Source organism: Clostridium sartagoforme, from assembly GCF_004794105.1.
Classification (GTDB): Bacteria; Bacillota; Clostridia; order Clostridiales; family Clostridiaceae; genus Clostridium; species Clostridium sartagoforme_B.
The window spans coordinates 57,672-115,342 of sequence record NZ_SRYR01000002.1 but is presented as its reverse complement, the minus strand read 5'-3'; the positions used below and the strand labels follow the sequence as shown (position 1 = coordinate 115,342).

The following is a 57,671-nucleotide window of genomic DNA, read 5'->3' as shown; positions in this document are numbered from 1 at the left end:
TATCCATATTATACCTCCTAAATATAAAATATAATTTCACAAAAGTTTACCCCAATAAGTTTTTGTGAACAATGTTCATTATAGTTTTAAATATTAATATTGTCAATGAATTTATTTCATCTTTAGTATGTGCATATCCGTTGACAAATAAAATAAATAGTTTTATAATGAACATAGTTCATAAAAACAACTATAAAACTATTTATAAGTTTTACTATAAAAAAGAGAAATAAATTTTATATAAAAGAAGGTTGATTAAAATGATAAAAAAGAATTCATTATTATTTTTAGCTGGACTTGTTTGGAGCATCGCTGGATATAATGTACTGAATATTGGATATCAAGCATATAAAGAAAATGTATCAATAATACTTGTTGCATTATCAGTAACAATATTTTTACTATTTAAGAATAAGATTTTTGGAAATATGGTAGAAAAACATACTAAAAGAATTACAGAATACAGAAATGATAAACAATGGTTTTGGAAATTTTTTGATATAAAGTCTTTTGCAATTATGGCATTTATGATGTCATTTGGAATAATTGTACGTGTAAATAATTTAGCACCTGAATCATTTATTGCATTTTTCTATACTGGTTTAGGTTCAGCACTACTATTCTCTGGACTTAAGTTTATATCTAACTATTTAAGAATTAACTTTGTTAGATATGCGCATTAGAATTAAAATGCGCATATAAAGGCAAATATCATTATTTAATGTATCTATATAGTGAGTTTATAATTACGTTATATTTTGACTCACCACGCAATCAGCAATAATTATTGAAATTCAGCTCACCTGAATTTCTTCCTTTAGTAACTTTGCATCCACAAGATTAAATTATTTAAGGAGTTTTTAACATATTGTGCGTAAGCCGACTTGGAGCCTGCGAGGTCGGCCGAGCATAATATGTAAAAACTCCTGCTCAATTTTAAACTAATAATCTAGTTGTTTTAATCTTATAGTTACATTTTCTTCTGAGGCACTTTCTAATTTGTAGGATACTATTTTTCTTTCTATATCTCTACTTACCTTATCAGAATTACTAAAAAGATCCCTAGCTGCATTAATTGCATATGCAAGTACTGTAGCAACCCCTGCACTTCCTAATTCAAATCCCATACTTTCAGTTTCAGATAGTTGCCCCTTCATTATTTTATAAACTTCTGAGCAGTAAGCTCCTTTTATAATTATCCTATCATACTTGAATTCTAGTCCTTGTAATAACTCAGCTGGATTATACGCTTCAAAAGCTGGATTTTCTTTTTGCAGTGCTAGAAGTTCATCTAATACAGTTCCTGGTGTCTTATTTAAAGCCTCTGCTAAAGCCATAACTACTTTATTAGAATACTTTTCTATACTTTTACTTGTATGAGTAGATAATAGTTGCTGGCTTACTCCTGTTGCTTTATAGACATCATACCTCTTAATACCGTTTCTTTGTAAATATAAATCTAGATAATTCATCTCAATACCTCCTAATTTTATCCGAGCGCTACCATTGCTAACACTCCCACTTCTACAAGTGGGAGCTAAGCACTGCCACGCGCCTGGATTAGTTCTTCTAACCTTCAGGTGGATGAGGGTATTCCTGTTAAGAAAACTCCACCTGAAGCTAAGAATCACTTTATTAATAACAATTTATTTATTACTAAAATATTTTTTACTAATAAAATTATACATCTTTAGTAACATTTTGTAAATATATATAGTAAAACTATAGAAGTTTTTTTCTTCATCTAACTTACTCTACCTTATAGAAAGCTTATATATGATCACTGAAAAAAACAAAAGATACAAGTAGATTTCAAAAATTATTTACAGAATAAACATTATAATTTTAGAAAAATAAAAATGGCTATCTTTAGACAACCATTTAATACTTTATAATATAATTCTTCTTTTTGCGAAATATTATTTCTTAGCAAATCCCTTATTCATCATGAATAAATAATTAGATTAATTACTTTATGTTCTTTATATGCTTTTGACATTTTTCAGTTATATCTGAAAGTATTTTAATATCCTTATTAACATCTCCTGTTTCCATAGAATGATTGCAATCATCATATAAATACAGTTCTATTTCTTTATTCTTGTATTCTGCCACTAAGTCTTTAGTATTAATCATTGGATCTTCTTTACCTGAGAAAACTACTATATCACCTTTCATAAACTCTAATGTTTCATTAACTGGTGTAAGATAAATATGTTTAATATTCTTAGGTAAATTAGCAGCTATTATACCTGCTAATATAGTTCCAATACTTTTAGATACAAATAATATAGTATCATAATTAGACCAATTTATATCCTTAGTTACTTCCTCTGCTTTCTTTATGGCAATATCAAAGGCTGGTTGTTTTTCTTTAGGCAATTCCCCATAAGCAATACTTACAATATCATAATTCTCTTTACTTAATATCTTCTTTGTATAGTATAAAAGTGGTTTATCACTATTATAATTCATTCCTGGAAACATTACTGCTAACTTTTTCATATCTAAATCCCTTCTTACTTAACATAGTTTTATATAGTAGTTTATTTAATATTCTATTAGCCTAAAATCATATCTTAGCTAGTAATTAATTTTACCACCCTTAATATGTTAGCATTCTTAATAAGTGCTAAGTATATATTCCTTCCAATTCTTTTCAAGCTCTTCTTTAGTACTACCTGTAATTTTCTCTAAATCATCAGGATTTTTTATTAAATCAATTATCCCATCATATCCATAATCACTAATAATAAAATCTACAAATCCACCTGAAAGAAAATAAGGCTGTTCTAATCCACTATATTTATTTTTCATTTCATCTATTGATGGTAATTTATCTAACCTTGCACTTTCTCTTAAGTAATATTTAGTATTATCATCTACCTGATTAGCTTCAACTACTGCAATTCCTTCATTTAAATAAATATCTGTATTTACATTTATATTGTTAACTAATATATGTGTATATTCATGAACAATAACACTCATTAACGAATCATATGTATGAACAGATCCTGGGTTCAATGGTGATACCATAAGTATTTCTCCATTTCTCGCAACCCCAACAAGCCAATCTTCAGCATCTTCCATTCCAATAGCTTTATGAAACTCATTAATATTTGGATAAATAGATACATCTATCTTTTCATCTAAAGTAACCTTTAAATTTTTAGCTATCCTATCATAATTACTTTCCAAATTCTCTTCTAAATCATCTAAAGCTTCTTTGTCACTTTTAGTAGAGCTATACTTAAAATGTTCACTTTCTTTTCTTAATTTTATAGTATCCGTCTTTTCACCACATCCAACAAAAAGAATGCACATTACACTTAAGATAATTAAAGATTTTCTCCTCATAAACCTTCCCCCAAGCTCTATTATTTTATTAATATTTTACCATTTATTTATATTTAATCCAATATTAATGTAATGAGGATATTATTCATAAATTACAATCTTACATAAAAAGAAATCCAGCAAAAGCCGAATTTCATATTATTTAGATTTATCTATTTTAATAGTCTACCTAAAATTTTTATTTTTTATTGTTAGCTTTATTTCTCTAGAATCCTTAATTTCTTCTCTAACATCTTCATCACCTATAAAATTTATTATTTCCCTTGGAGATATATTTACAGTTAATTCTTCCTTATTATTTACACCTTTCTCAAATTTCAATTGTCTTACTGAATATCCATAGTATATACCGTCTTCATCTGGACCACCTGTATCTAATCCTGTTCCTTCTTCAACATTAAAATCTTCTCCACTTATATCTATAGTAAAACCATATATAGTTGGATTATTAAGCTTAATTTTACTTTCAATTTTGTATACCACTAATAAATTATCTCCGTCAAAATCTACAGCTTCTATATTAATAATATGATTTTCTGTATGAAAGTTCTCTTTAACTACTAAGCCATTCTCTGTATATTTAATTCCTAATCCCCATTTGTTATTTAATACTTTAAGTACTGGACCAACTATAGGTATTTCTTCTGCAATGGAAGGCTTAACAAAATTAGTTCCTATCAATAATGCAAAAACTAATCCAGCAGCTTTCAATATATTTTTTCTAACCTTTTTCTTACTATTGGATTCTATGTCCTTATATACCTTATCAACTTTTTCTCTTAATGAATTTGGTATCTTAATATCATCTTCACTATACATATTCTTTAAGCTTTTATCTAAATCCATAATTACATTATCTCCTTTCCATTTATACTTTCAGAAATTTTAGTTTTTGCCCTAGATAGCCTTGATTTAACAGTTCCCTCTGGAATCCCAATAATCTCTGAAACTTCACTTATCTTTAAATCTTCAAAATAAAATAATACTATAACTAGTCTTAACTCCTCTGGCAATGAATCTACAGCAATTTTCAAATCTAAATTTTCATATTTATCATTGTATTGCTCTTCTATAACCTTATCTAGACTTATACACTTCTTATTAAAGTTATAAATTTTATTACATTCATTTATAAGAATCTTTATAAGCCAAGTTTTAAATAGTTCCTCTTTTCTCAAAGTCTTAATATTGGAATATGCCTTTAAAATAGTATTTTGTATTGCATCTTCTATATCATCTTCACTACTTAAAATACCTTTTGCTACTCTATATATACTTTTAATATTTTCTTCTATTAATTTAGTAAAGGCTTTTCCATTTCCCTTCTTAGCCTTATACACTAAATCTAATTTATCCGCCTCAAACATCTACTTGCCCCCCTTATCTATTCTTACTTATTAGATATACAATTATGGTAAAAAGTTCACATATATTCTTAATATTTTCTAAATAAAAATAGAATCCTATTTTTATTATTTTACTACTTATTTATAGTACTTCCAATTCATTGCAAAATAATGATTCTATAAAAAAAGAAATCCAGCATAAGCTGAATTTCTTAATTTTTCATTTCTTCATTCTTTAATTTTTTCATTTCTATTCATTCTTCTGGATATGGAACAACATAAACATCTTTAAATCCTTGATTTTGAAGTTTTATTACTTCATCTTCCGCTTCTTCATATTTTTTATAATATCCAATGCAAAGTCTCCAGCCTTCTCTTGCAGGTGTCTTTGGTTTTGCTATTGGAGTATCTATCAAAACCTTATTAACCATAGCTAAACAAGCTTTGGCTACCATGTACCCGTATTTAATCCCACTAAAGTTCTTTTCTATGTCTTCATTTGAAATAAATTCAGCTTCAACAATAACTGCTGGCATTTTAGTTTCTCTTAAAACAGTATAACTAGCTTCCTTTATCCCCCTATTGTTAGATTTTAAATTTGCAAGTAGTTCATCCTTTAAAAACCTTGCTAATTCTTCTGATTTATCACCTTTTTGGAATATTACTAATTCAGTTCCACTTACAGAATTATCTACAAAGGAGTTCATATGAAAGCTAACAAAATAATCTGCATTCCAATTATTCGCTATATAAGCCCTTTCTTTAGGTTCTAAGCTAATATCTGACGCCCTAGTAAGCAATACATCTTCGCCATTTCTCTCTAATAATCTCATAGCTTCATAAACAGCTTCCAATACTATGTCAGCTTCTCTTCTTCCATGTTTCCCAATTGCTCCTGGGTCATTACCACCATGTCCTGCATCTAGTACCCATTTTGCCAAAAGCCTTCCCTCCTATTATTTATAAAAATATAAATATTGTATTATTATATATATTAGTATACTTCTCCATATAAAACTTGGTTACAAATTTAATACTTTTATCTAGGTTTTTGACAAAATTAAAGATTTATATATATGTTTCAATTAATAATATAACTCTATATTCTTATAAAATTATAGCGAAAATTAATATTTGATTTAATTATCTAAATCGAATACATATAGTTTAATTTAGATATAAGTTGTTTAGATAATTTCATAACCCTAATATTTTAAGAATGAAATATCTTAATAAAATCTAGAAACTTTATTACAACTTATATATTATTTAAAAATTCTTCTACATTTATATTCTCCCCTACACCTTGAGCAAAGTTTTTTCTTCCTCCGCCCTTTCCATTTATCTTAGAAATATGTTCTTTTAATAATTTCCCCATATCTAAATCATCATTACTTTTAGATGAAGCAAATATAACTTCTGCTTTTCCATCTAATATATTAGCAAATAAACATACTATATTATTATCTTCAACTAGCCTATTAGCCAACTTCCCTAAGTAATTCTTAGGTTTATCTTTAAATACCTTTTTAACTACAGTATTATTTCCTAATTTTATTTCTTCAAGAACTTTTAGATACTCATAATTTAATAGTTCATCTTCCATCTTCTTTTTTGTAATCTTTAAAGCCTCTAATTCTGACTCCATATTTTTAATACCATTAAAAATTTCATCTTCATTACTACTTAAATAATTACATATTTCTCTTAAGATCTTATCCTTATTTAAGGAATCCTCTATTGCTCTTTTTCCTGCTAAAAATTCTATTCTAGTATTACCTTTATTCTTTTCAAACTTTTTTATCTTTATCATTCTTAAATCTAAGGTTTTACTAGGATGAACTCCACAGCATGCATTTATATCTAAATCTCCTATTTTGACTACCCTTATTTCTTCATCAGTATTAGGTAGATCTCTTCTTAAATTTAAGCTTTCAAGTTCTTCCTTATTAGGAGTTAGAAAATCTACTGTTACATTATTTCTTATTATTTTATTGGCTAAGGCTTCTGCTTCTCTTACTTGATTTTCACTAAGATGCCCAATAATATCTACAGTGCTTATTTCTTTTCCTAAATGAATACTAACTGTATTTGCATTAAAAAGCTTGAAAAAACATCCTGAAAGAATATGCTGCCCTAAATGCTGATGCATTCCATCTTCTCTTCTATCCCAATCTATAGTGCAATGTACAATGCTTTCTACTTTAACTTCTTCACTTAGTACATGGTATATTTTCTTATTTTTCTCATATATATTTTCTATTACTTTTCCATCTATTTCTCCAAGATCATATTGTTGACCTCCTCCCCCTGGGAAAAAGGCAGTCTTATCTAATACAATATGATATTTGTTATCTTTAATTTTTACCTCTATTACTTTAGATTTAAATTCTTTTATATATTGATTTTTATAAAAAATTTTATCCACAAATAATTACCTACTTCCTACAAATCCTTCTCTAATTCAACAAGGATGTATTAAATAAAGCCTAATTATTCTAAAGGCTTCCTATATATCCTTGCTTATTTCAACAGCACCATATATTCCTTTTGATAGTTCTGCTATCATTTCAAAGGCCTCATCTCCCCAGTCTAATAGATATATATCCTCATCACTGTCACTATTAAGATCTCCACCTAACTCCCCTATATCCTTCGTTAATACTACTAATATATAAGGATCTGCACCATATACTATACCTACATCATGATAATATCTATAATAGGTTCCTATCTTATGAGCTACCTTGCTATAATCTAAATACTTATCTAAACCTGAATGAAAAATAGTTCTAGTCATATAGTTTAAAAGCTTTTCATAATAAGGATTATTATCAGGATTTTTATATAATTTTTCTAACATAATTCCAAATTGTCTTGCTGTAGTATAATTTCCATAAGGTATATCACTATATCCTGTAATACTTCTTGTATAATCTGTTACGCTGGATCTAGAAATTCTAGTTAACATATTCTTTGCAATATTATCTGATTCAACTATTGATAAATATAAGGCCTCATTTATTGTTATATCTGGAATTGGCTCTGAATAAGCAAGAGAACCAGTTCCTTCTTCATAATCTGCTTCTATGTATGATATAGTATCATCTAAACTTAACATTCCACTATTAACCTTATCTAATATCATCATAGCTAATGGAACCTTAGTAGTGCTTGCTGCAACATAATAAGTATCATCATTTAATATGTACTCTTCGTCAGTATTTAAGTTTTTAAAATATATAGATACATTATCTCTATAATCTCCTACTACATCCTCCACCACTTTATCAATTGATGTAAGTAAGTCTTTCTTTTCTTCTACTACCACATTAGAAGTTTCTTGTGATTCTTCTTCTTGATCTTCAATAACTACTTCTGTATCTACTATTGCCTCATTACCACTTTTACTAGTACATCCAAAGAAAGAAAAGGATAAAATAATCATTAAACTTAATATAATTTTCTTCAATTCCACATCCTCCACTCCTATATTTTTATATTTAATATTATATCATAAAGGAAAGAATGAATTCTTAAATTGACCTTTAATTGCTTTATAAAAAAATAGGGGCTGTCACACAAACAGCCCAAATTAATAATTACAAATTTATTTTTAATTATTAATTCTTAATTTTTCATTGTGCGACAACACCTATTATCATTTATTAAAATGTTGGAATTACTGTACCATTGCTATATTTTTCTTCAATAAAGTTCTTTATTTTATCTGAAGTTAAAGCTTCAGTTAAGTCCTTAATTTTTTGTAATTCTTCATTTCCCTTTTTAACAGCTAATACATTTTTATATTTTTCAGCAGCTTCAGCATCCTTATCTTCAGTTGCTATAGATTCTTCTGCTGGATTTAATCCTGCTTCTAATGCATAGTTCCCATTAATTACTGCTGCATCTACTTCATCTAATACTCTTGGTAATTGAGCTGCTTCTAATTCTTCAAACTTTAAGTTCTTACTATTTTCAGTAATATCCTTTGGAGTTACTAATTCTCCTTCAGCTAATTTAATTAGTCCAGCTTTTTCTAATAATCTTAAAGCTCTTGCTTCATTTGATGGATCATTAGGAATAGCTATTGTTGAACCATCCTTTATTTCTTTAATGTCTTTAACTGTCTTTGAGTATGTTCCTAATGGTTCTAAGTGAATTGCAGCTGTATAAGTTAAATCCAATCCCTTATTTTCATTAGTTTCATTTAAATATGCTATATGCTGGAAGTAGTTTGCATCTATTTCACCTTCAGCTAATGCTGTATTTGGTGTAACATAGTCTGTAAATTCAATTACTTCAACTGTATAACCCTTCTCTTCAAGATCTGGAACTATTTGATCTACTATTTCCTTATGTGGAACTGGACTAACTCCAATCTTTATAGTCTTGTCTTCTCCACTACCTGCTTCTGTTTTAGCTCCACAACCTACTAAACCTATTGCTAAAGCCCCTGCTAATAATACTGATAATATTGATTTTCTTTTCATATTTGAAACCCCCTTAATATTAATTGATAGTTGATAATTAATAATGCATAATTTTTGTTAGAACTCTTACGAGCTTCTTTAAATCTCCATTGTGCATATCATATTTTTAGTTATAAGTTTTTATAATAATTAAAATCTTATAATTCATTAAGCAATTTGTTTTAAATTACTTAAAAAATATATTTTCCAAAACTCATTTATGAGTTTTTTCATTAATTGTTAATTGCTAAGATAGTTTTTTATATAAGTAATTTCCTAAGGATTGTAATACTTGTACTATTATAATTAGGATAATTACTGTTACTATCATAATATCTGTTTGATATCTTTGATATCCATATCTTACAGCTAAGTCCCCAAGACCTCCTGCTCCTACTGTTCCTGCCATTGCAGAATATCCAATTATACTAATAACAGTTAATGTCAAACCAGATATAATGGATGGTACTGCTTCTTTAAGCATTACCTTAAATATTATTTGAGTATTTGATGCCCCAAAGGATTTTGCAGCTTCTACTACTCCTGGATCTACTTCTTTTAAAGCAGATTCAATTACTCTTGCTACAAATGGTGCAGCTGCTATAGTTAAAGGCACTATTGCTGCAGTTTGTCCAATAGATTTTCCAACTATTAATTTTGTAAGTGGAGCTATTGAAACAATTAAAATTATAAATGGAAAACTTCTTAATATATTTATTACTGCATCTAAAACACTATATATAGCCTTATTTGGCTTTAATCCATCTGGTGCTGTAAGTATTAATAAAATTGCTACTATAAAACCTAGTATTAATGAAAATAATGTTGAAAAAGTCACCATATACATACTTTCACCAAAGGCTTTTATTAATATATCTAACATTATTTAAGCACCTCCAATACTACACCTTTTTCTTCAAGATAGTTAGTTACCTTTTCCTTATCTTCTTCACTAATATTTATAACTAGATTTCCTAAGACTTCATCTCTAAACTTTTCAAGCTTGCCCCAAACTATGGAAAAGTCTATATTTAATTCTCTAGACATCTTTGTTATTAATGCATTTTCAGAAGATGTACTTGGGAAGAATAACTTAATATTTACTCCAGTAGTAGGTAGCAGATCATCATCTGCTTCTCCTAAGAACTTCTTAAGTGAAACCCCAGGTCTTAAGAATAATTCTTCAGATTTACCTTCTACTTTTAATATGCCCCCTTCTATTAATGCTACCTTCTCACAAACTTCTTTAACCACTTCCATTTGGTGAGTAACTATTACTATTGTTATTCCAAGTTCTTTATTTATCTTAGATAATAAGGAAAGTATATCCTTAGTTATCTTAGGATCTAATGCAGATGTTGCTTCGTCACATAGTAGAATTTTAGGATCTAAAGCTAATGCTCTTGCTATTGCCACCCTTTGCTTTTGGCCCCCGCTTAAGCTTGATGGCTTAACCTTAGCCTTATCTTCTAGTCCAACTAGATTTAAAAGCTTAGTTACCTTTTCTTGAATCCTTTGCTTTTTGAAAGACCTATAGCTTGGACATTTTCCGTTTCTGTTATTAGCCTTATACTCTCTATACTCTTCTTCAAAGCCCCAAACTTCTAGAGGTAGAGCAATATTATCAAAAACATTTTTTCTGTTTAGAAGATTAAACCCTTGAAATATCATTCCTAGATTTTTTCTAAACTCTCTTAGTTCAAAACCCTTTAGGTCTCTAACTTCCTTGCCCATAACATTAATAGAACCTTCTTCATAGCTTTCAAGGCCATTTATGCATCTTAGTAAAGTTGATTTACCAGCTCCACTATGCCCTATTATTCCATATATTCTACCCTCTTCAATAGTTAAAGAAACATTTTTTATTACTTCAACTTCACCGAATCTTTTACTTAAGTTTTTAATCTTAATCATCTGCCACCCTCCTAAAGAACTTCCAACAAAATAGTTAACATATATAGATTTTCTTATTCCGTCCCTTTGCACCAAGTCATCACAAATTTATATATTCTTACTTGAAAACTGAATGAAAGAAAATAAAAAACGCACTCGAGAATAAATCCCAAGTGCGAACAAAAGCCACATTATTAATTTATTCTCTCATCTACCAGCTTAAAAGCTGCAGGATTTAGCACCAAACATAACGGTATTATTGCATAAGAAATATACACTTATACTTAATAAACCTATTATAGGTTGCTGGGTTTCATAGGGCCAGTCCCTCCACCACTCTTGATAAGAAATCTTTTTATTTTGTTGTTGATAATAATATACATTTATTAGTTAATATTGTCAATACCCATTTTAAAATTTTTTAAAATACTATGACTTCTTTTTCTATATTTGTTAGCTCAGCATCTGTATTTGCCTCAATAAAATTTATTATATTTTCTGCTGTAGAATCTACTTGAGCACTAGTTGCACATATGCTAGATATTCCTATAGTAATACTTTGATGTAAATCCTGACTCCCTACTTCATTTACAGAAATATTAAATTTATTTTTTAGTCTCTGACTTATGCTTCTCACTACCATTCTCTTTTCTTTTAAAGAGTGAACCCAAGTAGCTCTTAGATTTACACTCATAACTAAAACTCTCATAAAACACCACCATTACAATAAATAATTAACAATTAGCAATTAACAATTAAGGTTGTAATTTGTTCCAAATTACTTTTCTTAAATTTTATGGAGCTGCCTTTTCGACAACTCCATATTTATAACTTTGAATTAATAATAAATATTATCTTTATTATTTCATTTTTTTCATAGCTTTTTTCATATCACTTATCATTGATGAAAACTTTTCTTTAAAGTCTTCTCCAGCCTCTTCAACCTTATCCATTAAATCTGACATTTCTTCAGCTATTTCTTGTGTAAGCCTACCAGATTTAACATGCTTATAAAGCCTTTTCATCTTCTTTTCCATTTCTTCCATAACTTTTTCACCTCCATACTAACTATAATTATTTTTTACCAAAAATAATTAATTATACTAGCAAAGAGCTGAAAGTTGCTTATATTATAATTTACATTAATTTTTCTTTTTTTGTAAATTTAATATTTTTCATTAAACTTATAGTTATTATAGCAACTATGCATCCTAGTAAAATCCCAACTAAAATATCTGATGGATAATGTACAAATAAATATAATCTTGAAAATCCTATTAATGTAGCTAATATAAAAGCAACTATCCCAAACTTCTTATTATAATAAGCTATTATAAAAGCTGAAACAAATGAGGATGCTGTATGTCCAGAAGGAAATGAATAAGATGTTGGTGGATTAATTATTATATTAATATCTGGATATGTAATAAAAGCTCTTGGTCTTTGTACTATATTTTTTATTATTCCTTCCCCTAAAATCGTAGTTAATAAAAGTCCAACAAGTAATACAATTCCAATCTTTCTATATTTATTATTTAATAAATATAAAATACCAATTACTATCCATATAAATCCACTATCTCCTAAAGTAGTTATACCCACCATTAATTTATCCATAAATGGATTTGAAAAGTTTTCTCTAATAAAATTTAAAATATTTATATCTATATTACCTATTAAATTTATCATAATTCCCTCTTTAACTCCCTATTTGATACTAATTATATTTCTTTCATACTAATTATATTCATTTTACAATTATATCTCCTTTATATTATTTAGACAAGTTACCTAATTACGGTTCCATCTGCACTAATATGGTGCTATCCCGCAATGAAAAATTAATGAAAAAGCGCCTGTAGGAGTTTTAAAAAGCAATTAATTTTAGTAATTCTGTAAGAATTACCTCAATCATTCTCATTTTCACTTTTTAATTTTAGCTAATAATACGATAACCCCTTATTTAATAAAAGTTAATGAGGCTATTATGAGAATAAAAATCTCACAATAGCCTCTATGGGTATTTAAAATACACATTATTTATTTTAAATACACATTATTTATTTTTAATTTCTTTATTCATTTCAATTAACTCTATAGCTAAATCTTTAATAGTTTCTGCACTCATAAGTTGATCTTCTGCATGCATTATTATCAAAGAAAACTCTAGTTTTTTACCATTGGCTTCATCTTGAATTAAACCAGAATGGGCATGATGTCCCTCCAGCAAAAATCCTTTAGCCTCTTCTACCTTTTTTTCAGCCACTTCAAAATTACCATTTCTAGATTCCCTTATTGCTTCCATAGCCAAAGATTTAGCCATTCCAACATTGCTTATTATTTCAAAAGCAACTAATTCTAGTTCATCCATTTTTTATTCTCCTAACTATAGATTTTACATACTTTCTGTATTGCTGTTTAACTCTTCTTCATACATCTGCTTATTAGCTTTATTAGATGCTATAATAAATGGTGCATAAATCAATACACTAACAGCCAAACATATAATTCCAACTACAAGCCCCATAATTTCTCCACCAGTTCCTATGAATGGAATAAGTGGCCCAGGTGTTGTCCAAAGAACAGGATAAGCAACAGGTGGTATAATCTTAAGTAAAATAAAAGAATATCCAATTAAAATATTTACTATTGGTATTATTAAGAATGGTATAATCAGTATTGGATTTAATACTATAGGTAATCCAAAGATTATTGATTCATTAATATTAAATAATCCAGGTGCAAGAGATAATTTTGCAATATCCCTTTGATCTTTCATTTTAGAGAATAAAAATATTGCTATTATTAATCCTAAAGTCATTCCTGAACCACCATAGTTAGAAAAAGCATCAGTTAAAGCCCAAGTTGTTTCATATGGAGCTCCCCAAGCCGTTCCATTAGCTTGAACGAAAGCTAAGTTAGCTTGATTTGCTTCTGAGAACATAGTATCTCTTACTGCTGCAATAGTATTAGGTCCATGAATACCCATTATCCATAATAGGTTTGATACTATAGCAAATATAATTACTGAGAATATACTGTCTCCAATTTTAGTTAATGGTGCTTGTAAGAAATTGTAAATTAAAGTATGAATTCCACCACCATCTGTAACCTTTAATAATAAGAAATTACCAATTGAGAAGCCCATTACAACTATTATTATTGGAAATAATATCTTAAATGTTCTAGCAACTGCAGGTGGAACTTGCTCAGGCATTTTTATTTCAAGTTTAGGTGTCTTAGAAAGCCTTGATAGTATTTCACCAACTACTAATCCAACTATAATAGCAACGAATAATCCTTGTGGTCCCATATATTGAGTTGAAATCATTCCACCTTCACCTGCTGGATATATTATAAAGAATACTGAAACAGCAGCAAGCCCTACTAATAAGTCATCAGCACCTAAAATTCTTGCAAGATTTCTTGCTATTAAAAATACTATTAAAATTGCTAAAATATTTAAAGAACCGTTTAAAATTGGTGCAAAAATTGCTTGGTAATCTGCTAAATTAGGAATTAAATCTCCTAAGTGAATTAACTTAGCTACAAATCCATTAGGATCTAGTAAAACGTTGTTTAATAATACCATTAATGAACCTGCCATTGTTATTGGAAAGGCTAAAATAAATGCGTCTCTAATAGCGCAAATATGTCTTTGTGCATTTAGTTTTGTAGCAATTGGTACAAGAATTTTTTCCATACCACTTTCTATTTTGTTCATAATACTCATTACTTTTCCCCCTTTTATTTTTTATTTTTTAAATCCCTTGCTAAATTCCAAGAGTCTTTAATACACCCTCTAAAATTGCTTTTCCATTCATAGTTCCATATAACTTCATGTCTATAACTTGTACAGGTACTCTTCCCTTCACTAAAGCATCTACCTGTGGTTTTTGGAACCTTACTTGTGGTCCAAGTAAAACTATGTCTACTTCATCAACAACACTTGCACATTCTGAAACTGGTAAAGCATCAATATCAATTTCAAAACCTTTTTCTTTTGCTGCAGCTTTCATCTTATTTACTAAAAGACTAGTTGACATACCTGCTGCACAAACCAATAATATTTTTTTCATAATAATACCTCCTCACCCCTTCTTTATGATGAAATTATAACTGATAACTCTTCTCTTGTAATCATTTCCACATCTTTTAGAAACAGACTTTATAAATAAATAATTTGTTCCATAAAAATAACAAACCATTACATGTAATGGTTTTTACATTGTTTGTAAATATATTTATTTAAAATAGTACGAAGGCCTAATAAAAAAAGGATAGAAAAATTCTATCCTTTATAATTTTTATATAATTTTCTACCTATAGTTTCAATAATATATAATGCCGGTATTTGTGTTGTAATATCATCATTTTCTGTTTTTTCTTGCTGTACATAATATCCAATATTAATATCAGATATCTTTGCTAATATTGAACTTTCATTATTAGTAATACTTACTATCCTGCATCCCTTTTCCTTAAGCCTATTAATATTATTTATAACAGTTGCTGTTTGTCCAGAAACTGAAAATGCTATTGCAACATAATTATCACTGGGCTTGAAATTTAAGGGATAAAATGGATCATCTATGTAAATAGCATTTCTCCCTATGGCAGAAAGATACCTACCTGCATATTTAGATAGTATTCCGGAAAATCCCATCCCCACAAAAATAATAGTACTTGCTTTATTTATTTCTTCACATACTAAATCAATTTTTTCTCTATATTCTTTTCCTTGAGCTTTTTTTAAGAAATCTATTATCATGGAGGTATTATCTGTTAATATATTTCCTCCAGATTGTTCTAAGTACATTTTAAATTTAACTTTAAATTCTGAAAATCCTTCGCAGTCTATTTTTTTACAAAACCTTAATATAGTAGTAGTTGAAACATGAGCTTCATTTGCTAATTCTCTTATCCTCATATAAATAACTTTTTCACTATTTTTCATAATGTAATTATATAAGGATAGTTCAAGTTCATTAAAACTTTGTATCTTATTATAACTAAACATATCCTCACCCCTTTAAATATAATTATGAAGCATTATATTTAAATATTCAATTGCATTTTTTATAAAATCATACTTTATATACATAATATGTATACAAAAATCAAAAAAAGGCTTAAATCTATCATCTCAAGACTTCAGCCAATTTTCTTCTCTATAAATTTAAATGTAATTTCCTATTGATTTTATTATGTTGTTATAACAATAAAAAGATGCTTTCTCTTTTTAAATAATCTATTATTTTACATGTATTGTATAGTAAAGGCTCGTACCATAAGGTGATTTATTTTTAAATGTTGATTTTAAATGTCTTTCTAAATCTGCAGCTGACAATTCTGTTTCAGCTGAGTAAACTATTTTAATTCTACTTTTATCATCTAAAACTGTTAACTTAACCTTATCGTCTTCAAAGTTATCAAAAAACCCTCTTATAAATTTCATTTGAACTCCATTTATTTCTACTTTATGCATACTAAATTCCTCCTACTGAATTATTGAAAATTAACTTTAATTTAATTTTACAATAATTTTATTTTAAAAACTTCTTTTTATAACTCAATAAAACAAATCTCACTTTTTATAATTTGTTTTATTTATATAACACATTGTTATCTTTATTTTGTTAATTTCATAGATAAAAATATGTAAATCTATAGATAGTTAATCTGAATTGAGAATTAACCCATTTTAAATAAAAAAATATGACCTTAATCTTATTAAGATTAAAGCCATTTATGTTTATATTCTTATTATGTTACAAGACTAGTATTTTATTAAAGTTTACAAAAATGCACCCAAGTTTTATGTTAGATTACTTTTATTGTATAGTATAAAGTTGCTGCTATCTTAGAATGAGCTTTAAATCCACTCTTTAAATGTGCTTCTAATGCATTAGCATCTAGTTCTGTTTCAGCTGAATAAACTGTTTTAATTCTATTTTTGTCATCTAAAACAGTTAATTTTACCTTATCATCCTCGTAATTATCAAAATATTCTCTTAAAATTTTCATTTGAGCTCCGTTTATTTCAACCTTCATTATATTACCTCCTAATTAATTGCATATTTATATTTTTAAAGGCCATTTTTGTAATATATCCTCTTCCTATTATAGCAATAATTTCATAAAAAAATATACCATATGTAAAATATATAATTTTTAACTTTTAAAGAAATATTTTGTTTTCATTAAAAATAATCTCAATATTTATTATATGATTCTTTATTGAATTATAGTCAAATAAATTAATAAAGAGACTGTTAAGAAACAGTCTCTAATAGCTTTCTTCTTATATAGTATTCTTTTTTACAGACTAAATAAAGCCACCAAAGCTAATATTGCAAATATTATGCTTACAATACTTGCTACTAATCCAACAATTGCAAATACCTTTCCTTTTTGATTACTTTTTGATATTTGAGCTAGTCCAACAGCTGAGAAAACTATTCCTAATATTGAAGGTATCCAAAACAAATTGATAATTAATGAAATAAGACCTAACACAAATCCAGCTATCGCCATCCCATTGGTACTATTATTTACCGTAGTTAATTGCTTATCATATTCTTGCATAATATGATCCCCCTTTTATTAAATAATTAATTTATATGTATTTTTCCTCTTTTATATTCTTAAAGGGAAAAACAAATATATATTAATTGTATAATTTTCCAGGAAATTAATTAACAAAAATCGTATGACAAATTATTACATACTTCAACTTCTTGTAAGTTATAATTTTGTAGATTCCATAATCGATTTATGTCTTACATTTACTGCATCAAAGTTCTTCAACTTAAATACTATCTGAATACAATACCCAATAGAAATAGCACTTATTAAAGTTCCTATTCCAACTTTTCCACCTAAAATAAAGCCTATTATTAAAACTAATATTTCTATACTGCCCCTAATTAATTTAATGGGCTTATTTAATTTGCTACTTAAGCCTACCATTACCCCATCTCTAGGACCACAGCCTAACTCACAACCTATATATAAGTAACATCCATATCCCATCACAAACATACCAATAATCATCATAACAATTCCTACAAAGAAATTGTTTGCTACAGGTATTATATTGCTTTCATTAATTATATCTACAAACTTTCCAACCATTATAATATTAAATAATGTCCCTATACCTATCCTTTGACTAAGTACTATACCAATTATTATTACTACCACACTAGAAAGTATATTAGCTTGTCCAATCGTCAACCCTGTTACATTTGATATTCCTTGGTGAAAAACATCCCAGGGTGATAGTCCAAGATTTGAATTTAACATAAATACTGTAGAACTTGCACATAAAATAAAGCCTATTATTAGCCTTATAGATTTTTTTAATATATTAATCAAAATTCTCACCTACTTAAAATTTTCATTAGTTAAATCTATATAATTTTATCATTATAAAATATAAAACAAAAATTTTTCTTCTCAAAAATTAGAATGTAGAATTCAAAATGAAAAATTAATGAAAAAAACTCCTAAAGGAGTTTTTAAAATAAAATTATCTTTAGTTGAGCTGACTTTTCCGACAGCTCATTTCTTTAATTTTTAAAAATATTTACTATTTCTTTTTTATTTACATTTATTAATCCAAGGTCTGACATCTTACCTTCAGGTATTACAGGAAGTGCTAAAGTAACTATTCTTAATAGAGGATTTTTTATTTCATTTAACCCCATTCCTCTAAGAATCTCCTTCATTTTTTCTGCAACTACAGCTATTTCTGAAGCATCTTTAGTTGTCATAAGTCCTGCAACTTCTAATTGAATATGCTCTTTTATCTCTCCATCTATAGCACAGCTTATTCCTCCACCTATAGATATTAAGTCTTCTGCTACCTTAAAGGCTTCATTTATATCCTTATATACTATAGTTAAGTTATGGCTATCATGAGAAATTGTACTTCCTAAAGTACCTTTATCTATACCAAAACCTCTTACTAATCCTATTGCCTTTGTGTCTAACTTTCCATGCCTATTAATAACTATAACAAATCTTAAATCATCATTATCTTCTAATGATACATACCCATCTTTAACATCTACAACTTCTTCAACTATTTTAGTGGATGAAGATCTTTGACCTTCATATCTAATAACATTTACTTTTATTTTCCCATTTTCTATTGGTGCCTTTAATTTAAAATCTTCTAAAGATAGATTATCAACATGAACTGAATTTTCTAATTCTATATCATACTTCTTATCTTCTATAGACTTTAATAAAGTACCATTTTCAGCAACTAACTCACCTTCGAAGATTACAGCTTTAACCTTCACGTCTTCTAAGTCCTCTAAAACTACTAAGTCTGCTACATAGCCTGGTGCTATAGCTCCTAAATTAGTTACTCCTATTTCTCTTGCTGAATTTAAAGTTGCAGCTTTTATTGCATCAATTGGATGAAGTCCAGCTTTTATTGCAGTCCTAACTACATCATTCATATGCCCACTCTTAAGTATTTCATCTGCTTCTCTATCATCAGTACATAAAGTTAAATTCTCTAAATATCTAAAATCTTTTACACCCTTTACTATTTCAGTAACATCCTTAGATATTGAACTTTCTCTTGCATCTACATACATACCATTTCTAAGCTTATCTCTTGCTTCCTTAGGTGTTCTACTTTCATGACAAGTGGTAGCCCCTCCACATAAATAAGCTGATAGCATTCTCCCACTTAAGAAAGGTGCATGTCCTTGAATAAAGGATCCTCTCTTTTCAGCTTTTTCTAATATGCTAACCATTCTATCACTATTTTCAACAACTCCTATAAAGTCCATAACTTCTCCTAAGCCAAGAACTCTATCTAAGTCTAGCATTTCTTCAATTTCTTCTGCGAAAAACTCAGTTCCTGCATTTTCAAAGCCTAAAACAGCTGGTACACAAGAAGGTGCTAGTACATATTGTCTCATCGGAAGATCTTCACTACTATCGTGCATGTACTTAACTCCTCTTATTCCATGAACATTTGCAATTTCATGAGGATCTGTTACCACAGTTGTTGTTCCATATGGTATTACTTCCTTTGCAAAGTTTCTTGGAGTCATAAGAGTACTTTCAATATGTATATGACTATCTATAAGTCCTGGTATTACATGCTTACCTTTAGCATCATAATATTGTTTTCCTTCTATATCTAATATATCCTGATTATCTATAGCTGTAGATATATGAGCTATAAATCCAGCATATATTCCTATATGACCATTGTATATCTCACCAGTAAAAACATTAACTATACTTGCATTTTTAATAACTAAATCGCAAGGTCTCTTTCCTATAGCTGCTTCTATTAATCCCCTTTTATCCCTAGATAATATTTTCATTTTATTTCTCCTATACTACAAAAAAATATGCTATTAGTGGAATACATAGTATATATATTCCCCAGTTTAAATCTTTAAATCTTCCTGCCATTACTTTAGTAATCATGTAAGATATAATTCCTATACTTATACCATTTGATATACTTGAAGTGAAAGCTGTAAAAGTAATTGTTGCAAAAGCTGGAAAAGCTTCTGTAAAATCATTAAATTCTATATTTTTAACTCCTGTAATCATTAATAATCCAATTAATATTAAGGCTGGTGCTGTTGCTTCACTTGGTATCATTCCTGCAATTGGTGTAATAAATACTGTAAGTGCAAAACATATTCCTGTTACTACTGCAGTAAATCCAGTTCTACCACCTTCTTCAACCCCAGCTGCTGATTCAATATAAGTTGTCACTACTGTAGAACCCATTACTGCTCCAACTACTGTTGCAATGGCATCTACTAAGAAAGGTTTATTTATTTCTGGTAAATCTCCATTTTCATCTAAAAGATCAGCCTTTGCAGAAACACCTAATAAAGTTCCTAAAGTAGAGAAGAAATCTCCTACAAAGAATGTAAACATTAGTGGGAAAAAGCTCCACTTTAATGCTGCCATAATATCAAGTTTAAATGCTATTGGTTCTATTGATGGTGGCATTGTAACTAGTCTTTCAGGAACACTTGTAATTCCCATTGGAATTCCTATTAATGTTGTTAATATTATTGCAATTAATACTCCACCTTTAATGTTTCTTGCTTGTAGGAATACAACTATTACTAACCCTATTATTGTAAGTAAAACTCCTGGTGATTTAACATCTCCCATAGCAATGCTTCCGCCTTCTAAAGTCATTAAGCCTCCATTTTTAAAGCCTAATAGTACTATATAAAATCCAACTGCAACTCCTATTGCATACTTAATGTTCTTAGGTATTAAATTTACTATAACTTCTCTTAAACCAAATATAGTTAAAAGGATGAATACAACTCCTGAAATAAATACCATTCCTAAGCCTGTCTCCCAATTAACTACTCCACCTGCAACTAAAGTATAAGCAAAGAATGCATTACTTCCCATAGCTGGTGCTAAAGCAAAAGGTAAGTTTGTGTAAAGTCCCATAAATATACTAAATACTGCTGATAAAATCGCTGTTACAACAGTTACAGCTCCAACATCCATTCCAGCTGCTCCCATAAACATAGGTTGCAGTACTAAAATATATGCCATTGTCATAAATGTAGTTATACCTGCTGTTACTTCCGTTTTTATGTTAGTATCACGCTCTTTAAGTTTAAATAGTTTTTCAATCATTAGTTTGTCTCCTATCTTTCGTTAGTATTTAACAAAATACGAATTATATTTTATATATTATATTTATTATTCGTTTTAGTCAAGATTGTTTTTTGTTTTTTATTGAAAATAATTTAATCATTATAGATAAAAATAAAATACGAGCGTATATTTTTCAAATATATGCTCGCATTTTATGCATTTCTTATATTAACTAATACTAAATATTTTAATTTAAGTCTCCTATAAATATACTACCAGGCAATCCTCGTATAATAGCCGCTCCTTCAGCCTTTCTAAATTCCTTTTCTCCTTTTGATCTAATATAGAGACCTTCAATATCCATCATATCATTCTCTGCTTTTTTATTTAAAATAACTAATTGTGCATTTTTAGTAACAAAAAAGAATACTTCAGTATCTTCTTTATTCGCATAATAATCAGTTGAATTAAATACCTTCTCTAACTGCAAATTCTCTAAATTTACCTTCATAATCTCATTTCTCTTTGATAAATATAAATCCTCTCCCTCATAACGAAACACTGCTTCTTCAACTCTCATAATAGGTTCTTTAACTATTTCCTCTTTTTCTAAATCAAATTTAAATAGACTACTTGGATTGTAATTAGCTATTACATATACGTTATTACCAGATTTAAAAAATTCATACGTATCATTTGGATTTTCTATTTCTTTACTATGCAAGAAATTACCTTCATTATCAAAAACTTCAATGTACTGTTTATTTAACTCTCCATAAGTATCCATTAGATTGTCTGAACTTATTGAATAATACTTATCATTTGCTTTCACTAAAGTATTTATTATTGGTTTAGTTCCTTTAAAAGTTTTTATTTCATCCCCATTAAAATTCCCAACATCATGGACTTTATATTCATAATCATTATCAAATTCTTCCGTTGATTGATCTAAAAAAATTAAATCTCCATCATATTCTTCTACATAAAAACTCGTACCTTCTAAAAATCCATTCTCAACTTCTTTAACCTTCTTAGTTTTCTTATCTATTGAAATAAGATTTGTTTCCCCTACTAAATAATACTTATCATCTGTTTCAAAGTTATCAAAGTAGAAACCTCCACTTTTTACACTTCTAGTCTCTACTAAATTGAAATTCTCATCATATAGCTTTACTGCATTAAACTCTTCTTGATAACTTAAATAATAATTATTAGGTCTTTGAATAGTTATAAATTTACTATTCTTTACTTTAATCTTATGGTTTATAAAATAGAAACTAGCTAAAGCTAACAATATGATCCCTAAAACAATAAGTACTACCCTTGTCTTAGATTTCTTGATTTCCCCCACATTCTCTCCCCCATATAATCTTTTTTTTTATTATGTACTCTTATAAAATAATTTTACATTATATGGTATATCCAGTAAATTAAATTTCATCTAAATAAGATATTATTTTTACTTAAAACATACACCATTACTTATTAATTACTAAGACTAATAAATTCCCTGCTTTCTATTTCTATATTAACTAATATTTTTTTCTTCATACTTTTCATAAGTAATTAATTATACCTTTCATATTATAGAGAAAAAAATAAAAAGTTATTACAACTATTAATTTTGTAATAACTTCCTATTATCTCCATATTTTATTCTACTGTAAACTCTTTCACTATAGTAACAGAATTACCTTTTGAATCGTATGTTTCAATAGTTATACGGTAATCCCCTGCCTCTAAGAATAATCCCATAAGTTCTATACTAGCATAATTAAGTTTATCAGATGGGAATGAAGTAGTAACATTGAATCTTCCTACATTTACTCCACTTAATGATTGTAACTTTATATCATCCTTCCCAAATGTGCTAGTTAAATCTTCGTTAAATGTTAACTCTAAAAGAGTACCCATCCACCCTTCAGATACTTCTATATTTGTAATATCTAATGAAGATTTATCTTCTTCTCCCCCATCAGGTTCTCCTATAAATTCTGGTATTTTAAAGTGGTCTACAAACCCTTTACGATAATTACCATCATAATCAACAAATAGAACCCATAATCTAGATTTATTCGTTAATTTATATCCTGATAAATCGATATCTAATTCATTATATCCAGAATATAAGTCTACTTTTGTACTTGCTATTTTACCACTTAGCACATCTTCAGCCATTGGTGTAGTTGAATCTCCAGCAAATACTGAATTATTCCATTCATATACTCCATAATATAACGTTCCATATTCATCTGAATTAAATCCAAATTTTATTTTATTCTGTGAATAATGGTCTATATTATCCCCAGTTATTGCAGGTGGATTAAAATGTGATTTAAATGAACCTTCAACAATAGTTCCATCTGGCATATTTACTGAAACAGTATACTTATTATCCTTATGCCCATAGTTATCTGGCACAATTATAGTATAAGTTTGCTTATCTGAACTTACAATAAACTTTGCACCTTTAGTAGTAAGAGCTGATTCTCTTGGACATATAATGCTAAAGTCCTCTAATTTTAATTTTCCTTTAACTGGTTTATTAAATGTAAATACAAATCTATTAGCTACAACCTCTTCTGCTGAAACTAACTTATACTCATCACCTTCTGTTTCCTCCTCATATTTCCCTAATTCAAGAGGTCCATAAACTGGAGAAGTTCTTCCATCAAAACCTTCCATAACGTAATATACGTCATATTCTTTATTTTCTTTTAAATCTGATATTGAAATCTCATTATATTCAGTCTTAATAGATACCTTAGTTCCATTTTCTTTTATATCTTCTACATCTACATTTTTATTGAAACGGAACTTTGTTTTTTCTACAAGTTTATAGTATAAATATCCACCTTCATCAACACCATACACATCCATTATAGCTTCTGTTTGGCTTGTTCTATCTAACATAACCTTTGATGCTGTAGGATGGTTATAGCTATACTCAAATTCCTTACTAATTATTTTTCCATTTGGTAGTGTTATATATAATTCATATGTATTATCTTTATAATATGATGTATTTAATGTGTATGTTTGATTATCTTGAGTTGATACATTAAATACACTCATGGTATTTCCACCATGACATACAATAGAAAGTTCTGATAATGTTATTGGTCTACTCGTTTTTTCATTTAAAGTAAATTCAATTTTACCCTGTTGCTTTAAAGTTATTGTACTTATTTCATACTTTTCTTCTCTTCCAACAAATACATTATTAGCAGCTTCACTTATCACTATCTTATCCTTAGAAGTATCAGTATAAATACCTGCATTATTTCCATTAATCTCTACTGAACTTAATATACCATTTCCCATTATCTTTGTAGAATCACCATTAATAGTAGCTTGTCCTACTGTAGCTCCTTCTTTAATATAGATACTACTCTTATCACCATTTGAATTAACTACATTTACACTTCCATTAACCCCAATGATTGTATTATTTCCGCTATCATTAACTTTATCTACTGTTTTATTTATTGTTATATCAGCATTGTTTGAGTTTTTATCAATACTCATAACTTCAGTATGTACATTAAGAACTAATGTACCGTTTAAAAGATTTAAATTAGAAATTTTGCTATCTCCTAAAATAGATGCATTTCCATTGATATCTACTTTATTTACTTCCTTTACATTTTCTAAATATAAAGTTGGTCCACTTATATTTTTATCAATATCTAATAATGTATTACGATATCTTGTTACTCCATCTTTGCCTACTTTTACATATGGTACTGTTGAATCTTTAATATTTACTTGATATTGTATTCCATCTTCTAAGATCAATTTTTCTTTAATCTCTACATTTTCTAATACAACCTTGCCCATATCTATAGAAGAATCAATATAGATATTTTTGTATATTCTATTTGATACTGTAACTACACCATCTACTAAATCATTCTTAGTTATAGTAAGATCATTCAATGCTATTTCTGGTTTCTCAGTATCTTCAGGCTTTCCTGATCCATCTGGGTTACCTGGCTTCTCTGTACCTCCTGGATTATTAGGTTCAGCTGGTTTTTCAGAGTTATCTGGTATATCTGGCTTATTTGGATTCTCTGGCCTATTTGGTGTTTCAGGTTTATTTGGATTCTCTGGTTGCCCGACTTCCTCATTCTTCTCAGGAACTTCTGGCAGTTCAGCTCCACTTTGGCTTCCTTCCTCTGCTCCATTATCATTTTCAAATTCATTTCCTTTATCAATATTAGTATTGCTATTTAATAAATTATTTTGAATTTGATCATCTATTGATGCTAATTCATTATTAATATTATTACTCTCTTCTTTATTTTCTTCATTTTTATCTAATTTGCTATTATTAGAATCATTTTGAATGATAGTTGTATCTTTATCAGTTAAACTACTTCCATCACTTTGAAACTGATTTAAGAAATAAGCTCCTGATGCACATGCTATAACTACTGCTGATCCAATAATAATAGCAATTTTATTCTTTTTAATCATAAATTAACTCCTATTCTAACATTAATTTCTATATATTCGAAAATATTTTAACCAGAATTTCATCATAATGTCAATATTTTTATAATTATTCTTATATAATAATTATTATTTGGGAATTTTCTTAAAATTAATACGGAGTTTATTTGTAATATTTCACAAAGTTCATTATATTTCTTTATATCTTACTCAAAATTTGTTATAGAATAGAAATAGTTAAGACAACTGAATTCAGAGAATAAAAATAGTAGATAGACATGTTTCTCAACAAATCTATCTACCTTTATACAGTATTACTTTATTCAAAATTAATTCCTTAAAATCCTATATACTCTTCTATAATAACATCTTATTCTAAATCATATTAAAAAGCATAAATCCAACTATGTTAATTGCAAAATTTGCAAACATATGAATTAACCAGCTAACATAAATATTTTTATATTTTTCATTAAAGTAATTAAAGATAATTCCTCCAACAAATAATCCAGATAAAGTTAAAATAAATAAACTAATATCAAACCATCCTATCATCATAGCCACATGGTATAAAGCAAAGGCTAGAGAGCTAAAAATATATGCAAACTTTCTACTTGCTACTTCTTTTAATTTTATAAATGCAAATCCTCTAAAGAAAAACTCCTCTAATAAAGAGTTAATAAAAGATATATATATTGCTACAAATATAAAGTTACTATTATCAATACCAACATTTGCTGATAATGATGAAACTACATTTGAAAAATCAAAAAATCCTCCTAAAATTAGATAAGCCCCTAAAATAAATGAAAACACAGCAGCTCCAGAAATTAGAGCAATAATAATTTCCTTCTTACTCTTAACTTTAAATAAAGAGTTTAAATTTAACTCTTTATTATATCTAGAATATAAAATTGGCATTAAAGAAAAAAGTATAATTTTCACAAAAGACTTTGTAAGATATTGAGGCCTTATTACAGCATCTATAAATCCCATTATTAAACAACCTAATAATACAATTAGGATGATAGTTTTCTTCTTCTTTAACATATATTCTCCCCTTTTTTTCCTCATTATTAAGTCTAATATACAACTTATTATTTGTTAAAGTATAAATAGCATTTTTTAGAGTAAGGTTTAAATAAATCTTGCTGTATTACAAACAAGAAAAATAACACTTTTATTTACAGCTAATTATATTAATAAGGGCATTAACTATTCTTTTATTAAAATATCTAAAGTATGAGCTCCTGCCCCTAATATATCTTGTCTTTCACATGTAGACAGATGATAGTCAATAAAAGTTTGAAATGTTTCTTCATCCATAGAATTTAAAATAGGCCTCATATAATTAGCAGGGCCATCTGCTGAAATTATTTTTATTCTTTTTACTCCTACTGCTTCATTTACTTTATTAATATCTTCAACTCTTACATAATCATATAAGTCTTCAGGCTCTGATATAACATGATAACTTTCATCAAGTTTTCCACTATCAATACACTTTTTTATATTATTTTCTTTGAATCCATATGTTATTACGCTATATTCATTCATACAATAAGCAACCAATATTTTTCCACCTACTTTAGTTACTCTTTTTGCTTCTTCTAATGCCCTTACTTTATCTTCAAATGTATATAAATGATACATTGGGCCAAAAACTAATGTCATATCAAAGGTATTATCTTCAAATCTAGCTAAGTTTAAAGCAGTTCCTTGAAATGCTTTTACTGTGCTACCTTTAGATTTTAAAACACCTAAATTATGTTTCACAAGTTCAATTGCTGTAACATCATATCCTTCATTAGCTAATGCTACTGAATATCTTCCTGTTCCTGCTCCAACATCTAATATTTTATAATTTTTATTCTCATTTAAATATTCATGAATATATTTCATAGAAGTTATATATTCAACTTGTCCATGTCTTCTCGTTAATCTTTTATCCTCACAAAACTTATTATAATGCTTTTCTAATTCTACTGTCATTTCTTTTTCTCTCCACTTAATATATTTATTCTTAACTTACAAAACATATAAACTTTCTCACTAACACTTATATTTGCCTATTAAAATTATACTCTAACTATAAGCTCTTTTGAATCCCTAGTCTAACGCGGGGTATTCTAATTGTTCATATAAAGGTGATGAACTAGAATTTTAGATTTGCTTTTAATACTAATTTACATAAAATAGACCATTTTAATTTAAATTTAAGATTTTAGAATAGAACTCTAGATTCACTAACTATAATATTTCCTAGATTTCAGAATTAGAGTTTAGGAATAAAAAGGAGCTAGCAAATCTCAATTTGCTTAACTCCTTTATTTTTATGTTATTTTAATAGATTCTCTAAATCTGTAAAGTTTATACCCTCAAAGAGCCACGGAAACCTCTTGCAGAATAATATGATTCCGCTCCATTATGATATACAAAAACAGTATCATAACGACGATCACAAAAGATAGCTCCGCCTTTTACCCTAATATTTTCTGGTGTTTTAACCCAACTAGAGGTTTTAAGGTCAAAACTCCCAAGCTTCTGTAACTCTCTATATTGCTCTTCTGTTAAAACATCAATCCCCATATCTAAAGCCATATCAATAACATTATTTTGTGGCTTATTTTGTTTTCTTGACTCTAACGCTTCACGATCATAACAGATACTTCTTCTCCCTTTAGGACTCTCAGCTGAACAGTCATAAAAAACATATTCCCCAGTTTCTTCATCATAACTAATGATATCTGGTTCACCACCAGTTCTCTCCATTTCATAAAGGGACCATAGTTTTTCAGTATTATATTTTAATTTTTCTTGTACCTCATCCCATTCCATTCCTTTATGACGATTAATGTTCTTTTCAAAACGCTCTTTTAAAATTTCTAATAAATTTTTATATTCCTCAGATGACAGCATTCTTTTATTATCACTCATACCAAAACCTCCTCATATAATATATTTAAAACTCAATCCCATTAATGTATAAGCATATACTTAATGCTTATTATGAAATATTTGTAAGTAATTGTATCAGACACCTATTCTTTAGTCAATCTTTAACATATATACCGGTAGACTTTCACTATTATAATTGCATTCATTTCAGGATTAAGAATTAGAAGTCAAAAAAGAGCTAAGTAATTTTCTTACTTAACTCTTCTATTTATCTTTATAATTTATTTTTTTATTAGTTTTACTACACCTTCAAGATGTGGAGTGTTAGGGAACATATCCTTAACGCAGCTTTCTACTACCTCATATCCTGATTCTAATAATACTTTTAAGTTATCTACTAGAGTCTTCGGATTACATGATACGTAGATTATTTCCTTTGCATTAAATTTAATTACATATTCTAATGCCTTTGGATGTACTCCACTTCTTGGTGGATCTAGGATAATTACATCTGGTTTATCCTTAACTGTTTTTATTATTTCAGCTACATCCCCAGCTAGGAATTTACAGTTATTTAAGTTGTTAAGTTTAGCATTTTCTTTTGCTGCTTCAACAGCTTCTTCTATAAGTTCTATTCCAACTACCTTTTTAGCATTAGCAGCTGTAATTTGACCTATAGTCCCTGTTCCACAATAAAGGTCAAATACTACCTTATCCTTTGATTCACCTATATAATCTCTAACTATACTATACAGGCTTTCTGCTCCTTTAGTATTAGTTTGGAAGAATGAAAAAGGAGATATTTTAAATTTAAGTCCTAAAAGATCTTCAATTATATAATCTTTTCCGTATAATAAATTTACTTTTTCAGGGACTACTGCATCTGAAAAAGAGTTATTTTCAGTATGTAATATAGATACTAAACTTCCTTTATAATTTTGAGCTTTTAGTACTTCAACATATTCTGATAAGTCAAAATCAATTTGAGTTGTAGTTACTAAGTTAACCATTAACTCTCCAGTATTGATAGCTTTTCTTATTACTAAGTGTCTTAAGTAACCTTCTCTTTTCATAACTCTGTAATAAGGTAGATTCTTATCTCTAAAATAATCTACAGTAGCTTTAATTAGAGTTCTAAAATCTTCATCTACTATTAAACATCCATCTACTGTTACTATACCAAAGGATTTCCCCTTCATATGCATACCTAATGTAAGTTCTCCACCTTTTTCAAAATCTCCAAAGGTAAACTCCATTTTATTTCTGTATTCCCATTGTTCCTTACTTCCAATTATACCTTTATAATTATCAATAGGTAGGTTTGCATCAATAAATAGATTTTTAAATTCTTCACTTAATAAATCTAATTGTTTTTCATAAGTTAGGTTTTGAGAAGTACAACCTCCACATATACCAAAATGCTTACATGGAGCTTCTATCTCATAATCTGCTCTTTCATCTACAGACACTAATTTTAGTTCAGCATAAGCTTCTCTTTTTTTCTTTACTCTACCAGTAACAACTTGACCTGGAAACGCACCTTTTACATATATTTTCTTATTTCCTAAGCTACCTACTCCCATTGATGGGAATTCTGTTTTATCTATTTTAACTTGTACAGTACTTCCTTTTCTCATCTTTACTCCTAAAAAATTATTTTAAAATTGTTTTCTTACCTATAGTTTTCTTAAGTTTAGTTGAAGAACAAATTGCTTCGTAAACTATATTTACTAACACATATATTATAAAGAATATTGGTTGTCTTTGTGCAACGTAAAAACCTACTGCTCTTAAAACAAAATCAAATATTACTAATAATAAAAGTGCTATAGCTATTACAATAATTTGATCTATTGCTGAAGCTAATACCCTCTTTATAAATTTCATTATCTTACTATCATTTTTTTCAGTACCTTCTTCTAATAATGAAGAGTCTCCCACTAATATTTCCTCACTTGAAGATATAACATCTTCCTCTAATATTTCTTCTATAGTTTCCTTAGTATCAATTATATCTTCCTTTAATTCTTGTTCCTTCTTTACTTCTTCATTATTATTTTCCAAAATCCTCATCCTCCTAATTAATTAAATCATATAAGTTGTAATAAAGTTTTTACATTTTATTCAGTTATATTTTATACTCAAAATATTTTAGTTAGGAAATTACACAAATAACTTATATAAAAATTAAAAGATATATAAGCTTTCAATTAATGTAATTTACTTTAAAAACTGTTTTTCACTAAAAAAAAGTAAATACTCAATATGTAGATTATTTATTGAAACATATATATTATTTAAACTGATAAACTTTTGATTCTACCTTATATAATAAAAAGTCATCTTTAATTGTTATTGTTTCTACTAATCCATTTAAATTAGTTTCTATAGTTTGATCTTGCTTACCATTTTTAACTATATCTATAATCGAATTATTTAATTCAGTATAGTCTCTCTCTGTATTATTAGTCATAGCTTCTGAGAAGGCTGACATTGAAGTTTCCTTAAAATCAAACTTCTCTTCATTCTTTATTTGATCTAAATCTAGTTTGAATCCAATCTTTAAACCCAAACTTCCCTTTGCCATATTAGAACCATAAAGCTTATATCCATAATACATACTTTCCATTCTGTTTGGCTCTGGATTTAAATTATCAAAGTAAATATACTTTTCATTAACACTTTCATTATTCTCATCTTTAATTTTTTCTTCTTTATTGTACTCTATCCCATAAAAATTAGAAGCTTCTTCTATCCTAGTAGCTATTTCATCATTTAATGCATTAACTTCATCTAGTGAATAGTCTTTAGCCCATTCACCTTCTCCAATAAATGGTTTTTCTTCTTGTACTGAGGACTTTTCAACTTTTGTATCTTCCTTATTTCCATCTGTGGAAGGACTACATGATGCTAATAAAAAAACCATTGACGTACTCATTATTGCTAAAAATATCTTTTTTATCATAAAAATCCTCCTATGATTTTAAAATTTACTATTATTCTTTCCTAAAGTCACCTTATTATAACACTAACACTATTACTTTTAAAGTCTTTGCCACCTCTTTGACACTTAACTGTCATATTAGAGACATCTATAACATATATCTAATATTTAATTTAAAAGCAATAAAAAAAGCCCTAAAAGAGCTATTTATTAAAATATTAAATTCTTATAGTTACAATAGTTCAAGTTCCTTAGGTGCTGATAATTCGTACCTATTAAATTCTCATAGTTACTCAGGAGCCCTGAGAAAAGCTCCATAAGTAACTTTTACTACAAACCAATTAATCTTTAGTAACTCAAAAAATCTTATTTTTTTGTAACTTTTAAAGAATTCCTTCAGTGCTATTATTTATAATATTCAATCTGATAGTTAATATTCAGTCAAACTTATAATCCACTTCAGCAACTGTCAATTATTAATGACTAATTGTCAACTGTTCTCTACTTTACTACTTGTGCTACTATTATAGCAATACCTATCAAAGCACCTGCTAAGAATACAGCAACTGCCATATTGCCTTTTTCAAGCTCTTTATTAAAATCAGCAGGTATTATTGCATCAAAAACTTTATAGCCAACTACTAATATCAAGATTCCAAAGGCACCAAATAGCAAACTTAACCCTAAGTTTAAAAGTGTATTTAAAAACATTTCCAAAACCCATTCCCCCTACATGTTATACTTTATTTAATTTTACCATAAACAGTATATTTGTAATATAAATTATTTGTAACTTTATTATATTCCTACTTGATCTTTTATCTTCTCAAAGGTTTTACTTCCAATTCCATCTATATTCTTTAATTCTTCTATACTCTTAAAACCACCGTTCTTATCTCTATAATCTATTATACTTTGAGCTTTAACATCTCCTACCCCTGTAATTTTCTTCAGTTCTTCTAATGGAGCTGTATTAATATTTATTACTCCACTACCATTTGTAGTACTAGCATTTTGATTTATTACACTTCCTGAGGCCATATCACTTTTATTAGGTATAACTATAAGCTGATTCCCCCTAAGCTTTTCTGCTCTATTTATACCATCTGTGTTGGCTTCACCAGTTAAACCTCCAGCTAAGTTAATCAAATCTCTTATTATACTTCCATCTTCAATTTCATATACATCTGGATCTTTTACTTCTCCTTTTATTTCAACTACAATTAAGCTTTTCTTCTGATTTTCTGTGTCCACATTTGAGCTAGAAGCATTAACACTACTGTTTACAGCTTCATTTTCACTTTCAGATTCAACATATATATTATTCATATACTCATCCTTAAATACCTTAGACTTATTTTTATAATATAAAAATAATGAAGATGATAAAAACACTACACCTAAGACAAATATAGCTATAATTCTAGCATTTAATATCTTTTTTAACTCCTCTTTTATTTGCTCTAACATAGGAACCTCCAAAATAACACTTTTTTATAATTATTACCTAATTTTTAACTTTTTAATTATTTTTTAATTAAATATTTCTAAAATATAGAATCATTCTGATATTTCTGTTAAAATAACTTTGTCTATAAAAAGTTTAATGTGGGAGAAATTTGTATGAAAAAGTTTATTAAGAATTTGCTTCTATCCACTTTTTTATTTAGTAGTATATTTTCTACTATAAATACTATAGAAGCTAAAGCGACTGATTTACCTCCAGTTTATTCTGAAGGTGCAATATTAATGGATGGAAAAACTGGTAAGGTATTATTTTCTAAAAATGAGCATACTCAGTTTGAGCCTGCATCTACAACTAAGGTAATGACAGCGCTAATAGTCCTTGAACATACTAATTTAAAAGATAAGGTAACAATAGGAGAAAACCCACCACTTGTAGATGGATCTGCTATTGGTATTAGGGAAGGGGAAGTCTATACAGTAGAGGAACTTATGCTAGGTTTATTACTTGAATCAGGAAATGACTGTGCTGAGGCCCTAGCTGAATACGTTGCAGGGTCAAATAAAGACTTTGCTAAATTAATGAATGCAAAAGCAAAAGAATTAGGTGCTTTAAATACTACATTTAAAAATCCAAGTGGATTACATGAGGATGGTCATTTAACTACAGCTTATGATTTGGCTCTTATAATGAAAGAGGCTGCTCATAATGAAGATTTTGTAAGAATAGCTCAAACAGAATCTTATAAATATGTAAATCAACCATTTTCTGATGGTAGTGAAAAGTGGGCAACTAATAGAAATCAACTATTTAATGAGTATAGTCCTTATTTTTATGATAAAGCTTATTGTGGTAAAAATGGATACACTCCAGAAGCTAACCACTCTTACACTGCTGCTGCAACAAAGGGTGATGATATGCTTATAGGTGCATTTTTAGCTGCTACTGATAAAGATAACTTCTATACTAATGTAGGCCCATTATTTAATTACGGATTTGATAACTTTGAAACATTAAAGCTAATAAGTTCTGGAGATACCCTATATACATATAAAATTAACGATGATGTATATATACCACTAATTGCTAAAAGTGATTTTTATTATACAAAAGCTAAAAGCGAAGATGAACCTAATTTATCTTTAGATTATGAGAAAACTGATATAAGTAGAAAAAATATTAAGACTGGTGATATTATATATAAAGCCAAAGTTAACGTAAATGGTGAAACTGTATCAAGCATGGATTTAATAAGTGCTGTAGATAGAGAGTATACTACTGCAGATAGGATTAAGGATAGTTTTCATGACTTTCTTGAAAGTCCTATGAGCATTATGCTGGCTATATTAGGGGTAGTAATAATATACATAATTATTAGAATGTTTATTATATCTAGAAGAAGAAAAAATATTAAAAGAAAAAAAGACAAACTATTCAGCAGATAAATAAAAAGGGTTGCCAAGCAACCCTTTTTTCAATTAACAATTGACAATTAATAGTTAACAATTTAGGATGTAATTCCTCCGGAATTAGCAAAATATATTTTTTTCAAAAACTCCTATGGGAGTTTTATCCTCAATTCTTAATTCTTTATTTTTAATTTTTCATTAATAAATTCTTCATTTTTCATTTCTTAATTTTTTCATTGTTTCATTACTTCATTACTTAATTCTTTCATTATTCCATCCTAATTGTTTCAATTAGAACTCTTATGTCTTCTGGTAAATCAGCTCTTAAGCTTAATTCCTTCTTAGTTCTAGGTGATTTAAAATCTAATCCATAGGCATGAAGAGCTTGCCTTTTTATGATTTCTGAATCTTCTTCAAGGCCATATAAGGTATCACCCCAAATTGGATGTCCTTGAGAACTTAAGTGAACTCTAATTTGATGAGTTCTACCAGTTTCCAGTAAGCATTCAACTAAATCTGAATCTTTAAATCTTTCAACTACCTTATAGTGAGTAATACTTCTTTGCCCTCTTTCATCTATTACCCTTCTAATAGTACCTTCTTCTTCTGGTCTATATATAGGTAAATCTATTGTTCCTTCAGTATCCTTCATATGTCCATGAACTACTGCCAGATATCTTTTTTCAATTTTATTTTCACTCATATCTTTAGAAAGTTCCATATGAGCATATTGATTTTTACCTATTATTATAAGTCCCGAAGTATCCATATCTAATCTACTTACAAGTCTAACTATGCATTTTTGATTACTTTCCTTAAAATAATACATTAATGCATTAGCTAAGGTTCCACTTTGATGCCTTTTTGTTGGATGAACTACCATATTAGGACTTTTATTTACAACTATAATATCCTCATCTTCATAAACTATATCTATAGGAATATTTTCAGGATCAATATTTTGACTTTCTTCCTTCATTAAGTCTATTAAAATATTTTCTTCTCCCTTTAATATGTAATTCATTTTAACTGCCTTATTATTAACATAAATTCTTTTATCTATAGATGCACTTCTTATTAATCTAGACGATAATCCAAGATCTTCTTTTAAATATTCTCTTATCTTTCTGCCTTCATATTCCTTTGGAACTATCTTTTTAATATGACTCATATGTACTCCACCTTTTTTTGACAATTAACAGTTAGCAATTAATAATTAACAATTACAGATGTAATTTGTTCCAAATTACTTTGTTTTTATACTTTTTCTATTAAATACTTATTAACTTACAATTGTGCGACAGCACTTTTAATCCTTTTATTAGAAAAGGTGAAATAAGCTTAGTTAATCTTAATGCATTAAAATTAACTAAGCTTAACCTTCACCTTAACCTTTAATTAAATAAATTGTAATCTTCACCTAATAGTATTACTATATCGTAATCCTTATATTCAGATCCACTTATCTTCTCAATTTTTTCTATATCTATATCTTTCTTTAATAAATCCTTTAAGTCTTTATTGTTAGTTTGAATAACACTCTTATTTACAGCCTCAGTAGTATTTCCTACTTCAACATTTTCATATCCTCTTGCTAATAGCTTATCTCTTGCAGTTGAAGCTAATCCAGATATATTAGTTCCATTTAAAACTATAACTTTAAGATCTTCTCTCTTTATAGTAGTTATATTACTAGCACTTGATGGATCATCTGAGCTTAATGAATTTATTAAGTCCATATTATACTCTTTATCAGCAACTAAAAATGATTCCCCATATATATATTGAGGTTCTCCTTGAAGAGTTGTCATTATTATATCACTAGATTTCAGTCTCATTATCTTCATTCCAAGTGAAACTAATTCCTTAGCCGGCATATTAGTTTCAACATTTTCACTTATAGCATTTAATATCTTTGGAGCTTTAAATACTATAGATGGGCTCATTACCTTATCTAATAATTTACTTATAAATAATTGCTGATTCTTAATTCTAGCTAAATCTGCATCAGCTAATCCGCTTCCATCATTATTTTTTCTCCATCTAATGAACTCTTCAGCTTTCTCTCCATCTAGAAGAACTGTTTCTCCTGCTTTAAAGTTAATATGAAGGTTTTGAGCATCATCGTCGTAAAACATATCTTGCTCAATAGTCATTTCAACTCCACCAATAGAATCTATTATGCTTCTAAATGCGTCATAGTCAACTTCAACTATATAATTTATATCAATATCTAGAAGTGACTCTACATGCATTGTAATTTCTTCTTCTCCACCTAATACATAGGCAGTATTTATCTTCCAATACCTTCTATACTCCCCAGTATCTAAATAAGCATCTACTTCAATTAAAGTATCTCTAGGTATAGATACTATATGGGCTTTTTTTGTATTAGGATTATAATTTAAAACCATTATAGTATCGCTTCTTCTAATGCTCTTATTACCTTCAATATCAGCATCTCCTATATCCATTCCTAAAACTAATACATTAATAGAATCATTTTTAGATGCTGGTGGTATTCCAGTTCCCAAATTATTAGTTTTAAGTCCTGATATAAAACTATATGCATAAAATAATCCACCGAAAATTAAAGCTATAAATATCGCAATAATTGAAACTACAATTCTTTTTCTTCTTCTTTTCTTTTTTCTAGCTTCTATTGCTCTTCTTCTTTTTATCTGTTCTTCCCTAGTAAGTCTTCTTCTCCCCCTGCTGTCATTAACTTCCCTACTACTACCCATCCTCTTATTCCTTTCTGATTTTATTCCTTTAGTAATAAGTAATTTCTTGCTTTTATACTATTTATATCAATAGGAATTCCTTTATTTAATAAGTACTTAATAGTGTGAGTTAAGCCTTGAAGAACTCCATTATCTAGGTCTTTAAAGGCCTCTCGTCTTAGTAAGTCTACACCAGGAAAGTTTCTGTTTGGTTCAATCATATCAGCTATATAAATTATCTTATCTAGCTTACTCATATTTTCTTTCCCTGTAGTATGCCATCTCATTGCACTTAATATTTCTTCATCTTCTATCTCAAATATTTCTTTAGCTACAATTGGCGATACTATACTGTGCCATAACTCTTGATTTGCTTCTTCATCATAAGTTAAATTTATATTATTTTTCTTTATTATATCTTGTAGTTCATATATAGTCCTATTTTTGGCTATATCATGAGAAAGTGCAGCAATTTCTGCTTTTTTTTCATCTACCCCATATGCTCTTGCAAGTCTAATAGCAGTATCTGCTACACCAAGAGTATGGATATACCTATTTTCAATTAAGTTATCTTTAAGGTAGATTTTCATTTCTTCAATACTAAGCATAGTTCTCTCCTTAAATATTACTTTTTAATTTTTCATTACCTTATTACAATAATTATATAAATTATTTGTAATAATATACTCTAAAACTTCCCTAGGCATAAAAAAGTCAATTCTTTTGCCTTCTTTAATTCTATTTCTAATAATAGATGAGGAAATTTCTAAATCTATTATATCTAAAAAAGTAATATTTGTGTTAAACTTTTGCTGGATTTTCTCTTTTTGAATTCTTAAATTTTTCTTACTGTAACCTGCTCTATTGAAAACTACAAAATTACAAAGCTTAAATATCTTCTCAGGATACTTCCATTTTTCAATATCCATAAGACAATCAGCTCCTGTAATAAAATATAATTCATTATCATCGTTCTTGAAATGTTCTAAGGTTTCAAAAGTATAACTTAAGCCTTTTTTTTCAATTTCATAATCACTTATTTCAAAATCCTCATAATTTTTTATAGCTTCATATACCATATTATACCTTAAGGAAGCCTCTAATATCTCCATATCCTTTTTATGGGGTGGGCTTCCTGTTGGTATAAATATTATCTTATCTAAATTTAATTGGCACTTAGCTTCATAAGCTATATATAGATGAGCTAAGTGAATAGGATTAAAGGTACCTCCTATTATTCCAATCTTCATTTTAATCTACCTTGGTAATTCTATCTTAGGCTTTTTTGAGGATTTCTTGTATAAAACTATTTTACTTCCTATAGCTTGAATTCCTTCACAACCTATCTTTTCACAGATAGAATTAGAAGCTTCTCTAGCCATTAATCCACTGTTTTCTAGAACCTTAACCTTAATTAATTCTCTAGCTTCTAATGCTTCTTCTAATTGTTTTAAAAAGGCTTCTTCTTCTACACCGTTTTTACCTATTTGAAATATTGGGTCCATATTATTTGCAAGGCTTCTTAAATATGCTCTTTGTTTTCCTGTTATCATCTTACTTCCTCCTAAAAATTATAAAATATACTCAAATTCAAAATCATTAAGTCTAACTATATCTCCATCTTCGATGCCCATTTCTCTAAGTTCATCAAATATACCCTTGTTTCTTAAAACTTTATGGAAGTATTTTAATGAATGCGCATCATGAATATTTACAGCATTAAGTAATCTATCAACAAAGGAACCTTCAATTACATAAACCTTATTATCATCTTCTCCGTCCTCAACATTGATTTCGTAAGTAAATCTCTTTTCTTCTGGTATAAATCTTTCTTCATCGCTTATTTCTAAATCCTTAATTGGAATTTCAGTAAGCATTCTACCAGCTTCCTTAATAATTTCTTCTACACCAAGCTTTGTTGCAGCTGACATCTTATATACCATGTTAAAGCCTAATTCATTTACTTTCTTCTTGAAATCTTCATAAACTTCTTCATCGTAAAGCATATCTGCCTTATTAGCAACTACTATTTGTGGTCTATCCCATAGCTTAACTGAATATTTCTTAAGTTCTTCATTTATCTTTACGAAGTCATCAAATGGATCTCTTCCTTCAATTCCTGAAATATCTACAACGTGTATTAATAATCTAGTTCTTTCTATATGTCTTAAGAACTCTAATCCAAGTCCAACACCTTCAGCTGCTCCTTCAATAATACCTGGAATATCAGCCATAACAAATGCATTCATTCCTTCAGCTTTAACAACTCCTAAGTTTGGCTTTAAAGTTGTAAAGTGATAGTTTGCAATCTTTGGTTTAGCTGCAGTTACTGTAGATAAAAAAGTTGACTTTCCTACATTAGGGAATCCTACAAGACCTACGTCTGCAAGTAACTTAAGCTCTAATGTAAGCCATCTTTCTTCTCCTGGCATACCAGGCTCTGCAAAGTTAGGTGCTTGCCTAGTAGGTGTACAGAACTTACAATTTCCTTTTCCACCTTTTCCACCAGTTGCAATAACGAAAACATCATCTTTATGAGAAAGATCCGCAATAATCTTATTGCTTTCAAAATCTCTAACTATAGTTCCCATTGGAACTTTAATATGTAAATCATCTCCGTCTTTTCCATAACACTTAGAACCTTCACCTTTTCCACCAGCTTCAGCTACAAATTTCTTTTTATATTTAAAGTCTAAAAGTGTAGTAAGACCTGGATCTACTTCGAAAATTACACTTCCACCTTTTCCGCCATCTCCACCATCTGGTCCTCCTAGAGGTACATATTTTTCTCTTCTAAAGGAAACACATCCATTTCCACCATCACCAGATTTAACAAATATTTTTGACTTATCTATAAACATAAAATCACCTATCTTTCATAATTATTCTAACCTTATTTTCGGTCTTTCAACCCTCTTAAGTCTATTATATATGTTTCAATTAGTAATATACATTATTAGTCTGTTGCATTATCAAATCAAATTAAGAAGTAAAAACGAAGAATTATTGAAGTAATTCTTAAACTTTTCATTATTCATTATTCATTCTTAATTTTTCATTGTGCTCTAGCCCTCTTCAGTAAATTATCTAAATTGAAATCATAGTTTTAAATGAGCAATTGACAATGTATAATGGGCAAGGTTTATGCATTGTCAATTGCCCATTTACATATTAAACATAAATATTATTTTCATAAAATAAAGCACCCTAAATTAGGGTGCTTTATGAAAATACTATTATTCTGCTATTTCTTCAAGATTTACTGGGTAAATGCTAACTTTTTTCTTATCTCTACCCATTCTTTCAAATCTAACAACTCCGTCTTCCTTAGCAAAAAGAGTGTCATCTCCACCCTTTCCAACATTAGTTCCAGGATGAATCTTAGTTCCTCTTTGTCTAACTAAAATGTTACCAGCTAAAACGAACTCCCCGTCAGCAGCTTTAACTCCTAATCTTTTAGATTCAGAATCTCTACCGTTCTTTGTGCTACCTGCTCCTTTTTTGTGAGCAAATAATTGAAGGTTCATTATCATCATACTATTGCACCTCCTCTTCTAATAATCTTATATATTCACTATCTGTTTTACTTCCAAAACTTAGCTTTAGAGATTGCATCAAGCTTTCTATACTTTTTTCAAAAGTTAATAGTAATACCTGACATTTCTCTAAATCTTGATCTTTAAGATTTGATAAATTGATATGTAAGAAACCATCATTTATCTTATACTTAACCTTAAGCTTTAATACCTCTTCAATACCTATTAAAGTACCTTGAGATAATACAGAAACGGAATTGCAAATCAAATCATAAGCATCTCCACTTTTCTCTAATTCAGCCTTAGATAAAGCATGACCTTCTATCTTAAAACCAAGTCTTAAATTCTCTTTTTTTAAAATCTTAATCTCAATCATAATAATTAAGCTTCGATTTTTTCGATTACTAACTTAGTGTATGGTTGTCTGTGACCAGTCTTCTTTCTGTAGTCCTTCTTTGGCTTATACTTGAAAACTGTGATCTTCTTAGCTTTACCTTGAGATAAAACCTTAGCTACAACCTTAGCACCTTCTACAACTGGTGTACCAACTTTTAAAGCATCGCCATTTGAAACTGCTAATACTTCTGTTAATTCAACTGTTGAGTCAACTTCAGCGTTAAGTTTTTCAACGAATATTACGTCTCCTTCTTGAACTCTGTATTGTTTTCCTCCTGTAGATAATACTGCGTACATCAAAACACCTCCTCTTATTACGGTCTCGCCAACCGAGGTACAAAACTCTAGGCATTGTTTAAATAAAAACCTCTTATGTGCGGTTTAACATCTGCTATTGTATCATACTATTATGTAGATTGTAAAGGAAATTATTCATATTTTTCATAAGCATTTATCTTATAATTTTTAACATTTTCCTTTTGGCTATTAAATATTAATGGCTCTATTTTATAACCTTCAATTCCATCTACAAAATTTAGATATATTTCATTTTTTAAGGAATTAATATTGGCAACAAATGAGAAAATATCACCTCTTACCATTTCTTCATAATTCTTATCAAGTTCAATATAAAATGATTTAATAGAATTTTCTTTTTCAGCCTTTATTACTTCATTTTTTATAAGTTTTTCTATATATGATAGTTTTAAAACAAAGCCTTCCATATTACATCTCTTACAGCCCTCTTCTAAATATTCATATATAGATTTTCCTCTTCTTTTTCTAGCAATCTGCACTAAGTCTAGCTCAGTAAATGGGAAGACCTTAACATTGCCCTTATCTTCCTTTAAAGCATCCTTTAAAGCATCCATAACTATAGCTTTTTGTGAAAAATCTCTCATATCTATAAAATCAATAACTATTATTCCACCTAAGTTTCTTAGCCTAATTTGTCTACCTATTTCCTTTGCAGCTTCCACATTTGTTTCTAATATAGTTTTATCAAAACTTCTACCTTTAATATTCTTTGATGAGTTTACATCTATTACATACATAGCTTCAGTTTTATCTATTACAATATTTCCACCACAATTTAAAGCTACTTTTTTATGCCTAAGCTTTAGTATTTCTTTTTCGATTCCATAGGCATCAAATAAGCTTGTCGCTCCCTTATATTCTTCTATTATTATATCTTTGCTTTCAGCAAGTGCTTCCTTAACAGCTTTAGTATCTTCTTCATTATTGATTATTATCTTGCATTTATTGCCTAAGTTTTCACTAATAACCCTATTTAAAATCATATTATCACCATATATTTTACCTAGGTTTAAGCTATACTTCAGCTTTTGTTCCATTTCATAAATAACTCTTAATAATCTTATCTTTTCCTCTAAAAGCACCTCTTCACTTGCATTTACTGCTTCAGTTCTAATAGTTATACCATATCCATCAACAGGACTAATAATATCTGAAATCTTTAATTTTTCTTCCTCATTACTGATTCTTTTAGAATAATTAATACCATAACCGCCCTTAGTTATTACCATAAATCTTCCTGGTACACTAATGTTTTTACTAACTTTAGCACCCTTATTATTTATTGGTTCTTTAATTATTTCTACTAAAAATTCTTGTCCCTTTTTTATTCCCTCTTCCTTTAGCTCTTTACTAAAGTACATATAGGCTTCTTTTTCTAAACCAATATCTATGAAGATAGAGTTTATAGCCGGAACTATATTTTTAACTCTACCTTTATAGATTTCTCCTATTTTGGGCTCATCAGAATTTTCTTCAACAAAAGATTCCATAAGAGTGTTATTATCCTTTATAGCAATTCTTAATAACCTTTCATCTCTTTCAATGAAAATTTCCCTCATAAAATAATACACTTCCCTAAATAAATTTATATATTGGTATGTATTTATTATCACTTAATACATACATTTCTTCTCTCTTTATATCTATAAATGCATCTAAAGCTATTTCAGGAATGTTATTTTTAATATATTCTGCAACTAAATCTGGGGATAAATGCTCCCTACTTCCTGATGAAATTAAAATATTAAGTACTAACTCATCATCATTTACCCAATATTTCATTTCCTTAATCATAGTTTTTAGATTAACTTCTTTTTCACCTTTTTTACTTTTCTTAATAGTAGTCCAAGCATCCTTAGCATATAACTCTTTCATTTTTGCTTCTACAATACTTGAATCATTACATAGCATTTTTATTGTAAATCTTGCTGCATCAATTAATGCCATACTTTGAGGAAGTTTCTTTTCCCCTTCCTTGTTAACTACTTTTCTAGCTTCTAAAAATTTAATTCCAGATGCAGTTTTTTCATTTAATCTATTTATAATTTCTTCTTCAGCTAATTCTTCTACTAAGACTATATCCATATATTCAGCTGAAGAATAAACTCCAACAGATAGGGGTTGCGCTATTGATAATGCCATATGAGGATTAAATCCCTTTGAATATTCCATTGGAAGATTTGCTCTTCTTATTACTCTTTGTATTGTTCTCATTAAATCTAAGTGAGAAATAAATTTAATACTAGATTCTTTAGTAAATTTAATTACGTAACGCACCTTCAAAACACTTCCCTTCTTTAAAGTTAACATTTATTCCACAACCTGTGCATCCTTTTCTACAGTTTTGTGTAAGTTCTGCTTTCTTAGCTTTTTCATTTTCAACTTCTAGATATTTTCTATTAACTCCAATATCTATAAAGTCCCATGGAAGTATTTCATCATAACTTCTATCTCTATATACATAGAAATCTTCATCTATATTACATTCCTTCATAGCTTCCATCCATAGCTCATAATTGAAGTACTCTGACCAACCATCAAATCTTGCACCCTTTTCAAATGCTTTTATTAATAGCTCACAAGTTCTTCTATCTCCTCTAGCAAATACAGCTTCCATAAATGAAGTTTTTTGCTCATGATAGTTATAGTTAATTGCTCTAGTTTTAATAGCACCCTTAACTGCATCTATCTTATTCCATACTTCTTCTGGTCTAGCCATAGGTGCCCATTGGAATGGAGTAAATGGCTTTGGTACAAGTATTGATGTACTTACAGTAATCTTTAATCCCTTAGCTCTCTTTTCCTTTGGAATTCCATAGTAAACAGCAGCCATCTTTTCTGCAAGCTCACCAATTCCAGCAGCATCTTCTATTTCTTCATAAGGAAGACCTAGGATAAAGTATAACTTAATAGTACTCCAACCTGACTCAAAAGCACTTTTAGTAGCTTCTAGTATTCTCTCTTCAGTTAATCCCTTATTTATAATATCTCTCATTCTTTGAGATCCAGCTTCAGGAGCAAAAGTTAATCCAGTTTTTCTTACCTTTTGGATTTCCTTTATTAAATCTACTGAAAAGGCATCAACTCTTATTGATGGTAGAGCTACACCTACATTCTTGCCACCATGTTCTAATATTAAACTACTAACAAGGTTTTGAATATCTGAGTAGTCACATATACTAAGCGATGCTAAAGAAACCTCTTGATATCCTGTTGTATCTATCATTTTTCTTGCTTGATCTAGTAATGTATTAGTAGTCTTTTCTCTTACTGGTCTATAAATCATACCAGCTTGACAGAATCTACATCCATTAGTACATCCTCTTGATGTTTCTAAAACTACTCTATCATGAACTATTTCAGAATAAGGTACTATCATATCTAAAGGAAAATCTACCTTATCAAAGTTATTTATAATTCTCTTTTTAACCTTTGCAGGAACATCATCATACTTTGGCTTAAATTCCTTTATAGTTCCATCTTCGTTGTAACTTACATCATATAAAGAAGGTACATAAACGCCTTCAATCTTGGCTATTTCTCTTAAAAATTCTTTTTTCTTTCCTTGTCCTTGATATTTTTTATAAACATCTAGGACATCATTCATGATTTCTTCACCTTCACCAATTTCAAAGAAATCAACTATATCATATAATGGCTCTGGATTATATGCACAAGGACCACCAGCCATTATTATTGGTTCATCTTCTCCTCTTTCTGAGGCTCTGTATGTTATACCAGCCATATCGAGCATGTTTAATATATTTGTATAACTCATTTCATATTGAAGTGTAAATCCTAATATATCAAACTCTGTAAGAGGGTCCTTTGTTTCTAAGGTCATTAATGGAATTTCATTTTCTCTAAGCTGAGCTTCCATATCTGGCCAAGGTGCAAACACCCTTTCACAATATGTATCTTTTCTTTCATTTATAGTATGATAAAGTATTCTTGTTCCTAAATGAGACATTCCAACTTCATAAACATCTGGGAAACAAAAAGCAAATCTTATGTCAACTTCCTTTGGATTTTTTACTACTTGATTTAACTCTCCACCAACATATCTTGATGGCTTTTCAACCTTATATAAAATATGGTCAGTTAATTTTTTCATACATCTTCCTCCTATAACGGAATTTAAATAGGCGCTGTCACCAACAGCTCAAAATCAAAAATGGAGAATGTAGAACTATTTATTTAATTTTACATTCTTCATTATTCATTTTACCTTGTGCGACAGCACCTATATCTTTATCTTTACTATTCTAGCATATATAAATCTAAAGGTAAATCTATTACTAAGATTTATATCCACTGTTATTCAACCCACTTTTAGTAACATTAGGATTTTGTTTTACATATTCCTCTAAAGTCATATTACCGTAGTTTTTCAATGCATCAATTAATTCATCTTCATTTAATATATAAATAAGTTTCATATCATCATCTAAAATATAAAAAGTATTAAACTTATTCCTATCTACTAAAGCTAATACATTAACAAGACCTTGCTTGTAATAAACTGATATTGTCTTATTTTCTATATATTTATTTTTTAAAATTTTATTTCTTTTTTTAACTATGTTACCCATAGTTATATACATTGAAGTATGAGCTTCCATTCTAGTAATATATATTATAATTCCAGCACCAATGAAAATACTGAAGTTTAAACTATGTAGAAATATATAACTTAAAATTCCTATACTAATAAATAATCCTGATACTATATAACTGATTATACTTATTATTTTTTGAGCTTTTTTAAATAAAATCTTTTTAGTTAAAAGTATCTCTAATATCCTAGATCCATCTAATGGATAAGCAGGTAATAGGTTAAATACAGCTAACCCTATGTTTAAATTAATACTTGTCTCAATAAAATTATTATTAAATCTAATATTTAAAAAATAAAGAATTATTGCAGATACAATATTAAATAGCGCACCTGAAAAATACACTATAACCTTCTCCCTTTCCTTAAGGGAATTAATATCTCCCAGCTCTGCATTTAATCCAAAAATATGAAAATTTATATTATAAAATTTACATCCATATATATGAGCTATAAAAATATGTGTTAATTCATGCAAAAGCACCCATACAAAAGCAAGCCCAAACATACTGTTATAACTGCTTATTAATAATATTAATACTATTTCTGCTAATATTTTTTTTACGTCTTTTTTCATTTATATCTCCCTATTAATTGCTACACCACTATATAATCACCTTCTATTTCTTAAATATTTCTTTTATAACTTTAAATCACTTTTCAAATCCTGGTATTTATCTTCAAATATATTAAATACCCACTTATAATTAATACCTATAGCTTCAGCCTTATCTAAAATCTTACTATAATCATAAGTTCTATTAACCTCAGTCTTTATAGTACTATATATGGCTTTTGCTTCTTCATTAGGTAATACCTTTAAAGTAAATACTCCCAAAGATAATAAAAATGTAATTATAAGCCTAGCTATAAATATATCTATATATTTAAACTTCTTCTTCTCTTGTTTCATACCATAAGTCCCCGCTCTATAACTATAATTACGCACATTAGAAGTATTAGGGTATATATCATTTCTACTAGAAAATAGCTTCTCTTTTTTATTATCCTTTTCTTTGACCTTCCCTCTTATCCTTTTGTAATAATCACTATAAGCTTCACTATAATGATTTACCATACACCTCTCTCCCTACTATCAATAATCTATAATATTTTTCTCTATTAAATCTATGCAGAATTGGGATTGAATTATACCTCATGGGGATTATATATATTATGCTCAGGTTCCGTCGCAAGCTCCAAGTCACCCTTCACATAATATATATAATCCCCATGTGATAAATAATTCCTAGGTAACTTCGCCTACTAAAGGAAAAAATTCAGACGAGCTGAATTTCTATATTAGATATTTAATATTTTTTCTAGTTTTTAAATTTCACTATCCTCCGCCACAAGCTATAAATCACCTTATATATAATATATATCTAATACTTTGTATTAAAATATGGAGAATTTAAAATAAATAGTAAATCGTTCTTAGAAAACTAAATAGTATATTATTGTAAAAATTGCTATAATTAGTTCATATAAACACTTAATACTTTGTTAGTAAAAACTTATATGAAAAATATAAATCAGTTTTTAATAAATTTAAACATATAGAAGGGATAATATCCATGAAAAAAATAATAAGCATATGCACAGTACTAATAGTAATTTTATCAGTTCCTATTTATAAATATATAGAATTTAGCAATGAACGATTAAACAACTACTCTGATAAAATTCTATCTATAGCAGTCAATACGAATAATTCTATTTATTTCCTTACAGAACAGTCTAGATCAGAAAAATCTTTTATTCATGATTCAAATGATTTAATTAGTAATATATATGCACTAGAGACTGTATTAGACAGTGCTTATATATTCCTTACAGGAAGTGGAATATATAGTAATAGTTTTTATTATTTATCAGATAATCTAATGAAAGAGTTGAAATATAATAATCTAAATAAAGAAACTATTGAAGATTTAAACACTATAACTCGTTCAACTGATATATTAATTCAAAGACTTCGTCCCTATTATGGAACTGGATCTACTATAAGTAAAAAAGAAATAATTCATGCTATTGAAGACTTCCTAGAAGAAATGGGTAAATTGCATTATATAAAATTATGGAGGGATTAATTTGTATATCAAAGTATTATCTGAAAGTGAAAAAGCACAATTAAAACAAAGGGCTAGAAGAATAAAAGAATTGCAAGAACAAGGAATATGTTTTGGGTGTTATAACTTCGAAACAGACGAGATATTTCCAAGTGAAGGTTTAATTATTTATGAAGATGATAAAGTTAGATGTCAATTTGAAAGGTTCCCAAGGTCTACTGGACAAACAACGATAGTTTCAAAAGCTCATTATGAGGATATTTCTGAAATGCCCCTTGAATTAGGTACTCACATATTGAAAGTATCAAATGCAATAATAAAGTTGCATAAAGAAATCATAGGTGCAGAAAAAGTATATATGTCTACATTGTGTGATGGCAAAAGAAATCACTTGCACTTTTCATTATTCCCACGCTTAAAGGGAGAATCAATTGGCTTTAAAAACTTTGTTAAGGACGATGGCTTTTTAATGGACTATCATAAAGAAGTTGACATATATAGAGCAAAAATGAAGAAGCTATTGTAGTTCAATAAAAATATCGACATGCATTCATATAATTTCATACTCACTAATGCGATATATGAAAATACGCAAAAAAACAAATATGGTGTAATAAGTATATTAGTAACGCTCAAATGTAAGTGAATATAAGTTAGTTGTTTATTATATGCTAGTTATAAATAGGAATCTAAAGGAGATAATCCATATGAATAATTATTATATTGGTATAGATTTAGGTGGTACAAACATAAAATCTGCTATATTTAATACTAATTTTGAAAAAATATCAGAACACAGAGTGCAAACACATGCTGATAAAGGTTCTGATGTTGTTTTATCAAGAATGTTAAATAGTATTGAAGAATTATTAAAAAGCTCTAGAATTTATGCAAGCGAAATACTATGTATGGGAATTGGGGTTCCTGGATTATTGGATACTAAAACAGGAATATCAAAATTTTCTCCCAATTTTTCAAAGTGGGAAAATGTCCATGTATCACAATGGTTTGAAACCAAATTGAAAATTCCTACATTTATTGATAATGATGTACGGATGAATTTATATGGAGAATGGTATTATGGGGAAGGAAAAGGCAAAAGCAACGTTGTTCTTATAACTTTAGGCACTGGATTAGGGTCAGGTGTTATAATAGATGGACATGTATTATACGGTACTACTGGAAGTGTAGGAGAAATCGGGCATATGAATATGTATCGTTCAGGGCGACCTTGTCGTTGTGGAAGTTATGGATGTTTAGGTAGATATGTGTCTGCCATTGGTATGTTAAGAACATTAAAAGAGAAATTACAAAATGGAAATACTAGTGTAATTCATGACTGGGTACAAGGTGATTATGATAAAATTACTGCCAAAATGGTATCTGACGCTTTTGATAAAGGCGACAAGGTAGCTATAGATACTTTTTATGAAACGGGAGAACTTTTAGGTTATGGGCTGGCTAATGTTATAAATTTATATAATCCAGAATGCATTATTATTGGCGGAGGAATGGCTGCAGCTGGTGAGAGATTGTTAAAAAGCGCAAGAAAAATTGTAGATACTCATGCATTACAAATTTCAAATGATACTTGTGAGATTGTAATAGCATCCCTAGGGGATTCATCCGGAATGCTAGGTGCTGCAATTTATGCAAGCAACCACAGGAGAAAAGAAAAATAAATTTCACGGTAATAACATAATTTATTATTTTATTTAATAATGAGAAAAAATAGAAACTCAATCTAAACCGAGTTTCTATTTTATATTGTTCTAAAATTCTATTTATAAAAGCGATTTATTTTCTTAGGAGTTATTATTTCTAATCTAAATCTGCTCCATTACTTGAAATCACTTTTTTATACCAATGGAAAAAATCTTTCTTTAATTCTTTCATTACTTAATTTCTAATTATTTATTTCTCTAGAAATAGATTTTCTTTCTTCTCATTCCAACGTTCATAACTAAACCTATAGACATAACTGTAGTTAATAATGAACTTCCTCCATAGCTTAGAAGTGGAAGAGTTATTCCTGTTATAGGCATAAGTCCTATAGTCATACCTATATTTTGTAACAATGCAAATAGGAAATAAGACGCTAATCCTATGCATATTATTGATCCAAAAGTATCTTTTGATGTTCTTCCTATTGCAATCATTTTAGAAATTAATAATCCATATAGTAACAGTAAGATTGCAGCTCCTACAAATCCAAATTGCTCTGCAATACTTGCAAATATAAAGTCTGTTTGAACTTCAGGAACATATTGTGGTGCATATCCCACTGAGGTTTCCTTAGTTACTGAGTTTCCTTGTATTCCTAATATTCCACCATTCCCTATACTTATAAGTGATTGTCTTAGCTGATATCCCGCTTGAGAAGTATCAGATTCAGGATTTAAGAAAGATGTTATTCTTTTCTTTTGATAATCTTGAATTAAACCTGAATTCCAAACTATTATAACTGCTACAAGTAATGATAGCAATCCTCCACCTATTATCTTAATATCTAGCCCTGCAATAAAGAATATTCCTACAACTATAAAGAATAAAACCATAGTCATACCCATATCAGGTTGAATTACTATAAATACAGCTGGAACTATTGCATAAAAAGCCATCTTAAAGAAATTCTTAAGTTCATTTATAGTTCCGTCCATTTCTTCTAAAACTTTACCTAGCATCATTATTGTTGCTATTTTTGCTAATTCTGCTGGTTGAAAGGATAACGGACCAAGTCTTATCCACCCTCTTGCACCATTTATGTCCGTACCAATAAACATCGTTACTATTAATAATGCAATAGATCCCCAATAAAAAAGAGGCGTATAAGATTTTAGTAATGTATAATCAATTGCTACTACAAAATATAATGCTACTAAGCATACTACAAACCAAATTGCTTGTCTCTTTAAAAATAGGGTCCCATATTCAACGTTACTTGCATAGTATATATTTACTATTCCAAATATCATTAATGATATCATAGAAAGTAGCATTACCTTGTCTATTTCTTTTAACTGCTTTAAATCTATCTTAAAATTAGATAATGGAAACATATCCTAAACACTCACCTCCATTTTTGATCCTAGGTTTATTATATCCAAAAAACTTATGTTTCTCCATATTATCTTCTATGAATAACAAAAATTTAAGAAATTATTAATTATTCATATTCTAGGCTTTCTCTTTAACTTATATATAAATTAATTAAAAACAAAAAATTAATATTACTTTTGCTTAAAGAAAAACTCAGCCTAAGCTGAGTCTCTTATTAATTTCTGTAATTTAAAACAAATTACTCCCTTAATTCTTAATTAATTTTTGATATTTTTAATAGGAATATTAGCTACAAGAGCAGGGTTGTTTCCGTCTACATTTTCACTCTTGCTTACTGTTAATTCAACATCATCAATATCTATTTCTATATATTTAGATAATACCTCTAATATCTCTGCTCTTATTTTATCAAGGGTTTCATGAGGTAAATCCCCTCTATCATGTATTAATATTAGTTTTAATCTATCTTTAGCAACATCTTTAGGTGTTTGTTTATTGGAAAATTTCTTAAAAAAATCCACCTCTCTCTCCCCCTTTACTAACGTTTAAATAATTTTTTTAATGATGCGAAGAATCCTTCTCCACCAGTTTTTAAATCCATTAGTGGCACTTCTTCTCCAGTTAATCTTCTAGCTATATTTCTAAAAGCTTGCCCAGATACAGACTTTTCATCTAATACTATAGGCTCACCCTTATTAGTAGATACTGTGATATTCTTATCATCAGGAACTACTCCAAGTAACTCTATTGATAATGTTTCTATAATGTCAGAGATATCTAACATATCTCCTCTTTGAGTCATTTCATAGTTTAATCTGTTTATAATTACTGAATGATCATCTAAACCTTTAGCATCTAACTTACCAATAACTCTATCAGCATCTCTAACTGAAGTAATTTCTGGGTTTACTACAACTACAGCCTTGTCTGCTCCTACTACTGAATTTTCAAATCCTTGTTCAATTCCAGCAGGACAATCAATAAGTATGTAGTCAAAATCCTCTTTAAGCTGATTTACTATTTTAAGCATATCTTGCGGTCTTATATCATCTTTATCTTTAGTTTGAGCTGTTGGTAATAGACAAAGATTTTGATATCTTTTATCCTTTATTAATGCTTGTTTTAATCTACATCTGTTTTCAATAACATCTGATAATGTATAAACTATTCTATTTTCAAGTCCCATTAAGACATCTAAATTTCTAAGACCAGTATCTCCATCTACTACTACTACTTTTTTATTTAAAGCAGCTAATGCAGTTCCGATGTTTGCAGTAGTTGTTGTCTTTCCAACTCCACCTTTACCTGATGTAATTACTATAGAAATTCCCATTTTATTATCCCTCCAACACTTATCTATATATGTTTCAATAAATAAATCACATCATCCTATTTCTATAAAATTATAATAAAAAAGAACTGATAGGTAAAATAACCTAATTGAAATCATATATATTATTTATTTTTTTATACAAGTTGATAAAATACTTATCTGATATAAACATGATTGATATAAAGTCTAACTTCATAAAATGTATAATATTATTAAACTTATATATATTTCTTTGGTAAATAAGGCTCTACCACTATATTGTTATCTTTTATTTTAGCAAGCTCTGGATAAGAAGGTTTAATGCCATCCTCTGGAGCTATAGTTACAATGTCTGCAATTTGTAATATTTCTGGTTGAAGGTTAAAAGCCGAAATTATAGCTTTTTTATTTCCTCCCATTCCAGCATGGACTTGACCTTTAATAGTTCCTAGAACCACTATATTCCCACCTGCATATACTTCAGCACCATGATTAATATCTCCTACAATAACTATATTCCCATAATACCTTATAAGTTGTCCACCTCTTATAGTTTTCTTTATAAATTTAGTTTTTCCTTCATATATCCCATTAAAAATTTTATTTTCTTTCTTTTCCTTAGCACCAGTTTTCTTTATAGGTTCAAAAACACATTCTTTAATTTGAATCTTATTAAATAAAGTTTCTTTTAACTGTGCTACTTCTTCTTCTTTTAATAAATCTAAGTTCGTTTCTATTTTAATAGATGATCCCTTGTAAAAACCTTTACCCACAGATAACTTTTTAACTAATGCTTCCATCATATCATCAAAGTTATTAAATCCATCCATATCTATAAAGGCGTTTATTCCGTCACTATTACCTCTAATTTGAATACTATGTACTTTCATTGGCCACCCTCCACCAACTTAAACTTTACTTTTTAAAATTTTTGTCACATATCTATAATTATACAATTAATTTATATATATTAACAACAGTATTTTTTAACAAACTCCCATATATACCTAATTCCATAAGATTTTTCATAACATTATTGCAATTATTTTCCAATATTAAAGATAAACCTTTAATATTCTCCTTAAAAAGATTTTATATTTTTCTTAAACTTATTACTTATTAATTCTATCTAAATCATTAGGCATACAATAAATATTAATTTTAAGTAATATAACTTCTCAATAATCCTCCAAAAAGGCCTTAAAATCTTTCTTAAACTTTTCAGCCCTCAATTCTTTCTAAAACTCATTATAATAAAATCTGCTTCGCAGACTATGTGTTTCTCCTAATTATTAAAGTTATTTACAGATTTAAAAAATATAATTTTCTAAAGAAAAATAAAGAAACTCAGCAAAAGCTGAGTCTCAAAACTTAATTCAATAATTTCGAAGAGATTATTTCCTTAATTATTAATTATTAATTATTAATTGCCAATTGTCAATTCTTAATTGCTAGTAGTGTCTATCTTTATGCTATCATCTTTATTGTCCTTAAGAGGTGAGTCTTGAACATACTTTCTAAAGGATTCTGATTTTGATGCATAAGATGGATCTAATTTTAATAACTCCTCTTTAAAGAAGGCTTCATAAATCGCCTTATGAATAGTTGCACCTTCACTACCTCTACTACCATCGTAGATAGTTGAGAATATAGCTATTTTAGGATCATCTAATGGTGCAAAACTAATATAGTTACCATAAGCTGCTCTACCTTGAATACGATAGTTCTCATCTGTACTAAAGTCGGCAGTACCAGTTTTACCTGCAACCTTTATAGGGAAGTTTCCAAAACTATTATATGCAGTACCATTACTTGGGCTAGTATTAACTCTATACATACCTTCCTTTACAATTTGTAAGTATTCTTCTGGTATATCTAATTCATCTACTAGCTCAGGTTTGTATTCCTTTATTACTTCTCCTGTTGGAGTTGTAACCTTATCTACAACACTTACCTTATACCTTTTACCACCACTAGCTAATGTAGCTACATAATTAGCTAATTGTACAGGTGTAGCAGTAGTCATCCCTTGCCCTATAGCACTATATATAATTTGAGCTGGTGTCTTAATTTCAACCGCTTGGTTATTTATTATATAAAAAGCTATAGCATCTGCTATTACTCCTGCTTCCTCATTAATATCTACACTTCTATTTTTAGATGTTTCAACTACTGCACTCTTAAATTGAGGCGAAATATCCATAACTTTTTTAACATATGGCACTAAACTTTCAGCAAACTTAGTATTATCTGTTATCTCCTCATTAGTTCCAACCTTTTCTAATGCTGCTTTCATTTCATTCTTTAATGCAGTTTTTGCTTCCTTTAAGTTGTCTGGATCACTTTCATTATCTTCTATATCTAATGGAACAAATGAAAATAGATGATAATTCCCTGTTTTTAATGCTCTTACTATATCATACATAGGATTTTTTATAGACTGAGCTTTCCACGATTCAAAATTATATACTTGCCCGAAATCTTCTTCTATTTGAATACCTGTTGATAAATTCTTTTCAGTTTGATCCTCTTGTGCCATACCAAGACCAAACTTCCATGCATAATGTGCCAATGTATCTAAAGCTTCAATATTACCACCATTAACAGCTCCACCATTTTTCTTATATAATCTATATCCTAGTTCATAAAAATAGTAGTTTGATGATACTTGTAAAGCTGTTTTTAAATCTGTAGCACCATTAGCTCTTCCTTCAAAGTTTTTTAATATCAATCCTGGTAATTCATCTGTACTCCAACTTCCGTTATTATCCATCATAACTTCACCTTCAGTTGCTACTCCTTCCATTAATCCAGCTATTGCTGTGAGTGGCTTGAAAGTAGAACCTGGAGGTAACAATCCTTGCGTTGCATAATTAAAAAATTTCTTAGGATAAGTATCAAACCTATCTACTCTTTTACCTGTATCTTCATCCCTAGGGAATAATTCTTCTATATCACCAGTAGCCCCAGTCCTTTTCATAAATTCTTTGGCATAAGCATCTATATCAGGATCAAAGTATTCTTGTGATAATTCATCAGTTAGTCTTCCCGGAATTGAAAATACATTTGGATCATAATCCGGGTAACTTGCCATAGCTATTACTCTTCCTGTATTTACTTCTATAGCTACTACAGCACCCCTAGTTGCATTAGGAGCTATACTACTTCTTACTCTTTCTAGTGTATCCTTCAAAGCTTGCTCAGCTGCATACTGTACATTCTTATCTATAGTTAAGTGGACATTATTCCCTGGATAAGAATCTAGTCTAAATAATTCTTCTGTAACCCTACCCTTAGAGTTTACTTTAACAGTAGTTCCACCTTTAACACCCTTTAACTCACTTTCAAAGGCTGATTCTATACCAGCAACACCAATTAAATCTGAAGAAGCATCATATCCTCTTAACTCATAATTAGTTTCTTTAGAAGAATCTATTGAAGATAGATATCCTAAAGTACTAGATGCTAAATTATTATAAGGATAGTATCTAATTGGTTCTATACTAACATCTATACCTGGCAGATCATTTAACTTTTGATAAATGATCTGCCAGGTATCTTGTTTAATATTTTCAGCAATAGTAACCGCTCTATATCCTTTAAAGCTTTGCATTTTTATAGCATCTTTAACTACCATGTATTGTCTTACTTCTTTAAGTGAATATTTAGTTAAAAGCTCATCAAGGATTTCCTTACCGGACATCTCCTCATATTTGTCATTATATGCTTCAAGCCTAGCATTATAAGCCTTATTAGTTTCTCCTTCTTCTTGAACTGGAACTGGATTTACAAGTTCTTGAAGGTCATATATTTTAATAAGTTTATAGAAAGTTTCCTCTGGTGAAAGTTTAAGTAGCTCTTTATCTACTAAAGCTATTTCATCATCAGTAAAATCCGATTCCTTATCTTCAAACTCAGCCTTCTCTATTTCCTCATTAAGACCTCTATCTCTTTTAAACCTTACTTCAACTATTTTCTTAGTGTCAGAGTCATCAGTTTTAAAGTCAAAATAGAACTTACCGTTACTATCTAACTTTAACAATAAATCATCTTGAAATTCTTCACCATTTTCAGATAAAATCTTAAAAACATTACTCATAGTCTCATAAAAGTTTTCATTTTCATCATTTGGCTTAGTATATGTTAAGTTATATGTTTGGATATTAGTAGCTAATATATTACCTTCACTATCATATATCTTACCTCTTGGAGCTGCTTCAGATATAAGTCTTGTAGAGCTAATATCCGCTCTTTCCTTATAATCTGCATGCTTATATATTTGGAGGTAAACTAGTCTTGAAAGTATAGTAGTAAAAAGTACTATCATTATAATATTTAAAACAAAAAACCTAGAAATTTTCTTCTTTTTTTTCGGTTTATTTACTATCATTTAAACCTCCATGACTTCTTTTTATCATTATTATCATAAAGTCTTAAAACAAAATTGTACCCTAGAAACATAACAACAGCATTATAGATTGATGAATAAATACCTATTGTTCCATTAACAGTTTTATCAGATAACTTTAATATTAAAGCTATAGCAAAAACTTTTAATAATGATAAGACCACTGTAGATACAACAGGTATTAGTTTCTTTTCTCTATATATGTTTTCACCTATAATTGCTGCAAGTAGGCATAAAAGCATATTAATAAGAGAGTTTACTCCAAAACCATTATAGAAAAATATATCTTGTAGCAACCCTGAAGTTACCCCTATAATAACTGCTTCTTTTCTTCCATAAATAATTGAATAAGCTATTGCAAATGTGAAA

General features: G+C 28.6%; 60 protein-coding genes and 1 riboswitch (2 of these 61 cut by a window edge). Of the genes, 5 read left to right on the top strand and 55 right to left on the bottom strand.

The features are described from left to right. Positions 1–7 carry the 5' end (the start) of an HsmA family protein gene (locus tag E5347_RS07515; protein ID WP_136006047.1) on the bottom strand. It extends 371 nt beyond the left edge of the window, so 7 of the gene's 378 nt are visible here — the first part of the coding sequence; the start codon lies at positions 5–7; its stop codon lies off the left edge, out of view. A 253-nt stretch (positions 8–260) separates the two neighbouring features. Between E5347_RS07515 and E5347_RS07510 the strand changes: the two genes are divergently transcribed. Then, complete coding sequence (locus tag E5347_RS07510; RefSeq protein WP_136006045.1) at positions 261–683, top strand: hypothetical protein; 423 nt, start codon at positions 261–263, stop codon at positions 681–683. A gap of 258 nt (positions 684–941) precedes the next feature. Here E5347_RS07510 and E5347_RS07505 read toward each other — a convergent pair whose 3' ends face one another. From E5347_RS07505 to E5347_RS07335, 34 genes are all read right to left on the bottom strand, one after another. Next, positions 942–1,472, bottom strand: a complete 531-nt coding sequence (locus E5347_RS07505) for a helix-turn-helix domain-containing protein (RefSeq protein ID WP_136006042.1) — start codon at positions 1,470–1,472, stop codon at positions 942–944. A gap of 496 nt (positions 1,473–1,968) precedes the next feature. Continuing rightward, on the bottom strand, positions 1,969–2,505 hold the full coding sequence (locus E5347_RS07500; protein ID WP_136006040.1) for a hypothetical protein: 537 nt from the start codon (positions 2,503–2,505) through the stop codon (positions 1,969–1,971). A 117-nt stretch (positions 2,506–2,622) separates the two neighbouring features. Continuing rightward, positions 2,623–3,360: a peptidase MA family metallohydrolase gene (locus E5347_RS07495; RefSeq protein ID WP_136006038.1), complete on the bottom strand. Its 738-nt coding sequence runs from the start codon at positions 3,358–3,360 to the stop codon at positions 2,623–2,625. Positions 3,361–3,525: 165 nt separating this feature from the next. Next, positions 3,526–4,206 carry a DUF4179 domain-containing protein gene (locus E5347_RS07490; protein ID WP_136006036.1) on the bottom strand — a complete coding sequence of 227 codons (681 nt, stop codon included), beginning with the start codon at positions 4,204–4,206 and terminating at the stop codon, positions 3,526–3,528. A 2-nt stretch (positions 4,207–4,208) separates the two neighbouring features. Continuing rightward, the gene (locus tag E5347_RS07485; protein ID WP_136006034.1) at positions 4,209–4,727 is read right to left on the bottom strand and encodes an RNA polymerase sigma factor; all 519 of its coding nucleotides are present in this window, start codon (positions 4,725–4,727) and stop codon (positions 4,209–4,211) included. A 233-nt stretch (positions 4,728–4,960) separates the two neighbouring features. Then, positions 4,961–5,647 carry an N-acetylmuramoyl-L-alanine amidase gene (locus E5347_RS07480; RefSeq protein ID WP_136006032.1) on the bottom strand — a complete coding sequence of 229 codons (687 nt, stop codon included), beginning with the start codon at positions 5,645–5,647 and terminating at the stop codon, positions 4,961–4,963. Between the two features lie 317 nt (positions 5,648–5,964). After that, on the bottom strand, positions 5,965–7,134 hold the full coding sequence (locus E5347_RS07475; RefSeq protein WP_136006030.1) for an alanyl-tRNA editing protein: 1,170 nt from the start codon (positions 7,132–7,134) through the stop codon (positions 5,965–5,967). Positions 7,135–7,215: 81 nt separating this feature from the next. After that, a complete protein-coding gene (locus E5347_RS07470; protein ID WP_136006028.1) occupies positions 7,216–8,178 on the bottom strand; it encodes a serine hydrolase in 963 nt (320 codons plus the stop codon). 196 nt (positions 8,179–8,374) lie between these two features. Then, positions 8,375–9,199 (bottom strand): MetQ/NlpA family ABC transporter substrate-binding protein, encoded by an 825-nt coding sequence (locus E5347_RS07465; RefSeq protein ID WP_136006026.1) that lies wholly within the window; start codon positions 9,197–9,199, stop codon positions 8,375–8,377. 226 nt (positions 9,200–9,425) lie between these two features. Beyond that, positions 9,426–10,061: a methionine ABC transporter permease gene (locus E5347_RS07460; RefSeq protein ID WP_136006024.1), complete on the bottom strand. Its 636-nt coding sequence runs from the start codon at positions 10,059–10,061 to the stop codon at positions 9,426–9,428. Continuing rightward, a complete protein-coding gene (locus E5347_RS07455; protein WP_136006022.1) occupies positions 10,061–11,092 on the bottom strand; it encodes a methionine ABC transporter ATP-binding protein in 1,032 nt (343 codons plus the stop codon). The genes E5347_RS07460 and E5347_RS07455 overlap by 1 nt, the downstream gene beginning before the upstream one ends. Before the next feature lie 183 nt (positions 11,093–11,275). Then, positions 11,276–11,420, bottom strand: a riboswitch (SAM riboswitch). Between the two features lie 72 nt (positions 11,421–11,492). Beyond that, entirely contained in the window at positions 11,493–11,780 is a 288-nt protein-coding gene (locus E5347_RS07450) for a DUF503 domain-containing protein (RefSeq protein ID WP_136006021.1), read from the bottom strand. A 151-nt stretch (positions 11,781–11,931) separates the two neighbouring features. Further along, positions 11,932–12,117 carry a hypothetical protein gene (locus E5347_RS07445; RefSeq protein ID WP_136006019.1) on the bottom strand — a complete coding sequence of 62 codons (186 nt, stop codon included), beginning with the start codon at positions 12,115–12,117 and terminating at the stop codon, positions 11,932–11,934. Positions 12,118–12,208: 91 nt separating this feature from the next. Next, positions 12,209–12,760, bottom strand: coding sequence for a phosphatase PAP2 family protein (locus E5347_RS07440; protein WP_168354927.1), 552 nt, complete (start codon positions 12,758–12,760; stop codon positions 12,209–12,211). A 367-nt stretch (positions 12,761–13,127) separates the two neighbouring features. Beyond that, positions 13,128–13,442: a PTS lactose/cellobiose transporter subunit IIA gene (locus tag E5347_RS07435; RefSeq protein WP_136006017.1), complete on the bottom strand. Its 315-nt coding sequence runs from the start codon at positions 13,440–13,442 to the stop codon at positions 13,128–13,130. A gap of 24 nt (positions 13,443–13,466) precedes the next feature. Continuing rightward, positions 13,467–14,804, bottom strand: coding sequence for a PTS sugar transporter subunit IIC (locus tag E5347_RS07430; RefSeq protein WP_136006015.1), 1,338 nt, complete (start codon positions 14,802–14,804; stop codon positions 13,467–13,469). A gap of 40 nt (positions 14,805–14,844) precedes the next feature. Continuing rightward, positions 14,845–15,150, bottom strand: coding sequence for a PTS sugar transporter subunit IIB (locus E5347_RS07425; protein ID WP_136006013.1), 306 nt, complete (start codon positions 15,148–15,150; stop codon positions 14,845–14,847). A gap of 212 nt (positions 15,151–15,362) precedes the next feature. After that, positions 15,363–16,091 carry a MurR/RpiR family transcriptional regulator gene (locus E5347_RS07420; protein ID WP_136006012.1) on the bottom strand — a complete coding sequence of 243 codons (729 nt, stop codon included), beginning with the start codon at positions 16,089–16,091 and terminating at the stop codon, positions 15,363–15,365. Between the two features lie 234 nt (positions 16,092–16,325). Further along, positions 16,326–16,559 (bottom strand): hypothetical protein, encoded by a 234-nt coding sequence (locus tag E5347_RS07415; protein ID WP_136006009.1) that lies wholly within the window; start codon positions 16,557–16,559, stop codon positions 16,326–16,328. Between the two features lie 335 nt (positions 16,560–16,894). Next, the gene (locus tag E5347_RS07410; RefSeq protein WP_243109753.1) at positions 16,895–17,125 is read right to left on the bottom strand and encodes a hypothetical protein; all 231 of its coding nucleotides are present in this window, start codon (positions 17,123–17,125) and stop codon (positions 16,895–16,897) included. Between the two features lie 267 nt (positions 17,126–17,392). Then, the gene (locus E5347_RS07405; RefSeq protein ID WP_136006005.1) at positions 17,393–17,659 is read right to left on the bottom strand and encodes a DUF4190 domain-containing protein; all 267 of its coding nucleotides are present in this window, start codon (positions 17,657–17,659) and stop codon (positions 17,393–17,395) included. A gap of 159 nt (positions 17,660–17,818) precedes the next feature. Next, the gene (locus E5347_RS07400; protein WP_207670459.1) at positions 17,819–18,451 is read right to left on the bottom strand and encodes a hypothetical protein; all 633 of its coding nucleotides are present in this window, start codon (positions 18,449–18,451) and stop codon (positions 17,819–17,821) included. Positions 18,452–18,645: 194 nt separating this feature from the next. Continuing rightward, a complete protein-coding gene (gene ade, locus E5347_RS07395; RefSeq protein WP_136006003.1) occupies positions 18,646–20,430 on the bottom strand; it encodes an adenine deaminase in 1,785 nt (594 codons plus the stop codon). Between the two features lie 10 nt (positions 20,431–20,440). Then, positions 20,441–21,730, bottom strand: coding sequence for an NCS2 family permease (locus E5347_RS07390; protein WP_136006001.1), 1,290 nt, complete (start codon positions 21,728–21,730; stop codon positions 20,441–20,443). Positions 21,731–21,938: 208 nt separating this feature from the next. After that, positions 21,939–23,042 (bottom strand): hypothetical protein, encoded by a 1,104-nt coding sequence (locus E5347_RS07385; RefSeq protein WP_136006000.1) that lies wholly within the window; start codon positions 23,040–23,042, stop codon positions 21,939–21,941. 302 nt (positions 23,043–23,344) lie between these two features. Next, positions 23,345–26,170 (bottom strand): hypothetical protein, encoded by a 2,826-nt coding sequence (locus tag E5347_RS07380; RefSeq protein WP_168354926.1) that lies wholly within the window; start codon positions 26,168–26,170, stop codon positions 23,345–23,347. A gap of 351 nt (positions 26,171–26,521) precedes the next feature. After that, positions 26,522–27,196 carry a CPBP family intramembrane glutamic endopeptidase gene (locus E5347_RS07370; protein ID WP_168354925.1) on the bottom strand — a complete coding sequence of 225 codons (675 nt, stop codon included), beginning with the start codon at positions 27,194–27,196 and terminating at the stop codon, positions 26,522–26,524. Positions 27,197–27,361: 165 nt separating this feature from the next. After that, complete coding sequence (locus tag E5347_RS07365; RefSeq protein WP_136005995.1) at positions 27,362–28,138, bottom strand: class I SAM-dependent methyltransferase; 777 nt, start codon at positions 28,136–28,138, stop codon at positions 27,362–27,364. A 378-nt stretch (positions 28,139–28,516) separates the two neighbouring features. Continuing rightward, the gene (locus E5347_RS07360; protein ID WP_136005994.1) at positions 28,517–29,083 is read right to left on the bottom strand and encodes a DUF4256 domain-containing protein; all 567 of its coding nucleotides are present in this window, start codon (positions 29,081–29,083) and stop codon (positions 28,517–28,519) included. 242 nt (positions 29,084–29,325) lie between these two features. Next, positions 29,326–30,681 carry a 23S rRNA (uracil(1939)-C(5))-methyltransferase RlmD gene (rlmD, locus tag E5347_RS07355; protein WP_136005992.1) on the bottom strand — a complete coding sequence of 452 codons (1,356 nt, stop codon included), beginning with the start codon at positions 30,679–30,681 and terminating at the stop codon, positions 29,326–29,328. Positions 30,682–30,697: 16 nt separating this feature from the next. After that, positions 30,698–31,108 carry an RDD family protein gene (locus E5347_RS07350; protein ID WP_243109752.1) on the bottom strand — a complete coding sequence of 137 codons (411 nt, stop codon included), beginning with the start codon at positions 31,106–31,108 and terminating at the stop codon, positions 30,698–30,700. A 229-nt stretch (positions 31,109–31,337) separates the two neighbouring features. Then, the gene (locus tag E5347_RS07345; RefSeq protein ID WP_136005989.1) at positions 31,338–32,009 is read right to left on the bottom strand and encodes a hypothetical protein; all 672 of its coding nucleotides are present in this window, start codon (positions 32,007–32,009) and stop codon (positions 31,338–31,340) included. 480 nt (positions 32,010–32,489) lie between these two features. Beyond that, positions 32,490–32,699 (bottom strand): DUF350 domain-containing protein, encoded by a 210-nt coding sequence (locus E5347_RS07340; RefSeq protein WP_168354934.1) that lies wholly within the window; start codon positions 32,697–32,699, stop codon positions 32,490–32,492. An 87-nt stretch (positions 32,700–32,786) separates the two neighbouring features. Then, entirely contained in the window at positions 32,787–33,458 is a 672-nt protein-coding gene (locus E5347_RS07335) for a helix-hairpin-helix domain-containing protein (RefSeq protein WP_136005986.1), read from the bottom strand. Positions 33,459–33,611: 153 nt separating this feature from the next. Between E5347_RS07335 and E5347_RS07330 the strand changes: the two genes are divergently transcribed. Continuing rightward, on the top strand, positions 33,612–34,898 hold the full coding sequence (locus E5347_RS07330; protein WP_136005985.1) for a D-alanyl-D-alanine carboxypeptidase family protein: 1,287 nt from the start codon (positions 33,612–33,614) through the stop codon (positions 34,896–34,898). A gap of 232 nt (positions 34,899–35,130) precedes the next feature. On the opposite strand, the gene E5347_RS07325 is transcribed toward E5347_RS07330, so the two are convergent. The 14 genes from E5347_RS07325 to E5347_RS07260 all read right to left on the bottom strand — a co-directional run bounded on the left by E5347_RS07325 (position 35,131) and on the right by E5347_RS07260 (position 47,528). Further along, a complete protein-coding gene (locus E5347_RS07325) occupies positions 35,131–36,033 on the bottom strand; it encodes an RluA family pseudouridine synthase (protein WP_136005983.1) in 903 nt (300 codons plus the stop codon). A gap of 223 nt (positions 36,034–36,256) precedes the next feature. Then, complete coding sequence (locus tag E5347_RS07320; protein WP_136005982.1) at positions 36,257–37,606, bottom strand: LCP family protein; 1,350 nt, start codon at positions 37,604–37,606, stop codon at positions 36,257–36,259. 20 nt (positions 37,607–37,626) lie between these two features. Then, positions 37,627–38,193: a bis(5'-nucleosyl)-tetraphosphatase (symmetrical) YqeK gene (gene yqeK, locus E5347_RS07315; RefSeq protein WP_136005980.1), complete on the bottom strand. Its 567-nt coding sequence runs from the start codon at positions 38,191–38,193 to the stop codon at positions 37,627–37,629. Between the two features lie 24 nt (positions 38,194–38,217). Continuing rightward, entirely contained in the window at positions 38,218–38,835 is a 618-nt protein-coding gene (nadD, locus tag E5347_RS07310; RefSeq protein ID WP_136005979.1) for a nicotinate-nucleotide adenylyltransferase, read from the bottom strand. 6 nt (positions 38,836–38,841) lie between these two features. After that, a complete protein-coding gene (gene yhbY / locus E5347_RS07305; protein ID WP_136005978.1) occupies positions 38,842–39,138 on the bottom strand; it encodes a ribosome assembly RNA-binding protein YhbY in 297 nt (98 codons plus the stop codon). Positions 39,139–39,156: 18 nt separating this feature from the next. Next, positions 39,157–40,446 carry a GTPase ObgE gene (obgE, locus tag E5347_RS07300; RefSeq protein ID WP_136005976.1) on the bottom strand — a complete coding sequence of 430 codons (1,290 nt, stop codon included), beginning with the start codon at positions 40,444–40,446 and terminating at the stop codon, positions 39,157–39,159. Positions 40,447–40,821: 375 nt separating this feature from the next. Continuing rightward, positions 40,822–41,121 carry a 50S ribosomal protein L27 gene (rpmA, locus tag E5347_RS07295; protein WP_136005974.1) on the bottom strand — a complete coding sequence of 100 codons (300 nt, stop codon included), beginning with the start codon at positions 41,119–41,121 and terminating at the stop codon, positions 40,822–40,824. 1 nt (position 41,122) lies between these two features. After that, complete coding sequence (locus E5347_RS07290) at positions 41,123–41,497, bottom strand: ribosomal-processing cysteine protease Prp (protein ID WP_136005972.1); 375 nt, start codon at positions 41,495–41,497, stop codon at positions 41,123–41,125. A gap of 5 nt (positions 41,498–41,502) precedes the next feature. Further along, positions 41,503–41,814 (bottom strand): 50S ribosomal protein L21, encoded by a 312-nt coding sequence (gene rplU, locus E5347_RS07285; RefSeq protein WP_136005970.1) that lies wholly within the window; start codon positions 41,812–41,814, stop codon positions 41,503–41,505. A gap of 131 nt (positions 41,815–41,945) precedes the next feature. After that, positions 41,946–43,394, bottom strand: a complete 1,449-nt coding sequence (locus E5347_RS07280; RefSeq protein WP_136005969.1) for a ribonuclease E/G — start codon at positions 43,392–43,394, stop codon at positions 41,946–41,948. Between the two features lie 16 nt (positions 43,395–43,410). Continuing rightward, on the bottom strand, positions 43,411–44,112 hold the full coding sequence (locus E5347_RS07275) for a TIGR03936 family radical SAM-associated protein (RefSeq protein ID WP_136006393.1): 702 nt from the start codon (positions 44,110–44,112) through the stop codon (positions 43,411–43,413). Next, the gene (locus E5347_RS07270) at positions 44,096–45,949 is read right to left on the bottom strand and encodes a TIGR03960 family B12-binding radical SAM protein (RefSeq protein ID WP_136005967.1); all 1,854 of its coding nucleotides are present in this window, start codon (positions 45,947–45,949) and stop codon (positions 44,096–44,098) included. Before E5347_RS07270 ends, E5347_RS07275 begins: the two co-directional genes overlap by 17 nt. 184 nt (positions 45,950–46,133) lie before the next feature. After that, positions 46,134–47,027: a site-2 protease family protein gene (locus E5347_RS07265; protein WP_136005966.1), complete on the bottom strand. Its 894-nt coding sequence runs from the start codon at positions 47,025–47,027 to the stop codon at positions 46,134–46,136. A gap of 63 nt (positions 47,028–47,090) precedes the next feature. Next, the gene (locus tag E5347_RS07260; protein ID WP_136005964.1) at positions 47,091–47,528 is read right to left on the bottom strand and encodes a peptidase M23; all 438 of its coding nucleotides are present in this window, start codon (positions 47,526–47,528) and stop codon (positions 47,091–47,093) included. Positions 47,529–48,027: 499 nt separating this feature from the next. On the opposite strand from E5347_RS07260, the gene E5347_RS07255 reads away from it, so the two are divergent. The 3 genes from E5347_RS07255 (at position 48,028) to E5347_RS07245 (ending at position 50,204) form a co-directional block, all read left to right on the top strand. Beyond that, entirely contained in the window at positions 48,028–48,543 is a 516-nt protein-coding gene (locus tag E5347_RS07255) for a hypothetical protein (RefSeq protein ID WP_136005963.1), read from the top strand. 1 nt (position 48,544) lies between these two features. Next, a complete protein-coding gene (locus E5347_RS07250) occupies positions 48,545–49,048 on the top strand; it encodes an HIT family protein (RefSeq protein ID WP_136005961.1) in 504 nt (167 codons plus the stop codon). 181 nt (positions 49,049–49,229) lie between these two features. After that, positions 49,230–50,204, top strand: a complete 975-nt coding sequence (locus tag E5347_RS07245; protein WP_136005960.1) for an ROK family protein — start codon at positions 49,230–49,232, stop codon at positions 50,202–50,204. A 240-nt stretch (positions 50,205–50,444) separates the two neighbouring features. Here E5347_RS07245 and rodA read toward each other — a convergent pair whose 3' ends face one another. The 6 genes from rodA to mreD all read right to left on the bottom strand — a co-directional run. Then, complete coding sequence (gene rodA / locus E5347_RS07240; RefSeq protein ID WP_136005959.1) at positions 50,445–51,581, bottom strand: rod shape-determining protein RodA; 1,137 nt, start codon at positions 51,579–51,581, stop codon at positions 50,445–50,447. A gap of 258 nt (positions 51,582–51,839) precedes the next feature. Continuing rightward, a complete protein-coding gene (minE, locus tag E5347_RS07235) occupies positions 51,840–52,103 on the bottom strand; it encodes a cell division topological specificity factor MinE (protein ID WP_136005957.1) in 264 nt (87 codons plus the stop codon). Between the two features lie 17 nt (positions 52,104–52,120). Further along, entirely contained in the window at positions 52,121–52,915 is a 795-nt protein-coding gene (gene minD, locus E5347_RS07230) for a septum site-determining protein MinD (protein WP_136005956.1), read from the bottom strand. 218 nt (positions 52,916–53,133) lie between these two features. Further along, a complete protein-coding gene (gene minC, locus E5347_RS07225; RefSeq protein WP_136005954.1) occupies positions 53,134–53,784 on the bottom strand; it encodes a septum site-determining protein MinC in 651 nt (216 codons plus the stop codon). A 554-nt stretch (positions 53,785–54,338) separates the two neighbouring features. Next, a complete protein-coding gene (locus E5347_RS07220) occupies positions 54,339–57,284 on the bottom strand; it encodes a penicillin-binding transpeptidase domain-containing protein (RefSeq protein ID WP_136005952.1) in 2,946 nt (981 codons plus the stop codon). After that, a protein-coding gene (gene mreD, locus E5347_RS07215; protein ID WP_136005951.1) for a rod shape-determining protein MreD crosses the window boundary here: on the bottom strand, positions 57,281–57,671 show its 3' portion. The gene runs 101 nt beyond the window's last position; only the last 391 of its 492 coding nucleotides appear in the window; the start codon falls outside the window, past its right edge; it ends in the stop codon at positions 57,281–57,283. The genes E5347_RS07220 and mreD overlap by 4 nt, the downstream gene beginning before the upstream one ends.

Bases quoted from the DNA above. Each gene is read 5' to 3' on its own strand.
- E5347_RS07510 (WP_136006045.1), top strand. From the start codon at position 261: ATGATAAAAAAGAATTCATTATTATTTTTAGCTGGACTTGTTTGGAGC.
- E5347_RS07505 (WP_136006042.1), bottom strand. From the start codon at position 1,472: ATGAATTATCTAGATTTATATTTACAAAGAAACGGTATTAAGAGGTAT.
- E5347_RS07500 (WP_136006040.1), bottom strand. From the start codon at position 2,505: ATGAAAAAGTTAGCAGTAATGTTTCCAGGAATGAATTATAATAGTGAT.
- E5347_RS07495 (WP_136006038.1), bottom strand. From the start codon at position 3,360: ATGAGGAGAAAATCTTTAATTATCTTAAGTGTAATGTGCATTCTTTTT.
- E5347_RS07490 (WP_136006036.1), bottom strand. From the start codon at position 4,206: ATGGATTTAGATAAAAGCTTAAAGAATATGTATAGTGAAGATGATATT.
- E5347_RS07485 (WP_136006034.1), bottom strand. From the start codon at position 4,727: ATGTTTGAGGCGGATAAATTAGATTTAGTGTATAAGGCTAAGAAGGGA.
- E5347_RS07465 (WP_136006026.1), bottom strand. From the start codon at position 9,199: ATGAAAAGAAAATCAATATTATCAGTATTATTAGCAGGGGCTTTAGCA.
- E5347_RS07460 (WP_136006024.1), bottom strand. From the start codon at position 10,061: ATGTTAGATATATTAATAAAAGCCTTTGGTGAAAGTATGTATATGGTG.
- E5347_RS07455 (WP_136006022.1), bottom strand. From the start codon at position 11,092: ATGATTAAGATTAAAAACTTAAGTAAAAGATTCGGTGAAGTTGAAGTA.
- E5347_RS07450 (WP_136006021.1), bottom strand. From the start codon at position 11,780: ATGAGAGTTTTAGTTATGAGTGTAAATCTAAGAGCTACTTGGGTTCAC.
- E5347_RS07445 (WP_136006019.1), bottom strand. From the start codon at position 12,117: ATGGAAGAAATGGAAAAGAAGATGAAAAGGCTTTATAAGCATGTTAAA.
- E5347_RS07440 (WP_168354927.1), bottom strand. From the start codon at position 12,760: ATGATAAATTTAATAGGTAATATAGATATAAATATTTTAAATTTTATT.
- E5347_RS07435 (WP_136006017.1), bottom strand. From the start codon at position 13,442: ATGGATGAACTAGAATTAGTTGCTTTTGAAATAATAAGCAATGTTGGA.
- E5347_RS07430 (WP_136006015.1), bottom strand. From the start codon at position 14,804: ATGAGTATTATGAACAAAATAGAAAGTGGTATGGAAAAAATTCTTGTA.
- E5347_RS07425 (WP_136006013.1), bottom strand. From the start codon at position 15,150: ATGAAAAAAATATTATTGGTTTGTGCAGCAGGTATGTCAACTAGTCTT.
- E5347_RS07420 (WP_136006012.1), bottom strand. From the start codon at position 16,091: ATGTTTAGTTATAATAAGATACAAAGTTTTAATGAACTTGAACTATCC.
- E5347_RS07415 (WP_136006009.1), bottom strand. From the start codon at position 16,559: ATGCATAAAGTAGAAATAAATGGAGTTCAAATGAAATTTATAAGAGGG.
- E5347_RS07410 (WP_243109753.1), bottom strand. From the start codon at position 17,125: ATGAAGGTTGAAATAAACGGAGCTCAAATGAAAATTTTAAGAGAATAT.
- E5347_RS07405 (WP_136006005.1), bottom strand. From the start codon at position 17,659: ATGCAAGAATATGATAAGCAATTAACTACGGTAAATAATAGTACCAAT.
- ade (WP_136006003.1), bottom strand. From the start codon at position 20,430: ATGAAAATATTATCTAGGGATAAAAGGGGATTAATAGAAGCAGCTATA.
- E5347_RS07390 (WP_136006001.1), bottom strand. From the start codon at position 21,730: ATGATTGAAAAACTATTTAAACTTAAAGAGCGTGATACTAACATAAAA.
- E5347_RS07380 (WP_168354926.1), bottom strand. From the start codon at position 26,170: ATGATTAAAAAGAATAAAATTGCTATTATTATTGGATCAGCAGTAGTT.
- E5347_RS07370 (WP_168354925.1), bottom strand. From the start codon at position 27,196: ATGTTAAAGAAGAAGAAAACTATCATCCTAATTGTATTATTAGGTTGT.
- E5347_RS07365 (WP_136005995.1), bottom strand. From the start codon at position 28,138: ATGACAGTAGAATTAGAAAAGCATTATAATAAGTTTTGTGAGGATAAA.
- E5347_RS07360 (WP_136005994.1), bottom strand. From the start codon at position 29,083: ATGAGTGATAATAAAAGAATGCTGTCATCTGAGGAATATAAAAATTTA.
- rlmD (WP_136005992.1), bottom strand. From the start codon at position 30,681: ATGAGAAAAGGAAGTACTGTACAAGTTAAAATAGATAAAACAGAATTC.
- E5347_RS07345 (WP_136005989.1), bottom strand. From the start codon at position 32,009: ATGATAAAAAAGATATTTTTAGCAATAATGAGTACGTCAATGGTTTTT.
- E5347_RS07340 (WP_168354934.1), bottom strand. From the start codon at position 32,699: ATGTTTTTAAATACACTTTTAAACTTAGGGTTAAGTTTGCTATTTGGT.
- E5347_RS07335 (WP_136005986.1), bottom strand. From the start codon at position 33,458: ATGTTAGAGCAAATAAAAGAGGAGTTAAAAAAGATATTAAATGCTAGA.
- E5347_RS07330 (WP_136005985.1), top strand. From the start codon at position 33,612: ATGAAAAAGTTTATTAAGAATTTGCTTCTATCCACTTTTTTATTTAGT.
- E5347_RS07325 (WP_136005983.1), bottom strand. From the start codon at position 36,033: ATGAGTCATATTAAAAAGATAGTTCCAAAGGAATATGAAGGCAGAAAG.
- E5347_RS07320 (WP_136005982.1), bottom strand. From the start codon at position 37,606: ATGGGTAGTAGTAGGGAAGTTAATGACAGCAGGGGGAGAAGAAGACTT.
- yqeK (WP_136005980.1), bottom strand. From the start codon at position 38,193: ATGCTTAGTATTGAAGAAATGAAAATCTACCTTAAAGATAACTTAATT.
- nadD (WP_136005979.1), bottom strand. From the start codon at position 38,835: ATGAAGATTGGAATAATAGGAGGTACCTTTAATCCTATTCACTTAGCT.
- yhbY (WP_136005978.1), bottom strand. From the start codon at position 39,138: ATGATAACAGGAAAACAAAGAGCATATTTAAGAAGCCTTGCAAATAAT.
- obgE (WP_136005976.1), bottom strand. From the start codon at position 40,446: ATGTTTATAGATAAGTCAAAAATATTTGTTAAATCTGGTGATGGTGGA.
- rpmA (WP_136005974.1), bottom strand. From the start codon at position 41,121: ATGATGATAATGAACCTTCAATTATTTGCTCACAAAAAAGGAGCAGGT.
- E5347_RS07290 (WP_136005972.1), bottom strand. From the start codon at position 41,497: ATGATTGAGATTAAGATTTTAAAAAAAGAGAATTTAAGACTTGGTTTT.
- rplU (WP_136005970.1), bottom strand. From the start codon at position 41,814: ATGTACGCAGTATTATCTACAGGAGGAAAACAATACAGAGTTCAAGAA.
- E5347_RS07280 (WP_136005969.1), bottom strand. From the start codon at position 43,394: ATGAGGGAAATTTTCATTGAAAGAGATGAAAGGTTATTAAGAATTGCT.
- E5347_RS07270 (WP_136005967.1), bottom strand. From the start codon at position 45,949: ATGAAAAAATTAACTGACCATATTTTATATAAGGTTGAAAAGCCATCA.
- E5347_RS07265 (WP_136005966.1), bottom strand. From the start codon at position 47,027: ATGAAAAAAGACGTAAAAAAAATATTAGCAGAAATAGTATTAATATTA.
- E5347_RS07260 (WP_136005964.1), bottom strand. From the start codon at position 47,528: ATGGTAAATCATTATAGTGAAGCTTATAGTGATTATTACAAAAGGATA.
- E5347_RS07255 (WP_136005963.1), top strand. From the start codon at position 48,028: ATGAAAAAAATAATAAGCATATGCACAGTACTAATAGTAATTTTATCA.
- E5347_RS07245 (WP_136005960.1), top strand. From the start codon at position 49,230: ATGAATAATTATTATATTGGTATAGATTTAGGTGGTACAAACATAAAA.
- rodA (WP_136005959.1), bottom strand. From the start codon at position 51,581: ATGTTTCCATTATCTAATTTTAAGATAGATTTAAAGCAGTTAAAAGAA.
- minD (WP_136005956.1), bottom strand. From the start codon at position 52,915: ATGGGAATTTCTATAGTAATTACATCAGGTAAAGGTGGAGTTGGAAAG.
- minC (WP_136005954.1), bottom strand. From the start codon at position 53,784: ATGAAAGTACATAGTATTCAAATTAGAGGTAATAGTGACGGAATAAAC.
- E5347_RS07220 (WP_136005952.1), bottom strand. From the start codon at position 57,284: ATGATAGTAAATAAACCGAAAAAAAAGAAGAAAATTTCTAGGTTTTTT.